The organism is Streptomyces durhamensis (genome assembly GCF_000725475.1).
In the GTDB taxonomy this organism is placed as follows: domain Bacteria; phylum Actinomycetota; class Actinomycetes; order Streptomycetales; family Streptomycetaceae; genus Streptomyces; species Streptomyces filipinensis.
The window spans coordinates 1-56,509 of record NZ_JNXR01000040.1 but is presented as its reverse complement, the minus strand read 5'-3'; the positions used below and the strand labels follow the sequence as shown (position 1 = coordinate 56,509).

At 72.5% G+C, this 56,509-nt stretch carries 49 protein-coding genes and 5 pseudogenes (1 of these 54 cut by a window edge); 33 read left to right on the top strand and 21 right to left on the bottom strand.

Features of this window, described 5'->3' with window-relative positions; all coding sequences use genetic code 11:
• Positions 1-765, top strand: partial view of an MIP/aquaporin family protein gene (locus IO33_RS0138345; RefSeq protein ID WP_031173708.1) — the 3' portion only. 183 nt of this gene lie to the left of the window's left edge; only the last 765 of its 948 coding nucleotides appear in the window; its start codon lies off the left edge, out of view; its stop codon occupies positions 763-765.
• A gap of 7 nt (positions 766-772) precedes the next feature.
• On the opposite strand, the gene IO33_RS0138340 is transcribed toward IO33_RS0138345, so the two are convergent.
• The 4 genes from IO33_RS0138340 to IO33_RS0138325 form a co-directional block, all read right to left on the bottom strand.
• On the bottom strand, positions 773-1,129 hold the full coding sequence (locus IO33_RS0138340) for a winged helix-turn-helix domain-containing protein (protein ID WP_037687046.1): 357 nt from the start codon (positions 1,127-1,129) through the stop codon (positions 773-775).
• Entirely contained in the window at positions 1,126-1,587 is a 462-nt protein-coding gene (locus IO33_RS0138335) for a hypothetical protein (RefSeq protein ID WP_031173706.1), read from the bottom strand. Before IO33_RS0138335 ends, IO33_RS0138340 begins: the two co-directional genes overlap by 4 nt.
• A gap of 120 nt (positions 1,588-1,707) precedes the next feature.
• Positions 1,708-2,091 (bottom strand): hypothetical protein, encoded by a 384-nt coding sequence (locus IO33_RS0138330; protein ID WP_031173705.1) that lies wholly within the window; start codon positions 2,089-2,091, stop codon positions 1,708-1,710.
• Positions 2,092-2,250: 159 nt separating this feature from the next.
• On the bottom strand, positions 2,251-3,342 hold the full coding sequence (locus tag IO33_RS0138325; protein ID WP_245235998.1) for a PucR family transcriptional regulator: 1,092 nt from the start codon (positions 3,340-3,342) through the stop codon (positions 2,251-2,253).
• Between the two features lie 246 nt (positions 3,343-3,588).
• On the opposite strand from IO33_RS0138325, the gene IO33_RS0138320 reads away from it, so the two are divergent.
• A complete protein-coding gene (locus IO33_RS0138320) occupies positions 3,589-5,745 on the top strand; it encodes a hypothetical protein (RefSeq protein WP_031173703.1) in 2,157 nt (718 codons plus the stop codon).
• 169 nt (positions 5,746-5,914) lie between these two features.
• Positions 5,915-10,783 carry a DNA repair ATPase gene (locus IO33_RS0138315; protein ID WP_051927214.1) on the top strand — a complete coding sequence of 1,623 codons (4,869 nt, stop codon included), beginning with the start codon at positions 5,915-5,917 and terminating at the stop codon, positions 10,781-10,783.
• Positions 10,784-10,905: 122 nt separating this feature from the next.
• Here the strand turns inward: IO33_RS0138315 and IO33_RS0138305 are convergent, their stop codons facing one another.
• Positions 10,906-11,301 (bottom strand): hypothetical protein, encoded by a 396-nt coding sequence (locus IO33_RS0138305; RefSeq protein ID WP_031173701.1) that lies wholly within the window; start codon positions 11,299-11,301, stop codon positions 10,906-10,908.
• A 129-nt stretch (positions 11,302-11,430) separates the two neighbouring features.
• Here IO33_RS0138305 and IO33_RS0138300 point away from each other — a divergent pair, with 129 nt between their 5' ends.
• Genes IO33_RS0138300 through IO33_RS0138290 form a run of 3 tightly spaced genes read left to right on the top strand, consistent with a single transcriptional unit; the run spans position 11,431 to position 17,568 of the window.
• Positions 11,431-16,605, top strand: coding sequence for a caspase family protein (locus IO33_RS0138300; protein WP_051927213.1), 5,175 nt, complete (start codon positions 11,431-11,433; stop codon positions 16,603-16,605).
• A 1-nt stretch (position 16,606) separates the two neighbouring features.
• Positions 16,607-16,927, top strand: coding sequence for a hypothetical protein (locus tag IO33_RS0138295; RefSeq protein WP_031173699.1), 321 nt, complete (start codon positions 16,607-16,609; stop codon positions 16,925-16,927).
• Between the two features lie 59 nt (positions 16,928-16,986).
• On the top strand, positions 16,987-17,568 hold the full coding sequence (locus tag IO33_RS0138290) for a hypothetical protein (RefSeq protein ID WP_245235996.1): 582 nt from the start codon (positions 16,987-16,989) through the stop codon (positions 17,566-17,568).
• Positions 17,569-17,590: 22 nt separating this feature from the next.
• On the opposite strand, the gene IO33_RS0138285 is transcribed toward IO33_RS0138290, so the two are convergent.
• A complete protein-coding gene (locus tag IO33_RS0138285) occupies positions 17,591-18,130 on the bottom strand; it encodes a hypothetical protein (RefSeq protein WP_031173697.1) in 540 nt (179 codons plus the stop codon).
• A gap of 82 nt (positions 18,131-18,212) precedes the next feature.
• The gene (locus IO33_RS50765; RefSeq protein ID WP_031173695.1) at positions 18,213-19,205 is read right to left on the bottom strand and encodes an SCO2400 family protein; all 993 of its coding nucleotides are present in this window, start codon (positions 19,203-19,205) and stop codon (positions 18,213-18,215) included.
• A 189-nt stretch (positions 19,206-19,394) separates the two neighbouring features.
• Here IO33_RS50765 and IO33_RS0138275 point away from each other — a divergent pair, with 189 nt between their 5' ends.
• Positions 19,395-20,168: a VOC family protein gene (locus tag IO33_RS0138275; protein WP_031173694.1), complete on the top strand. Its 774-nt coding sequence runs from the start codon at positions 19,395-19,397 to the stop codon at positions 20,166-20,168.
• Positions 20,169-20,351: 183 nt separating this feature from the next.
• Positions 20,352-20,477 (top strand): annotated as a pseudogene (locus IO33_RS53045) (GntR family transcriptional regulator); the annotation flags it as partial.
• A 136-nt stretch (positions 20,478-20,613) separates the two neighbouring features.
• Here IO33_RS53045 and IO33_RS0138265 read toward each other — a convergent pair.
• Positions 20,614-21,717 carry a hypothetical protein gene (locus IO33_RS0138265; RefSeq protein ID WP_031173691.1) on the bottom strand — a complete coding sequence of 368 codons (1,104 nt, stop codon included), beginning with the start codon at positions 21,715-21,717 and terminating at the stop codon, positions 20,614-20,616.
• Positions 21,718-21,902: 185 nt separating this feature from the next.
• Between IO33_RS0138265 and IO33_RS0138260 the strand changes: the two genes are divergently transcribed.
• The 4 genes from IO33_RS0138260 (at position 21,903) to IO33_RS0138245 (ending at position 25,208) form a co-directional block, all read left to right on the top strand.
• Entirely contained in the window at positions 21,903-22,172 is a 270-nt protein-coding gene (locus IO33_RS0138260) for a hypothetical protein (protein WP_245235995.1), read from the top strand.
• 68 nt (positions 22,173-22,240) lie between these two features.
• Complete coding sequence (sigJ, locus tag IO33_RS0138255; RefSeq protein ID WP_031173688.1) at positions 22,241-23,185, top strand: RNA polymerase sigma factor SigJ; 945 nt, start codon at positions 22,241-22,243, stop codon at positions 23,183-23,185.
• Positions 23,186-23,292: 107 nt separating this feature from the next.
• Entirely contained in the window at positions 23,293-24,501 is a 1,209-nt protein-coding gene (locus tag IO33_RS0138250; RefSeq protein ID WP_031173686.1) for an NAD(P)/FAD-dependent oxidoreductase, read from the top strand.
• Between the two features lie 194 nt (positions 24,502-24,695).
• A complete protein-coding gene (locus IO33_RS0138245) occupies positions 24,696-25,208 on the top strand; it encodes a GNAT family N-acetyltransferase (protein ID WP_037687038.1) in 513 nt (170 codons plus the stop codon).
• 18 nt (positions 25,209-25,226) lie between these two features.
• On the opposite strand, the gene IO33_RS0138240 is transcribed toward IO33_RS0138245, so the two are convergent.
• Entirely contained in the window at positions 25,227-25,889 is a 663-nt protein-coding gene (locus IO33_RS0138240; protein WP_031173684.1) for a TetR/AcrR family transcriptional regulator, read from the bottom strand.
• Between the two features lie 106 nt (positions 25,890-25,995).
• On the opposite strand from IO33_RS0138240, the gene IO33_RS0138235 reads away from it, so the two are divergent.
• Both IO33_RS0138235 and IO33_RS0138230 read left to right on the top strand, forming a co-directional pair.
• Entirely contained in the window at positions 25,996-27,027 is a 1,032-nt protein-coding gene (locus IO33_RS0138235) for a medium chain dehydrogenase/reductase family protein (protein ID WP_031173683.1), read from the top strand.
• Between the two features lie 167 nt (positions 27,028-27,194).
• Positions 27,195-27,449 (top strand): hypothetical protein, encoded by a 255-nt coding sequence (locus IO33_RS0138230; protein WP_031173682.1) that lies wholly within the window; start codon positions 27,195-27,197, stop codon positions 27,447-27,449.
• Between the two features lie 193 nt (positions 27,450-27,642).
• Here IO33_RS0138230 and IO33_RS0138225 read toward each other — a convergent pair whose 3' ends face one another.
• Together IO33_RS0138225 and IO33_RS0138220 are read right to left on the bottom strand one after the other, a co-directional pair.
• Positions 27,643-28,116, bottom strand: coding sequence for a hypothetical protein (locus tag IO33_RS0138225; protein ID WP_031173680.1), 474 nt, complete (start codon positions 28,114-28,116; stop codon positions 27,643-27,645).
• Entirely contained in the window at positions 28,113-28,607 is a 495-nt protein-coding gene (locus IO33_RS0138220) for a MarR family winged helix-turn-helix transcriptional regulator (protein ID WP_031173679.1), read from the bottom strand. Before IO33_RS0138220 ends, IO33_RS0138225 begins: the two co-directional genes overlap by 4 nt.
• A gap of 98 nt (positions 28,608-28,705) precedes the next feature.
• Here IO33_RS0138220 and IO33_RS0138215 point away from each other — a divergent pair.
• Positions 28,706-28,843: pseudogene (locus tag IO33_RS0138215) on the top strand (calcium-binding protein); the annotation flags it as partial.
• A gap of 124 nt (positions 28,844-28,967) precedes the next feature.
• Here IO33_RS0138215 and IO33_RS0138210 read toward each other — a convergent pair.
• The 3 genes from IO33_RS0138210 to IO33_RS0138200 form a co-directional block, all read right to left on the bottom strand.
• The gene (locus IO33_RS0138210; RefSeq protein ID WP_031173676.1) at positions 28,968-29,666 is read right to left on the bottom strand and encodes a hypothetical protein; all 699 of its coding nucleotides are present in this window, start codon (positions 29,664-29,666) and stop codon (positions 28,968-28,970) included.
• Positions 29,667-29,804: 138 nt separating this feature from the next.
• A complete protein-coding gene (locus tag IO33_RS0138205; protein ID WP_031173675.1) occupies positions 29,805-30,551 on the bottom strand; it encodes a hypothetical protein in 747 nt (248 codons plus the stop codon).
• A gap of 17 nt (positions 30,552-30,568) precedes the next feature.
• Positions 30,569-31,114 carry an RNA polymerase sigma factor gene (locus tag IO33_RS0138200; protein ID WP_031173674.1) on the bottom strand — a complete coding sequence of 182 codons (546 nt, stop codon included), beginning with the start codon at positions 31,112-31,114 and terminating at the stop codon, positions 30,569-30,571.
• Positions 31,115-31,217: 103 nt separating this feature from the next.
• On the opposite strand from IO33_RS0138200, the gene IO33_RS0138195 reads away from it, so the two are divergent.
• Positions 31,218-32,120: a serine/threonine-protein kinase gene (locus IO33_RS0138195; protein ID WP_031173672.1), complete on the top strand. Its 903-nt coding sequence runs from the start codon at positions 31,218-31,220 to the stop codon at positions 32,118-32,120.
• 71 nt (positions 32,121-32,191) lie between these two features.
• Here the strand turns inward: IO33_RS0138195 and IO33_RS0138190 are convergent, their stop codons facing one another.
• The gene (locus tag IO33_RS0138190) at positions 32,192-34,846 is read right to left on the bottom strand and encodes a SpoIIE family protein phosphatase (protein ID WP_031173671.1); all 2,655 of its coding nucleotides are present in this window, start codon (positions 34,844-34,846) and stop codon (positions 32,192-32,194) included.
• Between the two features lie 304 nt (positions 34,847-35,150).
• On the opposite strand from IO33_RS0138190, the gene IO33_RS0138185 reads away from it, so the two are divergent.
• From IO33_RS0138185 to IO33_RS0138160, 6 genes are all read left to right on the top strand, one after another.
• The gene (locus tag IO33_RS0138185; RefSeq protein WP_031173670.1) at positions 35,151-35,828 is read left to right on the top strand and encodes an HNH endonuclease family protein; all 678 of its coding nucleotides are present in this window, start codon (positions 35,151-35,153) and stop codon (positions 35,826-35,828) included.
• 86 nt (positions 35,829-35,914) lie between these two features.
• On the top strand, positions 35,915-36,661 hold the full coding sequence (locus IO33_RS0138180; protein WP_031173668.1) for a ferritin-like domain-containing protein: 747 nt from the start codon (positions 35,915-35,917) through the stop codon (positions 36,659-36,661).
• A gap of 315 nt (positions 36,662-36,976) precedes the next feature.
• The gene (locus IO33_RS0138175) at positions 36,977-37,654 is read left to right on the top strand and encodes a GAP family protein (protein WP_031173667.1); all 678 of its coding nucleotides are present in this window, start codon (positions 36,977-36,979) and stop codon (positions 37,652-37,654) included.
• Between the two features lie 263 nt (positions 37,655-37,917).
• Positions 37,918-38,883 carry a cyclase family protein gene (locus tag IO33_RS0138170; protein ID WP_209438992.1) on the top strand — a complete coding sequence of 322 codons (966 nt, stop codon included), beginning with the start codon at positions 37,918-37,920 and terminating at the stop codon, positions 38,881-38,883.
• A gap of 120 nt (positions 38,884-39,003) precedes the next feature.
• Positions 39,004-40,584 carry a GMC oxidoreductase gene (locus IO33_RS46280; RefSeq protein WP_031173665.1) on the top strand — a complete coding sequence of 527 codons (1,581 nt, stop codon included), beginning with the start codon at positions 39,004-39,006 and terminating at the stop codon, positions 40,582-40,584.
• 165 nt (positions 40,585-40,749) lie between these two features.
• Positions 40,750-41,589: an SDR family oxidoreductase gene (locus IO33_RS0138160; RefSeq protein WP_245235994.1), complete on the top strand. Its 840-nt coding sequence runs from the start codon at positions 40,750-40,752 to the stop codon at positions 41,587-41,589.
• 134 nt (positions 41,590-41,723) lie between these two features.
• Here IO33_RS0138160 and IO33_RS0138155 read toward each other — a convergent pair whose 3' ends face one another.
• Complete coding sequence (locus tag IO33_RS0138155) at positions 41,724-43,562, bottom strand: glycoside hydrolase family 15 protein (RefSeq protein ID WP_031173662.1); 1,839 nt, start codon at positions 43,560-43,562, stop codon at positions 41,724-41,726.
• 70 nt (positions 43,563-43,632) lie between these two features.
• Positions 43,633-43,908, bottom strand: coding sequence for a DUF389 domain-containing protein (locus IO33_RS0138150; RefSeq protein WP_078964075.1), 276 nt, complete (start codon positions 43,906-43,908; stop codon positions 43,633-43,635).
• A gap of 76 nt (positions 43,909-43,984) precedes the next feature.
• On the opposite strand from IO33_RS0138150, the pseudogene IO33_RS54465 reads away from it, so the two are divergent.
• The 4 genes and pseudogenes from IO33_RS54465 to IO33_RS48360 form a co-directional block, all read left to right on the top strand.
• A pseudogene (locus IO33_RS54465) lies at positions 43,985-44,275 on the top strand (HIT domain-containing protein); the annotation flags it as partial.
• A gap of 105 nt (positions 44,276-44,380) precedes the next feature.
• A pseudogene (locus IO33_RS54460) lies at positions 44,381-44,585 on the top strand (tyrosine-type recombinase/integrase); the annotation flags it as partial.
• Between the two features lie 208 nt (positions 44,586-44,793).
• Positions 44,794-46,320 carry an SDR family oxidoreductase gene (locus tag IO33_RS0138140; protein WP_245235993.1) on the top strand — a complete coding sequence of 509 codons (1,527 nt, stop codon included), beginning with the start codon at positions 44,794-44,796 and terminating at the stop codon, positions 46,318-46,320.
• Positions 46,321-46,335: 15 nt separating this feature from the next.
• A complete protein-coding gene (locus tag IO33_RS48360; RefSeq protein WP_167349502.1) occupies positions 46,336-46,692 on the top strand; it encodes a deoxyribodipyrimidine photo-lyase in 357 nt (118 codons plus the stop codon).
• An 87-nt stretch (positions 46,693-46,779) separates the two neighbouring features.
• Here IO33_RS48360 and IO33_RS0138130 read toward each other — a convergent pair whose 3' ends face one another.
• Positions 46,780-47,349 carry a DUF4232 domain-containing protein gene (locus IO33_RS0138130; protein ID WP_031173656.1) on the bottom strand — a complete coding sequence of 190 codons (570 nt, stop codon included), beginning with the start codon at positions 47,347-47,349 and terminating at the stop codon, positions 46,780-46,782.
• Positions 47,350-47,565: 216 nt separating this feature from the next.
• Positions 47,566-48,447, bottom strand: a complete 882-nt coding sequence (locus IO33_RS0138125) for a hypothetical protein (protein ID WP_245235992.1) — start codon at positions 48,445-48,447, stop codon at positions 47,566-47,568.
• A 433-nt stretch (positions 48,448-48,880) separates the two neighbouring features.
• On the opposite strand from IO33_RS0138125, the gene IO33_RS0138120 reads away from it, so the two are divergent.
• The 3 genes from IO33_RS0138120 to IO33_RS0138110 all read left to right on the top strand — a co-directional run bounded on the left by IO33_RS0138120 (position 48,881) and on the right by IO33_RS0138110 (position 51,409).
• Entirely contained in the window at positions 48,881-49,780 is a 900-nt protein-coding gene (locus IO33_RS0138120; protein ID WP_031173653.1) for an SDR family NAD(P)-dependent oxidoreductase, read from the top strand.
• 131 nt (positions 49,781-49,911) lie between these two features.
• Entirely contained in the window at positions 49,912-50,706 is a 795-nt protein-coding gene (locus IO33_RS0138115; RefSeq protein WP_031173652.1) for an alpha/beta fold hydrolase, read from the top strand.
• A 118-nt stretch (positions 50,707-50,824) separates the two neighbouring features.
• On the top strand, positions 50,825-51,409 hold the full coding sequence (locus IO33_RS0138110) for a TetR/AcrR family transcriptional regulator (protein ID WP_031173650.1): 585 nt from the start codon (positions 50,825-50,827) through the stop codon (positions 51,407-51,409).
• A 162-nt stretch (positions 51,410-51,571) separates the two neighbouring features.
• On the opposite strand, the gene IO33_RS0138105 is transcribed toward IO33_RS0138110, so the two are convergent.
• Entirely contained in the window at positions 51,572-52,297 is a 726-nt protein-coding gene (locus IO33_RS0138105; RefSeq protein WP_031173649.1) for a glycoside hydrolase family 16 protein, read from the bottom strand.
• 145 nt (positions 52,298-52,442) lie between these two features.
• Between IO33_RS0138105 and IO33_RS53030 the strand changes: the two genes are divergently transcribed.
• The 3 genes from IO33_RS53030 to IO33_RS0138095 are packed head-to-tail and all read left to right on the top strand — an operon-like array spanning position 52,443 to position 54,269.
• Positions 52,443-52,913: a DUF1304 family protein gene (locus tag IO33_RS53030; protein ID WP_280921956.1), complete on the top strand. Its 471-nt coding sequence runs from the start codon at positions 52,443-52,445 to the stop codon at positions 52,911-52,913.
• A gap of 43 nt (positions 52,914-52,956) precedes the next feature.
• The gene (locus tag IO33_RS0138100) at positions 52,957-53,487 is read left to right on the top strand and encodes a SigE family RNA polymerase sigma factor (RefSeq protein WP_031173648.1); all 531 of its coding nucleotides are present in this window, start codon (positions 52,957-52,959) and stop codon (positions 53,485-53,487) included.
• A complete protein-coding gene (locus IO33_RS0138095) occupies positions 53,484-54,269 on the top strand; it encodes a hypothetical protein (protein ID WP_031173646.1) in 786 nt (261 codons plus the stop codon). Before IO33_RS0138100 ends, IO33_RS0138095 begins: the two co-directional genes overlap by 4 nt.
• Here the strand turns inward: IO33_RS0138095 and IO33_RS53650 are convergent.
• The gene (locus IO33_RS53650) at positions 54,160-54,456 is read right to left on the bottom strand and encodes a hypothetical protein (protein WP_342448395.1); all 297 of its coding nucleotides are present in this window, start codon (positions 54,454-54,456) and stop codon (positions 54,160-54,162) included. The two genes, IO33_RS0138095 and IO33_RS53650, sit on opposite strands and share 110 nt — an antisense overlap.
• Before the next feature lie 88 nt (positions 54,457-54,544).
• Between IO33_RS53650 and IO33_RS44930 the strand changes: the two are divergent.
• A pseudogene (locus IO33_RS44930) lies at positions 54,545-56,509 on the top strand (non-reducing end alpha-L-arabinofuranosidase family hydrolase); the annotation flags it as partial.

The window sequence follows — 56,509 nt, the reverse complement described above, 5'->3', positions numbered from 1 at the left end:
TTCCTCGCGTCCGGCGACTGGCTGCTGATCACCTGGGGCTGGGCCTTCGCCGTCGTCTTCGGCGTCTACGTCGGCGGCGGCGTGAGCGGCGCCCATCTGAACCCGGCGGTGACCCTGGCCATGGCGGTGCGCCGCGGCTTCTCCTGGGCCAAGGTCCTGCCGTTCTGGTTCTCGCAGGTCGTCGGCGCGCTCACCGGCGCGGCGCTGGTCTATCTCGTGTACCACCAGGCGATCCACGCGTATGACGCCGTCTCGCCCGCGCCGAAGGTGAACGGGCACACGAACGCCACCTTCTCCATCTTCGCCACGTTCCCGGCGCCGTACTTCCACGGCGGCATCTGGGGGCCGCTGATCGACCAGATCGTCGGTACGGCCTTCCTGCTCATGCTGATCGCCGCCGTCATCGACATGCGCAACCAGGCCGTGAAGGCCAACCTCGGACCGCTGGTCGTGGGGTTCGTCGTCGCCGCCATCGGCATGTCCTACGGCGCCAACGCGGGCTATGCCATCAACCCGGCCCGTGACTTCGGGCCGCGCCTGTTCACCTACGCGGCGGGCTGGAACAGTCTGGCCTTCCCGGGCAGTGTGTCCGGCTCGTTCAGCGCCTACTGGTGGATCCCGATCGTCGGCCCGCTGGTCGGCGGCGTCATCGGCATCCTGGTCTACGACCTCTTCATCGGTGACGTCCTGCTCGTCCGGGCGGAGCTGCAGGAGCTGCCGGAGCCGGGGCGCACCCGCCCGGTGGTCGAGACCGACGAGGAGTGACCGGCACTCAGCCGCAGCCGCCGCCCGCCGGGCCGTCCGCCTCGGTGGCGGCCCGGCGGGCGGTCGCCGCGATGTCCTCCAGCGCCGCCAGATGGCGGGTGAGCGCCCTGCGTCCGGTGAGGGTGAGCGAGGCCCAGGTGCGCGGGCGCTTGCCGAGGTGCCCCTTGCGGATGCTGACGTAGCCCGTCTTCTCCAGCGCGGAGAGGGTCTTGCTCAGCGTGGAGTCGGAGACCTGGCAGTAGTCCCGCAGAACGGCGAACTCCGCCTCGCCGCACCCCGACAGGTAGGCGGCGAGGGCCAGCCGGGTCGGGTGGTGCAGTTCCCGGTCCAGCGCGGGGGGCGCACCACCGGCGGGGCCGGTCATGCGGTGCCGCCCGGCCGGAGCGCGCGCAGCACGCGGTCCGCGCCCGAGGCCAGGCCCAGGCCGATGAGCCAGCCCGGCACGCCGTACGGGATCGCGGCCAGCAGGCCGACGGCCAGGGGGACGAAGGGCACCACCCAGGCGTACCAGGCCGGGCGGCCGGGCCCGGGGTCCCGGCTGAACCAGCGCGTCACCCCGCCCTTGTGCGCGCCGACCCAGATCAGCACCAGGAAGGCGATCAGGCTCGCGGCGGCGGCGGCCACCAGCCAGCCCCCCCAGCGCGGCCACCGGTCGGCCAGGCCCAGGGCGGTGAAGCCGACCGCGCAGGTCAGGCCCTGGCCGATGGCGTAGCCGAGGGGCATGCGCTCGCCCGCCGTACGCGCCGCGGTCCGCGCGGCACAGACAGCGGCCAGCGCGTCCCGAGCCTGCCGGGCGTCCATCGGTTCCCCCGTGGTGTCCATGAGTGTCCCTTCGGTGTGGGGCGGGGAGAGGCGGTGGTCGGGCCGCCTCTCGTGCACACCGTAAGCATGGACAGTACTTTCCACGAATGCAAGTACTTTCGATGGTGCGCCGCGGGTGGGTCAGGCGTCCATGTGGAACTTGTCGACGTCCCAGTGCTGGTTGCCGCGCTCGGTGAAGACCAGGACGTTCAGCCGGCCGCTCCTGAAGTTGAAGTTGCAGGTCTTGGACTTGCCCTTGCCGCTCACCTTGCAGACGTGGACGCCGTCCGAGGCGGGCCCGAAGAGGCTGACGGCGAAGGTGCGCCCGTCCTTCTTGAGGTCCTTGACCGTGATGTCGTCGGTGTACGGGTTGTACGACATGGAGCCCTCGGCGTAGCGCTCGTTCACGTTGTGGAGGCCGGCGGCGGCCGCACTCGTGCCCGCGCCGGCCGTGAGGACGAGCCCGAGGCAGGCGGCGGTGGTGACGGGGGCGGCGATCAGCATCCGGCGTACGGACTTGTGCATGCGCGTTGCTCTCTCTGCTGGGCATGACCACGAATCAGTGATCTGTTCGCCGATGCTAATCGCGCGACGTGAGCCGACCGCCGGGGGGTGCGTACGCGCTGACCGGCGAAGGCAGACACCGTGCTGCGTAAGAGAGTTGACGATAAGTCAATTATTGTGTCACAGCGGGCGGTTGGGCCAGTCCAGGAGGCGGGCGCCGATGACCGCCGTCTGGAGCATGTAACGGTGGGCCGGGTCGGTCGGGTCGGCGGTGGTGAGTTTGTGGATGCGCTCCAGGCGGTACGTCAGCGCGCGGACGCTGAGGGACAGGCGGCGGGCGGCCTCGGCGGCCACGCAGCCCGAGTCGAAGTACGCGGCCAGGGTGTCCAGCAGCGGCAAGGCCCCGCCGCGGGCCCCGGTCAGCGGGCCGAGGGTGTGCGACACCAGGTCCACCAGGGCCTGCCGGTCCCGCGTCAGCACCGGGTAGACGAGCAGGTCGGCGGCGCGCAGCACCGGCCCGGCCAGATCCAGGCGGGCCGCCATCTCCAGCGCGGCGAGGGCCTCCTCGTACGACTGCACGACCCCGCCGGCGCCGTGCTGCGGGCGGCCGATCGCGATCCGCGGTGCCGCGCCGGCGGCGCCCATCGCCGCGTACGCCTGCTGGGCGAAGTGGAGCAGGACCTCGTCCTCGTCGCCGGGTGCGACGCACAGCAGCCGGCCGCTCTTGGTGGTGAGCAGGATGCTGCGGGAGTCGAAGCGGGCGAGCACGGCGGCCTCGACCCGGCGGGCGACCGGACCGCCCTCGACACAGGGGGCCGGCCCCTCGGCTACGGCCACCGCGTGGGCCCGGGACAGGCGCAGGCCGAACCGCTCCGCGCGCTCGGCGAGCCGGCCGAGGTCGCTGCGGCCGTACAGCAGGTCGTCGATGAACTCCCGGCGCGCGGCCTCCTCGCGGCGCACGGTGAGCCGCTGGGCGCGCTCGTAGCCCTCGGCGAACGCGTCGATCGCCTGCTCCACGGCGGCCAGTGTCGCGAGGCTGCTCTCGGCCGAGCCGGGCACGGCCGGCCAGGCGGCGCGGGCGGCGGCCAGGTGGGCGACGACCAGCGCGCGCAGTCCGTGGCCCGCGTCGGCGGCCTGCTCGCCCAGGGTCCGCCGGGTCTTCAGCTCCTCCCTGGTCAGCCGCCGGCTGGTGGCCGCGACCTCGGTCAGCGTTCCGGCGAAGCCGTCCAGATAGTGCTCGGGTATGCCGCTCGTGCCGTGCTGGTCCCCCACGCCTGCCCCGTCCCCCGCGATCTTGACGCGCCGGTGACGCTTTCTTAGCGCATGTCCGGCATGCAGACCCTAGTGAACACTGCCGGAAACCGGCAATGCGCGGGTGTGCGCCCTGCCGCACCATCTCCTACGGGGAGCACTACGGAGGGGTGCGGGTGCCGGGACGCCCGACGAGGTCCGCCGGACGTCCGGCATCGCAGCCCCGGGGGGCTCCGTCTCTCATCGTCTGACGCAAGGACGTGTGTCATGGAAGCGCTCGGCGTGCTCGCCGCCGTCTGTCTCTTCGTCGTGGTGCTCGCGGTGCTCGCGTTCTCCCGGCTGTACCGCAAGGTGGACCAGAGCCAGGCCCTGATCGTGTCGAAGACCCGGCGGGTCGACGTGTCCTTCACCGGGCAGGTCGTGCTGCCGATCCTGCACAAGGCCGAGGTCATGGACATCTCGGTGAAGACGATCGAGATCAGCCGCTCCGGCCGGGACGGGCTGATCTGCCGCGACAACATCCGCGCCGACATCCGGATCCTGTTCTTCGTCAAGGTCAACAAGACCGTCCCGGACGTCATCAAGGTCGCCCAGACCGTGGGCACCGAGCGCGCCAGCCACCAGGACACGCTGCAGGAGCTGTTCCACGCGAAGTTCTCCGAGGCGCTGAAGACCGTCGGCAAGCAGATGGACTTCACCGACCTCTACACCAAGCGTGAGGAACTCCGGTACCACATCATCGAGTTGATCGGCATCGACCTCAACGGCTACCACCTTGAGGACGCCGCGATCGACTACCTGGAGCAGACCCCGCTCACCCAGCTCGACCCGGCCAACGTCCTCGACGCCCAGGGCATCCGCAAGATCACCGAGCTGACGGCGATCGAGCACGTGCGCACCAACGAGGCGCAGCGCACCGAGCAGAAGGAGATCACCCGGCAGAACGTCGACGCGCGCGAGACCATCCTGGAGCTGGAGCGCCGGCAGGCGGACGCCGAGATCAAGCAGAAGCGGGAGATCGAGACCTCCCGGGCGCGCGAGGAGGCCGAGACCGCCCGCGTGGTGGAGGAGGAGCGGCTGCGCGCGCAGGGCGCCTTCCTGCGCACCGAGGAACAGCTCGGCGTGCAGCGCGAGAACCAGGCCCGGGAGATCGCCGTCGCCGCGAAGAACCGTGAGCGGGTCATCGCCGTCGAGAACGAGCGCATCGAGAAGGACCGGCTGCTGGAGGTCATCGCCCGGGAGCGGGAGACCCAGCTGACCAGGATCGCCGCCGACAAGGAGGTCGAGGCGGAGAAGCGGGAGATCGCCGAGGTCGTCCGGGAGCGGGTCGCGGTGGACCGTACGGTCGCCGAGCAGGAGGAGTCCATCAAGAAGCTGCGCGTGGTCGAGGAGGCCGAGCGGGAGCGGCAGGCCCTCGTCATCGCCGCCGAGGCCGAGGCGCAGGAGAAGCTGGTCAAGGACATCAAGGCCGCCGAGGCCGCGGAACAGGCCGCCACGCACCGCGCCGCCGAGGAACTCACCCTGGCCGAGGCCCGGTTGAAGAGGGCCGACCTCGACGCCCGGGCCAAGCTGCGGCTCGCCGAGGGCGTCCAGGCCGAGGCCGCCGCCGAGGGGCTCGCCGCCGCGCAGGTGCGCGACAAGGAGGCCGAGGTCACCGCCAAGGCCGGCCGCGCGGAGGCCGAGGCCACCCAGGCACGGCTGCGCGCCGAGGCCGAGGGCACGCAAGCCAAGGCGCTCGCGGAGGCCGAGGGGGCCAGGGCCAAGGGCCTCGCGGAGGCCGAGGGCGCGCGGGCCGCGGCGGAGGCCACCGAGGCGCGGCTGAAGGCGGAGGCGGAGGGCACCCGGGCGAAGGCGCTCGCGGAGGCCACCGCCATCGGCGAGAAGCTGAAGGCCGAGGCCGCCGGTCTGACCGAGAAGGCCGCCGCGATGGCCGCGCTGGACGAGGCCTCGCGCGGGCACGAGGAGTACCGGCTGCGGCTGCAGGCGGAGAAGGAGATCCGGCTCGCCGGGCTGGAGACGCAGCGGCAGGTCGCCGAGGCGCAGGCGACGGTTCTCGCGACCGGGCTGGAGCACGCCGACATCGACATCGTCGGCGGGGAGTCCGTCTTCTTCGACCGGCTGGTGTCCGCCGTCTCGCTCGGCAAGGGGGTGGACGGGTTCGTCCACAACTCCCAGACCGCGCAGGCGCTGGTGAAGCCCTGGCTGGACGGGTCCGGCAGCTTCACGGAGGACCTGAGCACCATCCTCGGCTCGGTCGGCACGGCGGATGTGCGCAACCTGACGGTGTCGGCGCTGCTGATGAAGCAGATCAAGGGCGGCGGGCCGGAGGCCGGCCAGCTTCAGAAGCTCCTCGACCGGGCGAGTGAACTGGGCCTCGCGGACACCCCGGTGACCGCCCTGAACGGCAGTGTGAGCCCGAACTGAGGCGAGCCGGGGCGGGTGCGCCTGCCGGGCGCCTCGACGGCCGATGGCTCAGCAGCCCCGTCGGGGGCGCGGCCAACCGCGCGACCAGCCACGGCGCACCCGCAGCCGGCAACGCTCCTGCAGCCCGATGGCGCATCACCACCCGCCCACGAAGGGAAACGCACTCCCCATGGCCACCGCTCAGGCGCCGCAGGCCCCCGCCGACGTGGACGCCGGTACCTACGAGGTGCTCCGTGACCGTCTTGCCGCGCAGGCAGCCGAGCTCGCCCGCAGGGCCACCGCGCTCAACACCCGCCGGACCGAGGAGTTCGGCTCGGCGCGGCTGGACCTCGCGGCCACCGCCCGGCTCCGCACCGGGCACCCGTGCCTCCCGGGCGACATCGTGGCCGTGGGAGACACCCTCCTCTTCGGCGCAACCGTCGCAACCGTCGCAACCGGCGGCACCGACGTCGTCGCGGCCGACGTGTTCGGACTGTACGGCCGGGACGGCACGCGGCTGCCCGAGGACGCCGTACCGGGCCTGCTCGACGACCCGGCGTTCGTCCGCGAGTTCACCGCCCTGCACCGGTACTACCGGCAGGCCCGGCTGCTGCGGCTGCGCCGGGTCGACGGCCGGCTGCTGGCGGTGTTCCGCACCGGCGAGAAGGCCGAGGACGTCCGCGTCCTGCGCTGGTCCGTCACCGAGGACGGCCGGTCGGCGCGGTTCCTGGACGCGCGCGGCGACCGCGACGACGTCTTCCCGCCGGCCCAGGACCTGACCTGGACGCAGACCACCCGCGAGGACCACGTCCTGCGGCGCGAGGGGCAGCGCCCGTACGTCGCCGTGCCCGGCGGGATCGGGGTGTCGACCGTCGGCGGCACCCTCACCGTGCACGTCCCGGACGGCGCGGAACTGTACGAGGAACCCGTCCAGGAGCCGCTGCAGTCGCTGGCCGACGCGGCCGTCGGGCACGCGCGCGTCGGCCCGCTGGTGCTGCTGCGGGTGCGGCCGTACAAGGAGGACGCCGACCGGTACCTGGTGTTCGACACGCTCTGCGGGACCGTCGTCCGGCTGGACGGCATCGGGCAGGCGTGCCGGCGGCTGCCGGAGGAGCAGGGGGTCGTCTTCCCGGGCGGGTACTGCCTGGCCGGCGGCGCGCACAAGACGTACGAACTCGACGTGCGACGGCTGGAGTTCGAGCGGCAGGTGCGCGCGCCGAACGGCGAGGACGTGCTGTACGCCTTCCGGTCCCGCGCCGGGGAGCGGACCCTGCTGCTGTCGTACAACACCCTGCGCAAGGAGGTCGCGACCCCGCTGCCGTGCCGGGGCTGGGCCCTGTTCGAGGACGGCGCGCTCGCCGTGCTGCGCGCAGACGGGGACGAGCCCGGGCACACCCACCCGGTCCAGTGGTGGACCTCGCCGTACGTCTCCGACACCCACGCCGCCGCCCTGCGTACCGGCACCGGCGCGCTCGCCCGGGTCGGCAACGCGGACCTCGTACGCGGCCTCGCCGACTGTCTGTCCGTGGCCCGGCTGGTCACCGACGGCATCGAGACGAGCGAGGGCTACCGGGCGCTGGTGGCGGCCTGCGTGCGGGCCGCCGACGTCCACCACTGGCTCTCCGAGCCGGAACTCGGCGCGCTGGCCGAGCCGTTGGACGCGCTCCGGGGCACCGCCGACCAGGTGCTGGGCGAGTTCGAGACCGTGCGGGAGCTGACCCGGCAGGCCGCGGACGCACTCGACGAGGCCGCCGAGCGGATCGCCGGCGTGGTACGCCGGCTGCGCGGCGAGGCCCCGCGCGAGGCCGCCGCCTGGGTGCGCGGGCTGACCGAACTGCGGCAGGCGCACGGGCATGCGCTGACCCTGCGCGAGCTGCGGTACGTCGACGCCGCCCGGGTGGCGACGCTGGCCGCCGACGCCGAGTCCGACCTCGCGGCCTTCGGCCGGCGCGCGGTGGCGTACCTGGCCCGCGACGACGCCTTCGCGGGCCAGCAGGCGGAGGTCGAGCGGCTCGTCGCCGAGGCGGCCGGGATCGAGACGGTCGCCGCGGCCCGGCCCGTCGCCGCGCGGCTCGACGAACTCGCCACCGGGCTGCGCACGGTCACCGAGGTCGTCACCGGCCTCGACATCGCCGACGCCACCGTCCGTACGGCCGTCCTGGAGCGGATCGCCGAGGTGCTGGGCGGGGTCAACCGGGCCCGCGCCACCCTGGACGGCCGCCGCCGTACCCTGCAGGACCGTGAGGGGCGGGCCGAGTTCGCCGCCGAGACCGCGTTGCTCGCCCAGGCCGTCACCGCCGCGCTCACCGCGTCCGGCACGCCCGAGGAGTGCGACGACCAGCTCACCGTCGTCCTCACCCGGGTGGAGGACCTGGACGGCAGGTTCGCCGAGTTCGACGACTTCCTCGGTGAGCTCGCCGACCGGCGCACGGAGATCTACGAGGCGTTCGCCGCCCGCAAGCAGTCCCTGGCCGACGCCCGCGCCCGCCGCGCCGAACAGCTCGCCGTCTCCGCCGGCCGGATGCTGGAAACCGTCGGGCGGCGCGCGGCCACGCTCGCCGACACGGACGCGGTCACCACCTACTTCGCCTCCGACCCGCTGGTCGCCAAGGTCCGCCGCACCGCCGACGAGCTGCGCGCCCTCGGCGACAGCGTGCGCGCCGAGGAACTCGACGGCCGTCTGAAGTCGGCCCGCCAGGAGGCCGCCCGCGCCCTGCGCGACCGCGCCGACCTGTACGCCGAGGACGGCCGCACGCTGCTGCTGGGCGGCCACCGCTTCGCCGTCAACACCCAGCCGCTCGACCTCACCCTCGTCCCGCACGGCGACGGTGTCGCCTTCGCCGTGACCGGCACCGACTACCGCGCCCCGGTCACCGACCCCGACTTCGCCGCGTACCGCCCCTACTGGGGCCGCCCGCTGCCGTCGGAGTCCCCGCAGGTGTACCGCGCCGAGCACCTGGCCGCCCGGCTGCTCGCCGAGCACGGCCCCGCCGCGCTCGCCGCCGCCGACGACCTGCCGGACCTGGTGCGCCGGGCGGCGCAGGAGTCGTACGACGAGGGCTACGAGCGCGGGGTCCACGACCATGACGCGACGCTCGTGCTCCGTGCCCTGCTGCCCCTGTACGAAGGCGCCGGCACCCTGCGTCACGAGCCCGCCGCCCGCGCCGCCGCCCAGCTTTTCTGGGCGCACGGCACCACCGACGAGGCCCGTACCGCGTGGGCCCGGCGGGCGGTGTCGCTGGCCCGGGCCCGGGACGCCTTCGGCGCCGTACCGGCCATCGGGGAGCTGGAGCGGGAGCTGGCCGGGGCGATCGAGGACTGGGACGCGGGGGCGGCGGGCGGGCCGGCCGCCGCGTACCTCTTCGAGGAGCTGACCGGCGGCCCGGAGGGCTTCGTCCTCGGGTCCACGGCCCGCGCGCTGCTGGAGAAGTTCCGCCACACGGGCGGGAGTTACGGCGACGGCCTGGCGGGGCTGACCGGCCTCGCCGCGCGCCGGCAGGTGGTGCACGCCTGGCTCGGCGCGTACGCCGCCGCCACCGGCACCGAGGCCGGGCCGGGCGAACTGGCCGAGGCGGTCGCCGCCGAACTGTGCCCCGGTCTGCCCCGCTACGACGGCGACGCCCCCCTCACCGCGGAGGCGGAGGGCCTGCTGGGCACGCACCCACGCGTGCGCGACGGCCGGCTGCCGCTGCGCGTCGACGAGTTCCTCGCCTGCACGGCCCGCTTCACGGCCGAGGACGTACCCGCCTTCCGCGCTTACCAGCGCCGCCGCAGCGCCCTGGTGACGGCCGAACGCGACCGGCTGCGCCTGGACGACCACCGGCCCCGGGTGATGTCGGCGTTCGTCCGCAACCGCCTGGTCGACGAGGTGTACCTTCCCCTGATCGGCGACAGCCTGGCCCGCCAGCTGGGCACCACCGGCGAGACGAAGCGCACCGACACCGGCGGTCTGCTCCTGCTCATCTCCCCGCCCGGCTACGGCAAGACGACCCTCATGGAGTACGTCGCCGACCGGCTCGGACTGATGCTGGTCAAGGTCAGCGGCCCGGCGCTCGGCCACACCGTCACCTCGCTGGACCCGGCGGACGCCCCGGACGCCACCGCCCGCCGCGAGATAGAGAAGATCAACTTCGCGCTGGCGGCCGGGAACAACACCCTGCTGTACCTGGACGACATCCAGCACACGTCGCCCGAGCTGCTGCAGAAGTTCATCCCGCTGTGCGACGCCACCCGGCGCGTGGACGGCGTGTGGGACGGCACCCCGCGCACCTACGACCTGCGGGGCAAGCGCTTCGCGGTCTGCATGTCCGGCAACCCCTACACCGAGTCCGGCGAACGCTTCCGCATCCCCGACATGCTCGCCAACCGTGCCGACGTGTGGAACCTCGGCGACGTCCTCACCGGAAAGGAGGACGTCTTCGCGCTCAGCTTCGTCGAGAACGCCCTGACCGCCAACCCGGTGCTCGCCCCGCTCGCCGCCCGCGACCACGCCGACCTGGACGTGCTGGTCCGGCTGGCCGCGGCCGACCCCACGGCCCGCGCCGACCGGCTGACGCAGCCCCTGCCGGCGGCCGAACTGGACGGCGTACTGGCGGTGTTGCGCCATGCGCTGGCGGTCCGCGAGACGCTGCTGAAGGTCAACAAGACCTACATCGCCTCCGCCGCCCGTTCGGAGGCGACCCGTACGGAACCCCCCTTCCGCCTCCAGGGCTCCTACCGCGACATGAACACGATCACCCAGCGGCTGCGCCCGGTCATGAACGACGCCGAACGCGAGGCCGTCGTCGACGACCACTACACCGCCGAGGCCCAGACCCTCACCACGGGCGCCGAGGCCAACCTGCTGAAGCTGGCCGAACTGCGCGGCACGCTCGACGCCGCACAGGCCGCCCGCTGGGCCGAGGTGAAGAGCGCCCACGTACGCGCCCGCACCCTGGGCGGTCCCGAGGACGACCCGCTGACCCGCGCGGTCGCGGCCCTCGGCCTGCTCGCCGACCGGGTCGCGGCCGTGGAGAGCGCGATCGTCCGGGCGCGGACGGACACCGGGAAGGAGCGGTGATGCTCGGCTTCCTGGCGCCGCTGACGGCCGCGCTGGCGTTCGTCGTCCTGAGCACGGCGGTACTGGTCCGCCGCGACCGGCGCGCGGCGCGCCGCTACCGGAGGTGAGGGCCGGGACGGCGTTCAGAAGTCGATGTTCGAGTGCTGCAGCCCTTCGCCCAGCGCGTGGACCGCGACGACCCACATCAGCAGCGTGCCGAGGAACGCACCGGCCGCCGCCCACACCGCGGCCCGGCGCCGCAGTATCGCTCCGCCGACGCCGAGCAGCGCGGCACCGGCGACCGGCCCGGCGACGAGCAGCAGCCCCCAGTCGACCGCCGACATCACGGGCGCGCGCTGCCCCCGGCAGCCGGCCGGCCGGCCGAGACAGCCGAGCGTGTCCGCGCTGAAGCGGTACCACCCGTACAGCAGCGGGAGCAGCAGGAGCGCGGTCGCCACCAGCAGCGCGACGACCGGGCCGCGGTCGGCCGGGAGCGCGGCGGGCACCTCGGCGGGGGAGTCCTCGGAAGAAGGGTTCACACCCGCATCCTGGCGGGACGCCGGGCCGGGCCACATCCGTTGTCGTACTCACTCGTAACGGGCCGCCGTCTGCGATAATCGCGGTTCGCGGTTCGCGAACTCGGCTGGTTCGTGGGGGGATTGAGCACGATGAGGTCTGGGCGCCGGAGGGCTCTTCTGATAGCGGTGCCGGCGCATCCGGACCTGGAGAAGGTTCCCGAACTCCGGGATGCCTACCCCAGCCTGCCGTTCACCGTCACCGACGTCGCGAACCTGCGCGACGCCCTGCTGCGCTCCGGGTACGCGGCGGAGGACGTGACGGTGCTGGACGACGAGGAGACGATCACCCAGCGGAACATCCGCGGGCGGCTCGACGAGTTCCTCGCCTCCTGCGAGGACGGGGACGTCGGTCTCGTCTACTTCTCGGGCCACGGGGTGCGGTTCGGGGAGACCGACTACCTGGTCCCCGGTGACATCTGGGCGAGGCGGCGGCCCGGCGGGGAGCACGTGCTGGACACCCACGGCCTCATCGAGGTGGTGCCCGACGAACTGCTGCAGTCGCTGACCTCCGACGCCACGGTGATGCTCTGCCTCGACGCCTGCCGCGGCGACGGCGGTGAGGTTCCCGCGGGCCTGGAGAAGCTGACGTTCAGCCGCGCCCGGGACAACGTCGTGATCCTGAGCGCCTGCGCACCCGGTGAGACGGCCCTGGGGCACGACCAGGGCGGCAGCTTCATGGCCAGGGCCCTCACCCAGGCCGTGGCCCGGGAGGCTCCGGCCCGCACGGTGGGCGACGTCGTCCGGGCCGTCCAGGACCGGGTGCCGGACATCGCGCGGCGCTACTCGTATCTCAAGCCGCCGGCGGTCGACGTCCTCTGGCTGGGCAAGGACCAGTCCGGCGGAGCGCACGCGGCCGTCCCGCTGTGCGAGGCCATGCCGTTCGCCGGCCCCTGGACGCAGGCCGTCCTCTCCTCGACCCTGTGGGGGCTGACCGAGGCCTCCGAGGCCGAGCAGGCCAAGGCCAAGGAACAGCTGGCGGACGTCGTGACCAAAGTGCTGCGCGTGCGTGAGTTGCGGCGTGCCGGCACGGACCCGTGGGACGACGACCTCTTCCCGGAGCGGCTGATCAACCGGCTGGGCCATCTGGTCGTCGCGAGCGACGCACGGCTCGGCCCGGTGGAGACCGTGGTCCTGCTGGGCGCCCCGTTCCTCCGTGAGGCCGCGCTGGCCTGCGGCCTGGCGGCGCTGCGCAACGTCATCGGGGACGGCGGCCCGCAGGACACGGCCGACGTCCGGGACCTGCCCGCGGGCTGCTTCGAAGCCCAGCTCGACCGGGACATGGGCGATGTGCGACGCGCCCACCGGCAGGCCGAGTCCTGGCGCGAGACGCTCCTGCGCCGCGACCGGGCCGAGGACGCGCGCGGCGCCGAGTACTGGCTGCGGCACCGGTTCCTCGCCGACTGGGACCTGCTCTGGGAGAGCGGCGAGGACGCGCAGCTCGACAGCCTGCGCAGCGCGGTGGACCTCCTGGTGCGGGCGGCGGAGAGCGCCACCGGTGAGCGACTCGGCCAGGACGACAGGGCCACGCTGCGCCGTGCGGTCCTCCAGGTCGTCTCCCAGCTCGGTACGGGCACACCGGCCGAGGCGGCGGCACCCGACGGCAGCGAGTGGGTGACGGGGCTGTCCGAGGAGCTGTGCGGCGAGGAGCGGTGGACCTGGCGGCCGCGCGAGCTGGCCACGCTCCTGCACATCGCCGGGCTCCTCGCCATCGACCCGCGGATGCTCGACGGCGTCCTCATCGACCATCTCGGCCCCCGTGAGCCGACGCAGATCCGGCCGCAGGGGATCGTCGGCGAGATCAGGGCCAACAAGGGGTTCGGCATCAGCTGCGACGCCGAGTCCCCGGAGGCCGCGGCGTCCGGTACCCGGTGGCTGCTGGTCTTCAAGTGCGGCAGCGCGGCGCTGTACACCGCCCTGGACCGCCTCGCGGTCCGGATCGCCGCGGTGTCCCAGGCGGCCCGCCGTACCCATGGCACCCTGCGCCCGAGCGACCTTCTCTTCGGCCTGCCGCAGGTGGTGAAGACCGACGGCCTGCTGCCGAAGAACCGCGCCTTCGACAAGCCGCCGCCCCGCTTCCAGCTGGCCGAGGACGAGGTCAAGCCGCTCATCATGGGCACCCAGCTGTACGGCGACCGGATGCTGGCCGTGCGGGAGCTGTACCAGAACGCCCTCGACGCCTGCCGGGTCCGGCAGGCCCGGCGGCGCTACGCCGACTGTGACCGGTGGGCGGGCTCGGAGCCGGAACAGGCGCAACTGGCCGGCTCCAGCATCGAGTTCACACAGGGCTTCGACGAGGCCACCGGCCGGATGTACATCCAGTGCGAGGACAACGGCGTCGGTATGACGGCCGAGGAGCTGCGCGATCTCTTCGCCCAGGCCGGCCGCCGCTCGGAGCAGTCCTCGGCCCGGATGCGCGAGATGCGCCGGTGGCGCCGCAAGGGCATCACCACCGAGCTGAACAGCCGGTTCGGCATCGGGGTGTTCAGCTACTTCATGCTGGCCGAAGAGGTCGAGGTGATCACCCGGCCGGTGGGGATGTCGGGCGGGGCGACGGCTCGCGACGGCGGCTACCGGGCCAGTGTCACCGCCGGTTCGGGGCTGATGCACCTGAGCCGGGAGGAGAAGGAGCTGGAGGGGGGCGGCACCAGGGTCCGGCTGTACGTCCACGACGAGCCCGACGGGCAGAGCGGACGGCAGCCGTCCGTCATCCAGGCGCTGCGCGGGTTCCTGTGGTGCAGTCCGGTGAAGGTGACCGCCACCGAGTTCCAGGGCGAGCCCGTCGTCTGGCGGCAGGGCGAGCTGTACGGCGACTCCAGGCTGCCCACCCGCCACTTCCAGGCCGCCGAGGACATCTGGTGGGTGGACGGACCGGGCCTGCTGCTGGCCGACGGGCTGTTCGTCGAGGAGGCCGACCGCCCGTTCGGGTATGTGGTGAACCTGCGGGGCAGACACCGGCCGAAGCTGAGCGTGGACCGCAACCGGATCCTCGGGTACGACAAGGAGCGTCTGCAAGGCGACCTCGAGGACGCCGTGCCCGAGCTGGTCCGCTCGGCCTGGAGTCCCTTCCCGCTGGAATGGCTCTGGGAGCTCACGAACAGTCAGCCGCTGCTCGGGCAGATGGTCGTCGGCCAGCTGCTGGAGAGCGATGCGCCCCTGGCGCTTCCCGAAGGTTTCGACTGGAGGAGCCGGGCCCAGACCCAGGCCCACCGCACGCTGCGGGATGTCGGATGCTTCCCCCTCGACAAGGGGGTCCGCAGCGGGAGCGCGCGTCGGGCCAAGGGGCGGACGGACCTGTTCACGGCCTGGCGCGAGAGCGCCCTGGGAATCGGCCGGAGCAACCGTCCGTTGGAAGAAGGGGCGGTCCTCCCGGCCCCCCAGCCGTTCGACGCGCTTGTGTTCAGATCTCATCCGACCGGCTCCTGGGGCACCGTGCTGCGAGCCGCCGCGGACTCCGGGCGCTCACTGCGGGAGGCGGTGCGTCAGCTGCGCCGGTACGCCATCGTGGGCGTGCCCGTCCCGGAGGTGACGGACGTGCGGGCGCTGGACGAGATCGTGCCGGACCGTTCGATGGCCGACCTCTACGGGGCGTACCGGGACGCGGAGCGGAGAGGTCTGGAAGGCCAACCCGGTGTCCGGACAGCGTTGGTGCGGGTGTCGGAGATGCGCCAGGTTAGTCTGGGCGCACTGGTCGAACCGTGCGTGCAGTTGTCCCGGCTCGAACCGTCGGTCCAGGCGCCCATGGACCTTCAGGGACTCGGATCCCATGTCGTGGGTACCCGGGAACGGCACGTTCTCGTGGACGACGAGGCAGGCCTGTCGAATACGAGTACGAGCCCTCCCCTGGCGTTCGACGGCCAGCCTTCGTCCGCCCAACTCGTGCGGCCGTTCGACATCGCCTGGCGGGCCTGGCAGCTCGGCATTCCCCCAGCGGAGATCGAGGCCGTGGTGCGCCGGTTCGAACCCCTCGGCTTCCGGCTCACCGGTCCGGACCTCGTGCACCCTCTGGACCGTGCCCAGCTCGCCGCGGTCAGCAGAGATCTGGACGGGGACAGGTTCCCTCTCGCCCCGGGCCCGATCGGTCTGTGGCACCTGGTGCGGCTTGCCGCGAGCCGTGCGGAGACGGTGGGGGACTCCGCGAGGTGGCTCGGCGGCTGGGCCGGGGAACTGGGTTTCCAGGTGCCGGATCCAGGATCCCTGGCGGATTTCCGCCCACCCGCGTGGTGCGAGGCACTCCCCCCCGAGCAGAGCGCCGACAACGAGGGCGGTGTGTCCCGGGCGCGTCCGCTGACCACCTGGGCGGTGCTGCGCGCACTCGGTGACCTGGACGAACCGTCCTCGCTGGTGGAGAACGTCGCCGCGATCGAGACCCTGGTGGATGCGGGACTGGTCGAGCGTCGTGCGGTCGACGCGGCGCGTGCCTGGCTGTCCACGGGCCGGCCCGGCCGGCCCCGGGAGGTCTCGGAGAACACGTGGGTGATGCCCGTGACCGACTCCGGGGCCGTGCCGACAGTGCTGTCCCCGTCGGTCACGCAGAGAGGCCGGGTCGATCCGGTCTATCTGATGGGGCTCGCGGCGTCGCACAGCGCGCGTCTCGGTGACCTAGCCGGACGACTGCGCCGCCGCCTGGCCGTGTACGGCCTGGAGGTGTGCGACGTACCGGAGGAGGCCGCCCGCCAGCGGCCGAGCCCCTCGGTCTTCACCGTACTGTCCCACCGGGGGGAGTGGCGCAAGCACATCTGGCTGGCTGATCTGATCCTCCTGGCGGACACGGAGATGGTCGACCTCCCGACCGCCGCCGCCACGGTGAACGCCTACCGGTCCCTGGGCGCCCCCACCGTCCCGGTGCCGGACGGTTTCGCGCCCCCGGACCGGCCGCAGAAGCGCGACGTGGCCGCCGAGTACGCCCTCATGCAGCCGGACCTGGAGGAGTCGTGGACCCTGACCCCCCTCGCCCTGGTCATCGCGGCCGGCCGGCTCGGCCTCGCGCTGCCGCAGGCGTACCGCAGGCTCCGGCAGTTCGAGGCGGTCGGGCTCGACATCCCCTTCCCCGAGCCCGTCATCACCCGCATCCCCGACTGGCGGGACGTCGTCATCCTCACCGCCCGGCTCACCGGCCGGGAACCGGCACTGTCCGGTGACCTCACCGAGGACCAGGTGCTCCTGGCGTCCGAGGAGACGGACCTGACCGCCGACGACGTCCGCGAGCGGCTCGGGGACTACGCGCCCCTGTTCGGCTTCCGCCTGCCCCCGTACGAAGGGAAGTGATGTGCCGCACCTGTCCAAGGACTACGAGGTCAAGAATCTGCCGGACCAGGAGAACGGGTTCTCCTGGAACCTGACCGGTGAGTCGCTCAGCGTCTTCGGCGCCTGCCCGGAGTGCGCCGGGGAGATGGAGCAGCCGGTCCCGCACGTGATCCCGGGCGCCGTGGCGAAGGGTCGGCCCCGCGGCGGCGCCTCGGCCGACGAGGTCCCCGGGCGGGTCTACATGCAGTGCGCCTGCGCGTACCCCCATCGGGGAGACGCCGACGAGACCGGGGGCTGCGGCGCGGCCTGGACGGCGGTCCGATCCGCGGGCGGGACTTCGTGACCACACCCAGGAGATACGCCCCCCGGCAACTGCGGCGCGCCCATCAGCGGCTCCAGGCGATGACGGAGACCCAACTGGAGATCGCGCGCGGACAGGCCGAGGGCTGGCGGAACTTCCTCACCGCCGCCACCGGCCTGCTGGCCGCGGTGCTGGTCCTCAAGGGCCGCGAGAACGTGGCCGAACTCCCCTCCGGATACCGGCTGACGGTGCTGCTGCTGGTGGCGGCCGGGCTGCTGTCGCTGCTCCTGGCCACCTTTCTCGCGGTGCGGGCCGTCCACGGCAAACCCGGCTTCGAGCTGAAGTACGTGGATGCCGAGAAGCTGCTCGACTGGGAGCGGGAGGAGAGGAACCGCATCGCGCGGCTGATCCGCCGGGCGTGCTGGGCGACCCTGCTCGGCGTCCTGGCGACGGCGGCCGGGATCATGGTCACCTGGGTGGCCCCGGGGCCGGACGACCCGGCGGCGACGGTCGTGGTCCACACACGTGGGGCATCGGTGTGCGGCGAGCTCCTCGCCACCGACGGATCCGGCGTCACGGTCAGGGTGAAGACCGGGAAGGACCCGGACGCCGCCACGACGATCCGGCATCTCGACTGGCGGAACGGCGCGGTGAGCGTGGCTCCGGTCGACCGGTGCTCCTGAGGGCGCCCGCGGGGCCGGGCCGTCAGCAGCCGGTGTCCGGGACCAGGGGGACGACCTGCACGCGGCTGTGGTCGTCGGCGCCCAGGACGCGGTCGTAGTCCACGCGGGCCACGCGGACCCACAGGTCGTCCTGTGTGCGGTCGCCGTTCACGTCGTCCAGGCGGACGCACCAGCGTTCCGGGCGCAGTTCCCTGCGGTACGTCTCGGTGCCGCTCGGCACCTTGCGGCAGTCGCGGGAGTGCTCGGTGGTGTACCAGGTGCGGGTCCGGCGGTGGCTGCCGGAGCCGGAGGTCGAGGTGTGGCTGACCCGGCGGGTGCTGGTCGTGCAGTGCCTGACCAGGTGCGGGCGGGTGGCCCGGGTGGTCTTCCGGGTGATGTGGCGGACCGTGTCCTTGAGACCGTGGACGGGGTTCGGGCTCGGGGCGGGGGCGGTGGTGACGGCGCTCGCGGGCGCCGCGCCCGGGGCGGTCGAGTCGCCTCCCTTGCCGCCGCACGCGGTGAGTGCGGCCAGCAGGGCCGCCGCCACCGCGGTCATGGTCAGTCTCAGGCTTCTGTCGGACATGGTTCTCCCCCGTTGATCGGACGCGCAGCGTAGCCGATCGGCCCACGGGCTTCCCCGTCCGGCCGTTCCGGCACCCGGTGGGTCAGCCGAGGCAGACCAGCACCAGGCAGAGCTGGTGGGACGTGGTCGACGCCGGGTCCGGGGCCGACGCGGAGGTGCCGCCGCCGGAGGTGCCGGAGCTGCTTGAGCTGCCCGACGTGTGGGCGGGCGCCGGCTGTGCCGCCGTACCGGACGTGCCCGAAGTCCCGGAGGAGCCGGAGGTACCGGAGGCGCCGGAGGCGCCGGTGGTCGTGCCGGACGAGGACGGCGCGGCGCTCTGGGCCTGCGGGGCGGCCGGGGCGGCCGGATGGGCGGCCACGGCAGCGGTGTGCGTGCCGGGGGCCTGCCGCGGCGTCTGCGGCGTGGCCGCGAGGATCTGCTGCCGCGGGACGTTCACGGCAGCCGTCCGTGCCGTCGGGGTGGCGGGCGTGTGCCGGTGGTGCGGGGTGGCGGGCGGGGTAGGCGTGGACGCCGGCCGGTCGGGTGCGGCCGGCGGCTCGCCGGTCAGGCCCATGGTGCGGTTGTCCGGTGCGGTGGCCGCCTGGGCCCGGTCACCGGAGCCGCGGTCCAGCGAGGCGAGGGTCAGGCCGCCGCCTACCAGGGCCACGGCGGTCGCCACCACGGCCCGGCGCTGGCTCTTCTTCCAGCGGGCGCGCTGACGGCGCCGGGCGGCGCGTCCCCGCGCGGCGGGCGGCGCGTCCGTGACGTCGGCGGCCGGGGTGAACGGGATCTCCGCGGCCGGGGTCGACGCGGTGCCGGGGTGCGGCGCGTCCGTGGCCTCGGCGGCCGGTGCCTCGGCGGGCGGCAGCGCGGCGGCCGCCTGGGCGCCGAACCAGCCCTGGCCGGCGAGCGGTGCCGAGGGTTCCGGCCGGCCGGCGTTCGCGACGGGCCCCTCGGTGCCGAACCTGTGAACGCCGAGGCCGTCCGCGCTGTAGCCGTCCGTGCCGGGCGGGGCGATGTCGGGGGCGTAGGCGCCGCACCCGGGACAGACCAGGGCGCCGTTGAGGTGTCGGCGGCACGAGGAGCAGTAGTCCATCGGTGTCTTCCTGGGTCCAGGGGGGCGGGCGAGCAGTCACGCTAACGAGCCTTTCGAAAGGCTGTGTGTAGCCCGTGTGGCACTCCTGCACAGATTCGTGAGGGTCTTTTCCCGTGTCCCGGCGAGGTCCGGCCGGGGCCGTCGGCATAGTGGCGGGCGGCTGCGTACCGGACCGGCAGGAGGAGACGCATGCTCGGCACACAGTTCCGCACCGGATCGCCCATCTGGATCGACCTGGGCAGCCCCGACACGGCCACGGCCGCGGCCTTCTACGGCGCCGTCTTCGGCTGGGATTTCGCCTCCGCCGGCCCGGACACGGGCGGCTACGGCTTCTTCCGGAAGGGCGGCGCCACGGTGGCCGCCCTCGGCCCGCTGACCGAGCCGGGAGCGAGGTCCGCCTGGACGACGTACTTCCGGGCCGACGACGCCCGGGCCACCGCGCGGGCCGTGGCCGCCGCCGGCGGTACGGTGCGCGTCGCGCCCGTGAGCCTGGGCGAGAGCACCTTCGCCCAGCTCACCGACCCGCAGGGCACGCAGTTCGCCGTGCTCCAGTCCGCGCAGGGCCTGCAGCGGGCGTCGGAGGACGACACCCTGGTGTGGGTGGAGCTGCACGTCGGCGACCCGCAGGCGGCCATCGCCTTCTACCGCGGGCTGTTCGGCTGGCGCGCCCAGGAGATGCAGGCGCCCGGCATGACGTACCAGGTGCTCAGCATCGGCGAGGGCGACCAGCAGGAGGGTTCCTTCGGCGGTGTGGCCCCGCTGCAGGACGGCGGGCAGGACGCGCGCTGGGTGCCTTACTTCGCCGTGGCCGACACGGACACGATCGTCGCCGCGGTGGGCGACAACGGCGGCACGGTGCTGATGCCGGCCGCGAACGTCCCCGGCGTCGGCCGTATCGCCTGGCTGGCCGATCCCGCCCAGGCGGTGTTCGCCGTGCTCAGGCCGGACCCGCGCCAGATGTGAACGTCCCGCGTCGAGGCCCTGGCCGGGGGCCGGCGAGGCGTGGTCCTCGGCCTTAGGTCGAAGTGCACCCGGCCGTCCTGCACCGAGGTGACGGTGACCGTCACGCCCAGCGTGCTGCCGTCGTCCGCCGGTCAAGTAGCTTGCGAACTCGCCCGGATCACCTCACCCACCGGAGAGTCGCCCATGCCCCACCAGGCGCCGTACCTCGCCGTGGCCGACGCGCTGCGCGTACGGGTGCTCGCGGGAGAGTGGGAGATCGGCAGGCGCCTGCCGTCCCGGGCGCGGCTCGCCGAGGAGTACGGCGTCGGAGTCCTGGGCCGCGTCCTGGGCTCGGCGTTCGGCGCGGCGGCCACCCTGTGGATCGGCGCGGCCGGCATGACGCTGAGCTTCCTGCCGGCCTTCCTCTCACCGCTGCGGGCGCTGCGCACCACGCGTCCGTCGCCGGCTACGACCGGGTAGCCGTCCCGCAGGCCGTGCCGTCGTCGCCCCGCGTGCCGGCTCGGACCGCTGTGCTGCGGTCGTACGGGTCGATGGTCGGGCCGTCGTCCGGGCTCGCGGACGCGTGTCCGGCGCCGAACCCGGGGCTGAGATAGCCGGTGTAGGTGCCGCAGCCGCCGTTGGTGGTGTCCGTCTTGTAGGAGAGCAGCGAGAACGTCCCCGGCTCGGTGATCACCTTCGCCGGGTCGTCCCAGCTCATGACGATCTCCCGGCGCACGATGGTGCGTTCGACGTCGTCGCTTCCCGCCGCCGCGCGCACGACCGGGTAGACGAAGGTGACATCGGCCGTCACCTCGACCGCGCCGCGCTTGCCCTCCCGGTAGGTGATCCGGCCCCGGGTCTTGACGACGTCCCCGACGAGCCGGACCTTCGCCTTGTCGAACCGGCTGAACAGCAGCAGCGGGTCGTTCGTGCGGCTGGGCGCGCGGAACGCGGCCGCCAGGTAGTCCCGGACGTCCCGCTGGTGGGGGTTGACCAGCGCGATCGCCTTCGCCGGCCGCTTCCCGCCCAGCACCGCGGCATCCAGGCCGGCCTCGGCGAGGAAGTTGCGGCTGCGGCCGAGGGCCTGCGCGACCTGTGCCTTGCTCATCCAGCCGGTCGCCCGTGCCGCGGGCATGCCGATCCCCGCCGTCCCGTCACCCCAGTGCGCCGCGGGGGATCCCCGGAACGGCTGGGCCACGGTGGGCCGCTGGTCCGCCCCTTCGGCCGGCGGCGCCTGGTCCGGACGCCTGGACTCCACGGCGAGCGGCGTGCCCCTCCCGTCCCCGCCGCCGCCCCCGAACCATCCGGTCACCCGCCCCGGGGCCAGCGCCACGGCCAGCAGGCCAGCCGCGACCAGCAGACCGACCACGTACCGGCCCTTGCCGCCCCGCCGCCGGGCAGGTTCGTGACCGCGCCAGGCGTCCGGCCTGCCGGGTTCCTCCCGCAGCCGCCGGGCCACCATCCGGGCCCGGGCCGACGGCTCCTTGGGCGCGTCCCGGGTTCCGTCCTCGGCCTCCCGCAGGAAGCGCTCCCACTCCTCGTCCGATATGGACTGCCCGCCCTCACCCACGACGAACTCCGCCCCTCACCCGGCCCGTTCGGCCCCTCCCCAGGGCCGCTCACAGGCCCGCATCATCACACAGCCCGGCCCGTCGCCCGCCGTCGTCCGGGGGCGCCCGGAACAATCCGGGCGTACAGCGCGCTGTTCCCGGTGTCCGAGTGGACGGAGCCGGCCGGCGAAGGAGCGTGAGACCGATGGCGATGGCGGGTACGACGCGTACCGCGGGAGACGACCGTCTGGACCCCCCTGTCGTGACCAGGTGCGGCCGCAGGATAGCCGTGCGGTGCCTGTGGCTCGGGCGTCCCGACCGTCCCGTCGGCCGGATCACGCTCGACGTGGGCGAGGACCAGGGCGGCGAGCCGGGAGTCTGGGCGGCACTCACCCCCGAGGAGGCCCGCGGCCTGGCCCGCCTCCTGCTGCACCAGGCCGGAGCGGCCGAACAGGCCGCCACCGGCCGCCCGTAGCCCGGCCCGGGCGCGGAGGGGGGCCGTAGCCCGGCCGAGGCCTCGCCGTGCGGGTTAGGATCCGGGCCATGGTCCTGACCGCGCACGACGTCGACCGGTTCGAGGCGTCCAGGCCCCGGCTGGAGGCCATCGCCTACCGCCTCCTCGGCTCGGCGAGCGAGGCGGAGGACGCCGTGCAGGACACGTTCCTGCGCTGGCAGACCGCGGACGTCGAGCGCATCGAGGTGCCCGAGGCCTGGCTGACGAAGGTCCTCACCAACCTGTGCCTCAACCAGCTCACCTCGGCCCGCGCCCGGCGCGAGACCTACGTGGGCCACTGGCTCCCCGAGCCGCTGCTCGCCGGGGACCCGATGCTCGGGCCGGCCGACACGGCCGAACAGCGCGAATCGCTGTCGTACGCGGTCATGGCCGTGCTGGAGCGGCTGTCCCCGGGCGAGCGGGCCGTGTACGTCCTGCGGGAGGCGTTCGGCTACCCGCACCGGGAGATCGCCGAGATCCTCGGCCTCACCGAGGCCACCAGCCAGCAGACCTTCCACCGCGCCAAGAAGCGCGTCGCGGACGGCAGGGCCCGCGCCGAGATCAGCGAGGCCGCCGCCCGGCGGGTCATCGACGAGTTCCTCGCGGCCGCCACCAGCGGCCGGACCGAGCCGCTCGTACGGCTGCTCACCCAGGACGCCATCGCGATCGGCGACGGCGGCGGGAAGGTCCCGGCCCGCGCCAGGGCGTTCGAGGGCGCCCTCGCGGTCGCCACGTTCATGCGGGGGCTGTTCAAGCCGAACAAGGCCAAGCGCGCCCTTATCGGCGGCTCGCCCGCGCTGCACGCCACGACCGCCAACGGCGGCCCCGCCCTGGTGGCGGTCCTCGACGGCCGGATCGTCGGCGTCATGTGCCTGGAGATCACCCCCGAGGGCATCGCCGCGTTCCGTAACCAGGTCAACCCCGACAAGCTCGTGCGCGCGACCCGGCGGTGGGCGGCCACCGACCACGGAGAACCCCTGCTCGACGCCTTCTGAACATGATGTGAGCTGCTTCACATCGCCTTCCTGTCAGGAAACGGCGGGCCGCCCGGTTCAAGGGGCGAATCCGCTGAAGCGAATCCGCAGGAGACAGGAGCAGGGACATGCAGCAGCACCGCATCGTCGTCCTCGGGGCCGGGTACACCGGAGCCATCGCCGCCGGGCGCCTGGCCCGGCGGCTGCACCGCGAGGACGTCACCGTCACGCTCGTCAACGCCGAGCCCGACTTCGTCGAGCGCGTCCGCATGCACCAGCTCGCGGCCGGCCAGGACCTCAGGCCCCGGCCCTTCAGCGAGATGTTCGCGGGCACCGGCGTGGAACTGAGGCTGGCGAAGGTCACCGGTGTCGACGTCGACCGCAGGAGCGTCACCGTCCACCGTACCGACGGCGCCGGACGGGCGGAGGAACTGCCGTACGACACCCTGGTGTACGCCCTCGGCAGCGGCTGGGACGACCAGGGCGTCCCCGGCACCGCCGAGCACGCCGAGCAGCTCGCGAGCCGCCCCGGAGCGCTCCGGCTGCGCGAGCGCCTGGCCGGCCTGGCCGCCGGAGCGCCCGTGGTCGTGGTCGGCGGCGGCCTCACCGGCGTGGAGGCGGCGACCGAGATCGCCGAGTCCCGTCCGGACCTCGACGTCGCCCTCGTCGCCCGCGCCGGCCTCGGCGAGTGGCTCTCCCCGAAGGGCCGCGGGCACCTGCGGAAGGTCTTCGGCAGGCTCGGCATCACCGCGCACGAACACGCCGTCGTCACCGCCGTCGGCTCCGACCGTGTCAGCACCGCCGGGGGCGGCACGATCCCCGCCGCGGTCACCGTGTGGACGACCGGATTCGCGGTCCACCCGATCGCGCGGGCCACGACCCTGGAGGTCACCGGCTCGGGCCAGATCGTGGTCGACCGGACCATGCGCTCGGTCTCGCACCCGGACGTGTACGCCGTCGGCGACGCGGCCATGGTGACGGGCCCCGGCGACAAGCCGCTGCGGATGTCGTGCGCCTCGGGCGTCCCCACCGCCTGGCAGGCGGCCGACGCCATCGCGGCGCGCCTGACCGGCGGCAAGCTCCCGGAGGTGCCGATCCGCTACTTCAACCAGTGCATCTCGCTGGGGCGCAGGGAAGGCCTGATCCAGTACGTCACCGCCGACGACCGCGCCGTCCGGGCCGCCCTGACGGGACGGCTCGCCGCCTTCTACAAGGAACTGGTCTGCAAGGGCGCGGCCTGGGGCGTCGCGAACCCGACGATGGGACTGCCGGCCCGGCGCCGGCGCGTGGCCCACCGGCCGGCCCAGACCCCCTCCCCGGCCGAGGCCACGGCCTGACCGGCCACGGCCGGCGGAACGGGCGCCCTCGCGGGGGCCCTTCGCCGGCAGCCGGCTCGGCGTGGCGATGCCCCGAACGCACCGAGCCGCCGCGGCGCCCCCCGAGCCGGTCGCCCGACCGGGACGTCCGCCGCGGGTGGTCCGGGGCCGGCGCCCTCGAAACCGGGGGCCGGCCCCGGGGCGTCCTCGTCCGTATGACGGAGACCCGGATCAGCGTCCGTCCGGCCCGTGAGGAGGAGGCCGCGGTCCTCGCCGCGCTGCACACCCGCACGGCGTACTACACGGCGGGCGGCCTGCCGGCGACAGAGCTGGACACCGCGGCGCGGATCCTCCCCTACTGGGAGCGCGCGGTCGCCGAAGGCCGGGTGTGTGTCGCCGCCGCGTCCGAGGGCCGCGCGGTCGGCTTTCTCATGTCCGGGCCGCCGAAGTTCGACGACGTCGACGCCGCTTCGGTGCGGGAGCTGCAGCAGATCGGCGTCGAACCGGACGCCTGGGGACACGGCGTCGGCGGCCTGTTGCACGAGGCGTTCGTACGGCGGCTGCACGCGGACGGGCTCAGCGACGCGGTCCTGGAGTGCTGGGCGGCCAACGCGCGGGCGCAGGCGTTCCACGCCCGGCACGGCTGGCGTCCGGACGGCTGCCGCCGCCCGGGGTCGCTCGGCCGTGACCACGTCCGGCTGCGGACGACCGTTCGCCCGGGGCGGTAGGCCGGCCCTGCCGCCCGGCTATCCGGACCGCAGGCCGGTCAGGTCGTCCAGTTCGGCGGCGAAGAGCTGAGCGGGGTCGAATCCCATCCCGGTGAAGTGGCCGGCGAGTTCGAGGGACAGGGCGCCGTGCAGCCGGGTCCAGAAGGCCAGGGCCCGGCGGAGGACCGCGGGCGGGGCGGGATGGCCGTCCGCCCAGTCGCGGTGGCCTTCGAGGTGCGCGTCGAACGGAATGGCCGGGGCCGGGCCGTCGGACGGCAGGGCGGCACAGGCGTCCAGGAGGGTCGCCATGATCTCGGACGCGATCGCGGTGATGTCGTCGGGCGCGTGGTAGCCGGGGACGGGCGTGCCGTAGACGAGGAAGTAGCGCTGGGGGTCCTCCAGGGCCCATCCCCGCAGGGCGTGCGCCAGCGCGGCCACGTCGGCACCGTCCTGTGAGGCCGCGCCGAAGGTGTCGGCGAGGCTGCGGTACGCGTCCCTGACGAGCTCGGTGATCAGCTCGTCACGACCGTCGAAGTACCGGTACAGCGCGGGCCCGCTCATGCCCATCCGCTTGGCGATCGCGTTGAGGGAGAGCGCGGACGCGCCCGCCGAGGCGATCTGCTCCCACGCACGTTCCTTGATCTCCGCGCGTACCTGGGCGCGGTACCGCTCGCGCGGGGACTTCGCTTCCGAACTCACCATGGTTAGAGGTTATCACTGAAGTTATTGACATTCCCGTGCTGGTGGAGTTACAACTTCTAACGAACAAGAGAGCAAGTAACAAGCCGGAGCGGCAGCGGAGGTCGTCATGCACACCGAAGAACTCGTCGAGGTCGTCCTCCCGGGCAAGGTGGAGCCCGAGGGACTCCGGATCCGGCGCGGGGCGGTCCCGGCCCCGCGCCCCGGCCAGGTCGTGATCCGGATGGAGGCGACCGGCGTGTCCTTCGCCGAGCAGCAGATGCGCCGAGGCCGCTACTACGACCAGCCGCCGTTCCCCTTCGTGCCCGGCTACGACCTCGTCGGCACGGTGCTGGCGACCGGTGAGGGCGTCGAGCCGGGCCTGGCCGGCACCCGGGTGGCCGCGCTGGTCAAGGTCGGCGGCTGGGCCAGCCATGTGCTCGTCGACGCGGCGGACGTGGTGCCGGTGCCCGACGGGATCGGCGCCGCTCAGGCGGAGACCCTCGTCGTCAACGGCATCACCGCCTGGCAGATGCTGCACCGCAAGGCCCGCGTCCGCGCCGGACACACGGTCGTGGTGTACGGCGCCAACGGCGGCGTCGGCTCGGTCCTGGTCCAGCTCGCCCAGGCCGCGGGGGCCCGCGTGATCGGCACGGCGTCCGTACGCCACCACGACGCCCTGCGGGAGCGGGGAGTCGTCCCCGTCGACTACCGCGCCGACGACGTCGCCGCACGCATCCGGGCCCTCGCCCCCCGCGGCGTGGACGCCGTCTTCGACCACGTCGGCGGTCACGGCATCGTCGACTCCTGGCGCCTGCTCGCCCCCGGCGGCACGCTCGTCTCGTACGGCAGCGCCTCCACCCGTGACGCCGAGGGCTCCAAGCAGTGGTCCGTACTGAAACTCCTCGGCCGGGTATGGCTGTGGAACGCCCTGCCCAATCGCCGCCGCGCCTTCTTCTTCAACGTCTGGGCCGGCCGGGCCCTGGCCAGGAACCGGTTCCGCGCCCGGCTCCGCGCCGACCTCACCCAGGTCTTCGCGGCCCTCCAGCGCGGAGAGGTCACCGCCCAGATCGCCGCCCAACTGCCGCTCACCCGCGCCGCGGACGCCTTGCGGCTGGCCGAGTCCGGCACCGTGGCCGGAAAGGTCGTACTGAACCCGTAGCCGGCACCCGACCGGTGGCCCCGAAGGGACCCCGGCGAGTGGGTGACCCCCGGTGCCCCCGGATGGCGCCACCGGAAGAGCGCCGCGGTGCAGGTCGGATTAGCCTCCGAGATGAGCGCTGAATGGATCTTTGTCACGGTGCGCTCCACTCGCCCCAAGGAGGAGAAATGCGCAAGCTCTCCAAGGCCGCTGTCGCGGCCGCGGTCATCGCTAGCGTGAGCTTCATAGCCACCGGCACGGCCACCGCGCAAGCCGCGGTACCCATGTATGGCGGCGGTGGGTGCAAGTCGCACGACCTGGATCTCGACATCCTCGGTGAGGTGGGCATCGCCAACGGCCTGCTCGGCAACCTGGCCAACGGTGAGGGCAGTCCAGGTGCGCAGTTCACCCATGTCGGTTCCGACTGCGGCCACGATCGGTAGCCGGGGCACCTGGCTCACCGCATCGGGTCCCGGCACCCGGGCCACCGGCCCGTCGCCCGTCCGGCCGTCACGGCCGTTTGTCTTCGTGTGAGAAGTGGATGCCAAAGGCCCCGGACCGAACCCGGCCCGGGGCCTTTGCGTGGCCGCCGGCGCCCTGCTGGAGGAGGGCCCGTGCGCTCAGCAGGTCACCCGGTCAGCCCCTCAGCGCCGCGAGCTCCGCGTTGGCGCGCTCGGTGACCAGGGCGAGGACGCGGCCGGCGGCGGCCAGGTCCGCCGCGGGTATCCCGCCCCAGACGCGGGCGGTGAGAGGGGCGGTCTCGGCGCTGATGGCGGCGATCAGCTCGCGCCCGGCAGCCGTGGGGCGCAGGTGCGCGCCGTCCGCGATGAGCAGCTGCTTGGCCTGCAACTCCTCGACGGTGGCGCGGATGTCGGCCGGATCGGCCTTGAGGGAGGCCCGGACCTGGGTGACGAGATCGTCCGGCGTCTGCGGGGCGTCGGCGGTGACGGCGGCGCGCAGGGCGATCTGCTGCTGGAACGTGGTGCCGTGCCGGGCCAGGACGTGCTCCAGGACGCCTCGGGCGGCGTAGTGGGCCAGGCCGAGGGCACGGGCGTCGGCGACGGCCGCGGTCGTAGCGGCTGCGGTCGTGGTGGATGCGGTGGTGGTCATGGTGTCGTCCCCTGGGTGCTCTCGTCGTTCGGTACGGATGGAGCGAGAGGTGCGTCGAGCAGGGTCGTCAACTCGTCGGTGAAGGCGCGTGTCCGCGGGGCGTCGAGGCCGCCCAGTGGCTCCAGCAGGTTTTCGAGCAGCCGCTGGACCACCGCGATGGCCTGCCCCGTGACGGCCTGCCCCTGCTCGGTGAGGGCGAGTTGCACGGCCCGGGGGTCGCGGGGGTCGCGGGTGCGCTCGATCAGTCCGGCGGACTCCAGGGCCCGCGCCAGCTTCGAGACGTACAGCGCCTCCAGGCCGGTTCGGTCGGCGAGTTGGCGCTGACTGGGCCGCTCGCCGGCGCGCTGCATGCCGTGCAGCGACGCGACCACCGAGTACTGCGCGTGGGTGAGGCCCAGTGGGGCCACCGCGCGATCCACCGCGACGCGCCACTTGTTGGCGAGCCGCCACACCAGGAAGCCGGGCGTGGGGCCCGGAGAACCCTTGCTCATGGCGAATAGAGTACATGGCTACTATATCCATGGCTACTATCTCACCCGGTCTCATGCGCAAGCGCGCCGCCTTTGCCGTCCCCGGTGCCCACGCGGAGACCGTGTACACCTCCAGCACCGGCAGCCTGACGACCACGGTTCCCGCAGCCGAAGACGGCTACTGGCGCTGGAACTTCGCGGGGACCTCCACCACCCCGGCCGTCAAGGCGACCGGTGACTTCGTGGACGTGCAGTAGCCCGGACACCGCTCCCGGCGGCGGACACGCCCACGGCGCTCCCGTGGAGGTACTGGTCCCCGCTTCCTCGCGCTGCCCTCGCTCCCTTCCGGGGGCGAGGGCGGGACCGGTCCGGGCGGCGGGATCAGCCGGCCAGCCGGTTGACGGCAGCGGCGGCGATGCCCTCGATGTAGCCGGGGTCGTCGCTGGGCTGACCGGAGAGCTCGACGATGCCGAACCGGTGACCGCTGCGGATCACCGCGACACCGCCGGTGACCTTGCCGCCGCCGGTGAAGGCCGGATACCAACGGCCCTCGCCGGCCCGGACGGTGATCGCGTGCCCCTTGCCGTAGTGCCAGTGACCGGCCGGCTCGTTCTGGCAGCCGCGGACCAGCGTGTCGAGCCGCTTCTCGTACGAGACGGCCGACGTGTCGCCGGAGACCTCCGCGACGGATTCGGTCAGCGAGACGGCCCTGGTGTCGAACGCCCAGGTCACGTCGGCGTAGGCGGCGGCTTTCCCCTTGGTCAGCGCGCGCATCGTCTCCTCGCCGGAGCACGCCGAGAGAGCCTGCTTCCCGGTCAGGTCCACCGTCGCGCCGACCGGGGCCAGGCCCTGCTGGAAGAAGTCCTCACTCTGCATCAGGTTGCCGGAGCCGAGGCCCGGCGCGGCGGTACGCGCGATGGCCGACCGGCTCGCAGCCCCCGTGTCCGCGCCGGCGGCGGCCGGCTGCGCGCCGATGCCGACCGCGATCAGGGCGGCACCGGCCAGGGCGGCCGCGCCCGCCGTACGGCGGCGACGCGAGGACCTCTTGCGGGCTGCCTGGGTGCCGAGCATCTCGAACATCTCATCTCCTGTCTGGTCGCGACGCGGTTCGCGTCCTCGTACACCTGGGAGATGCCGGCCCCGCGGGAGATGTTGGATGCCGGTCGGCCGCGATCGGTGTGATCCACCTCACCTCCGTCGCCGTCGTTCGAGGCGGTCTCAGAGCTGTGTCACGGCCGCACGGACGATCCGCGTCGTCGCCGCCGTGTCCAGGCAGGCGTCGACCTCCAGGACGCCGAAGTGGGAGCCGTTGCGGAGTACGGCGATGCCTCCACAGGGCTCCTTGCCCCGTGGTGCGGTCCCTTTGGTGTTCAGGTCGCCGTCGTAGGAGCCCATCCAGCTCGCGGTGATACCCGGTGCGACGGTGATCGTGTGCGTCGGCCCGTAGACCCAGTGGCCGGCCGGTTCCTCCTGGCAGGGCACTTCCTCCAGCAGCAGGCGCTGGGCGAAGTTCTGGGCCAGTGCCGGGCTCCTGGCGTCGCCGGCGACCTCGCGCGCGACCTGATCCTCGCCGCGCAACGCCAGCGTGGGGTCGTCGGGGTCCGTGTCCCTGCTCGTGGCGAACCCGCGGAAGTGTGCGTCCGGCCCGCCCAGGGTCTCGTTGAGGGTCTTCTCGCCGGCGCAGACCGCGTCGGCGTACCTGCCGTCGCCGACCCGGTCGCGCACGTAGACGCGGCGGGTGAAGCCGGCCTTCCTGAACGCGGCCGCCGCCAGCAGGTGCCGTTCCGTCATGGGCCCGGCGGCGGGCTTCGGCGGCGGAGAGCCGTCACGCGGCGAGGACGCGGCGGCGCTGGGCGGCGGCGCGGGGGTGGCCGTCGCGGAGCGGGCGGGCAGGACGAACCGGCCGGTCAGCAGGCCGAGTGCGACGGCTGCCGCCAGGATGACGACGATCGTACGAGGCCGCACGGCAGCACCACCCGGCCCTAGTCCGGCTGAAGGGCGAGGCGGTCCCGCATGAAGCGACGGGCCTGATGGATGCGGTCCTTGACCGTGCCCAGGGGCGCGTCGGTGATCTCGGCGACCTGAAGGTAGGTCAGGTCGCCGAGGTCGCGCAGCACGAAGGACTCCACCAGGGCCGGATGCCGCTCCTCGAGCGCGGCCAGCGACTCCATCAGATCCAGCCGGGTTCCGGCGATGACGCTGGTCGTCCGGGGGTCGGTGCCCTCGGGGAGGACCGCGTGGCTGTCCTCCGCGCGCCGGCGCATCGAGCGGTACGTGGACCGGGCGGCGTTCGAGGCGATCACGGTCACCCAGCCGAGGAAGGAGCCCCGCCCGCCGTAGTCGTGCAGATGGGTGCTGATGGACAACAGGGCGTCCTGCGCGGCCTCTTCGGCGTCGGCGTGGTGCGGAAGGAACCTGGAGCAGCGGCGCAGGACCGTGGGGCGGAGCCTGGTGAGGAGGCGGTCCAGGGATCCCCGGTCACCCGCCTGGGCGGACGCCACGAGCTGTGTCAGCTCATCCTCTTCCATCACCCTGAAGCCCCCCGTTCGTGTCCGGCGTTCGCGTCCCACCCGGATCCCCCCGGTCCCACCCGGAGTTCCCCGCCGCATGGCCTCGGGCACAATGCGCCGCATGCAGAAGCTAGGCCGTTATCTCCTTGAGGAGAGGCTGGGAGCCGGTTCGTTCGCCACCGTCTGGAAAGCATACGATCCCGAGCTCGACACGGATGTCGCGGTCAAGGTGCTGGCCGACAACTGGGCGTCGAACGCCGACGTACGACAACGGTTCCTGGCGGAGGCGAGGCTGCTCCGCAGGATCTCCAGCCCCCGCGTCGTACGGGTCCACGACGTCGGCGTGCACGACGACCGGCCCTACTTCGTCATGGACTACGTCCGTGGCGGCACGCTGGCCGAGAAGATCGGGCACTGCCGGCCCGAGGAGGCGCTCCGGCTGGCGGCCGAGGCCGGATACGCCGTCCAGGTGCTCCATGACGCGGGCGTCGTCCACCGCGACGTCAAGCCGTCGAACCTCCTGCTCGACGCCGGCCGCACGCCTCCCGCCGTACTCGTCGCGGACCTCGGCAGCGCGAAGCGGCTGGCCGACGCGTCGGGGCTGACCGTGACCACGGGCACTCCCGCGTACATGGCACCCGAGCAGGCCTTCCAGACCGGCGGGTTCGACGGCCGGGCCGATGTGTACGCCCTCGGTGCCGTCGCGTTCGAACTGCTCACCGGGCAGAAGCCGTTCGGTCCGGGCGGTCGTGCGGTCCCTGCGGCGGAGCGGGCATCCGCGTTGCCGGCGATCCCCCGGGGGCCCGGGGTTCCGAACGGCATCGACGTCCTTCTGCGTGCCGCGCTGGCCGTGGAACCCGGGGACCGACCGCCCACCGCTCGGGCATTCGCGGACGCGCTGCTGTCGCGGGAGGCAGAGGAGTGGGCGCCGGCCGGATCCTCGGGGCCGGCACGCCTTGTGGTCTGGCTCGCGGCGGTCGTCGTGTTCCTGGTGACGGCGCTGCTGACCTGGGCGTCCCGCTGAGCGTGCCTCATGATCACGCCCCGCTCCGAACGCGGGGCGGGGCTCGGGGCCCGGACCCGCCGGCCCCTTCTTCACAGGGCGGAGTCGTCCCACTGGTCGAGGAGGTCCTCGACCGCCTCGGGACCCGGTTCGCCCTGGCCGTCATGGAGCGCCTGTTCGCTCCAGATCACCTTGCCGCGGGCCATGTAGCGGGTGCCCCAGCGCTCGGCGAACTGGCCGACGAGGAACAGGCCGCGGCCGCCCTCGTCGGTGAGGGCGGCCCGCCGCATGTGCGGGGAGGTGCTGCTGCCGTCGGACACCTCGCAGATCAGGCAGCGGTCGTACAGCATGCGGACCCGGACGGGCGGGGAGCCGTAGCGGATGGCATTGGTGATCAGCTCGCTGAGGATCAGCTCGGTGGCGTACCCGATGTCCCGCAGGCCCCAGGCCTCCAGGGTCCGTGCGCAGTCGGCGCGGACCGGTGCCACGGCCGCGGGGTCGGACGGCACGTCCCAGCTGGCGACCCGGTCGGCGGGCAGCAGGCGGGTGCTCGCCACGAGCAGGGCGATGTCGTCGCTGGGCCGGGCGGGCAGCAGCGCGCCGAGGACGTCCGCGCAGGTCTCCTCCGGCGTACGGTCCGCGGCGCCGGTCAGCGCGGCGCGCAACTGCTCAAGGCCCGTGTCGAGGTCCCGGTCACGGTCCTCCACCAGCCCGTCGGTGTACAGCACGATCCGCGATCCCTCGGGCAGAACCAGGTGTGCCGACTCGACCGGCAGGCCGCCGCCCAGGCCGAGGGGCGGGAAGACCGGCACGTCGGGAAACGAGACGGTGCCGTCGGGCAGCACGACGGCGGGTCCTGGATGGCCGGCCCGGGCCACGGTGACCTGGCCGGCGACCGGGTCGTAGACGGCGTACAGGCAGGTGGCTCCGGTGATGCCCGCCCCCGGCTGCTCGCTCGTCCCGTCGCTGTCGATACGGCTCACCAGATCGTCCAGGCGGACCAGCAGCTCGTCCGGGGGCAGGTCGAGTGCGGAGAGGTTGTCCACGGCGGTGCGCAGCCGGCCCATGGTGGCCGCCGCGTGCAGCCCGTGCCCGACCACGTCACCGACGACCAGCGCCACCCGGGCGCCCGGCAGCGGGATGACGTCGAACCAGTCCCCGCCCACCCCGGCCTGCGCGGGCAGATAGCGGTAGGCCACGTCGAGCGCCGTCTGCTCGGGGACACCGCGCGGCAGCAGGCTGCGCTGCAGGGTGACGGCCGTGGTGTGCTCACGCGTGTAGCGGCGGGCGTTGTCGATGGCGAGCGCGGCCCGGGCCACCAGCTCCTCGGCGACCGCCACGTCCTCCTCCTCGAAGGGCTCGGGCCGCTCGGAGCGCCAGAAGCTGGCCACGCCCATGAGGATGCCGCGGGCGCGCAGCGGGATCACCATCATCGAGTGGATGCCGTGTTCGATGATCCGGCGCGCGTTGACGGGGTCCTCCTCCTGCCATCCGGTCAGCGCGGGGAGGTCCGCCTCCAGCACGGGTTCACCGGTGCCGAACCCGATCGCCTGCGGGGTCTCGGCGCCGAAGTCGATGAGCTTGCCGACCGGGTACAGCGGATGCTCCTCGTGGAGGCCGGTGACGGCCGTCCGGAGCATCAGGGTGCCCTGCGGCTCTCCGCCCTGAAGGATCGAGTCGACCAGATCGACGCTGACGTAGTCGGCGAACCGCGGTACCGCGAACCGGGTCAGTTCCTCGGCGGTGCGGACGATGTCGAGCGCGGTCCCGATCCTGGTCGCGGCGTCGTAGAGCAGCCGCAACCGGCGCTCGGCCACGGCGGCCTTGCCGGTGACGGCCTGCAGCTCGGTGGTGTCGCGCAGGGTGACCATGCTGCCGGCGGGACCGCCGTAGGGCGCGGTCGGCCGTACGTTCACCGCGAGCAGGCGTTCGCCGACCGCGTGCACCTCGTCCGTCACCGACCGCCCCGACAGCAGCAGCTCCGTGAGGACCGGTGCGAAGCCCAGGTCGGCGATCCGTCGCCCCTCGGTGCCCGGGGGCAGCCCCAGCAGCCGACGCGACTCGTCGTTGGCGAGCACGAGCCGCCCGTCCTCGTCGACGATGAGCACGCCCTCGCGGGCCGCGTGCAGCACCGCGTCATGGTGGTCGTACATCCGCCGGAGCTCAGCCGGTTCCAGGCCGCGCGTCTGCCGTCGCAGCCGCCGGCTCACGAGCGCCGATCCGCCCGCCACCAGCAGCAGCGCGCCGCCCGCGGCGCCGAACAGGAGCGGCAGCTGCCCGGCCATCCGCTGGTGCACGCTCCTGACCGTGATGCCCACGGCCACCAGCCCGACGACCTTGCCGTGGCCGTCGAAGACGGGGACGGTCGAATCCACGGCCTGGCCGACGGGCGTGCCGAACGTGGAGGTTTTGGGGTGCCCGGCCAGCGCCTCGTCGAAGGTTCCGGTGACGTGCTTGCCGATCAACCGGGGGTCGGGGTGGGTCCACCGGTACCCGGCCGGGCTGAACGCGACGATGTAGTCGACCCCCGACCTCCTGCGCGCCGCCTCCGCCCTCGGCTGCAGCAGCGCACTCGGGTCGGGAGACCGCATCGCGGCGAGCGTGCCCGGAGCGTTCGCGAAGGTCTCGGCGCCGACGAGAGAGCGTTCCCGCGCCTCCTGCACGCCTGCTCCCTGAGCCTGCAGCACCAGGGCCGTGACCGCCGCCACGCCGAACAGGATCAGGAGGGCCAGCTGCAGCACGAACACCTGACCGGCGAGACTGCGGACGCTGAACGGGGAGCGACGAGGTTCGCCCGGGGCGGGCGGGGCCGACCCGGCGCCGGCGGGGTCCGCCCACGCTCTGACTAGGCCGAAACGCCTCTTCACGGTCCATTATTAACACCAGTCGCATGTCCGGGGCCGGGGGTGCGCCCGAACGGGGGGCCGACCGGGACGGCCGCGGGCGAAACGTGCCATTGGCACACCTGTACGGTGAACCAGGGCGTCCGTATGGCTCATTCATTCGAGTCGCATCCCTCGAACGAGGTATCCAGCGTCAACTCTGCTTGACGTGATCAAAAACCTCAGGCTGGCCGCCCTCGCGGTCGCACTCCTCGTCGTGCCCTTCATGGCACCCACTCCGGCCCAAGCGCAGGGCCATGACACCCCGGCGTACACCGTCCCCCTCGCGGCGGCCGTTCATGAACTGCCCGTCGCCGCGGAGGTGCGGGACGGGTACCAGCGCACGAGCTTCAAGCACTGGAACGCGGGCAAGAACCCGTCCGACGGCTGCAACACCCGGGCCGAGGTGCTTCTCGCGGAGGCGATCGACCCACCCCAGGTCCTTCCGGGCTGCAAGCTGTCCGGAGGGCGCTGGTGGTCGTACTACGACTCCAAATGGATCACCTCGGCCGCAGCCCTGGACGTCGACCACATGGTGCCGCTGGCCGAGGCCTGGGACTCCGGGGCGTCGCAGTGGACGGCCGCGCGGCGCGAGGCCTACGCGAACGACCTGGACGTTCCGACCTCCCTCGTCGCCGTCTCGGCGGCCGCGAACCGCAGCAAGGCCGACCAGGACCCGGCCCAGTGGCTGCCGCCCACGGCCGAAGTCACGTGCCGGTACATCTCGGAATGGGTCGGGACCAAACTCCGCTGGGGACTCACCGCGGACGCCGTGGAACTCGAAGCACTCGACCAACTCGCGGGGGCGTGCCCCGGCAGGACCGTGACCTACCAGCCGGTCCCGTAGAACCGCGGCGGCGGAACGGTTCGGCGCCCGTCGGCGTCGTCCCTCTCCGGGGTGCACGGTGGCTGTGCCCCGGAGAGGGGAGACGGGTGGGCACGGGCGGCTTCGCCAAGTGGACAAGGCGGTTCGAGGACGAGCTCGAGCGCAGGCGCACCCAGGGTGACCCGGACTGGGCGCAGCGCCCGACCCTGCATCCGGCGGTGTGGGCCGGCATCCAGCGCTTCCAGGTCGGCGAGGACGGTGACGGCGCCAACCTCGTCGGCAAAGCGGACGAGGCCGGCGACAGCGACTACGCACAGGCGGTGCGCCTCTTCGTCGCCGAGGAGCAGAACCACGCCCGCCTGCTCGCCCGGCTGCTGGCCGCGGGCGGGGTACCGACGCTGAGCGGCCACTGGAGCGACGCGGTCTTCGTACGGCTGCGGCGCCTCATGGGCCTGCGCACGGAACTGCTGGTGCTGATGATCGCGGAAGTGGTGGCACTGCGTTACTACCGGGCACTGCGCGACGGCACCGACGACCCGCTCACCTCGGACGTCGCGGGGCGGATCCTCGCCGACGAGCAGCGCCACGTCCCGTTCCACTGCGAGCGCCTGCACGCCTCCCTGGCGGAGCTGCCGCGCGCCCTGCGCCGCCCGGTGATGACCCTGTGGCGCCTCCTGCTGCTCGCGGTCTCCCTCGTCGTCGCCGTCGACCACGGCCCGGCGCTGCGACAACTCGGCGTCGGCCGCCTGCGCTTCACCGCTGACACGGCCGCCTCGTCCGGTGAGGTCGTCTCCGCGGCCCTGACGCCCCACCCGGACGCCTGGACCGGCGCGCCCCCACTTCGCCGGGGCTAGCGGGGACGAGAACGAACTCGCGCCGATGGGCTCGCGACCGGACTCTTTCGAGGCCTATGGGCTCGCGACCGGACTCTTTCGAGGCCGATGGGCTCGCGACCGGACTCTTTCGAGGCCGATGGGCACGCCACCGGACTCTTTCGAGGCCGGTGGTCAGGTCACCCGTTCACCAGCAGCCGATGGCCGGCGGCCCGGAAGACCCCCACGATGGCGGAGAGGGCCGCGCCCGTCCCAGGGCCGGGCACACCGGTTTCGAGCCGAGCGGCACGGACGGCCCGCTCGGGATCACCGTCTCTCCCCCCGCCGGAGGCCGCAGTGGGACACGCCGTCGGGGACGTGCTGGGCCTGGCCGCGGGTGTCGCGGTCAGCCCCCTGCCGATCGTGGCGATCATCCTCCTCCTGGCCACCCCACGGGGGCGCCTCAACGGACCGCTGTTCGCCCTCGGATGGCTGCTGGGGCTCGCGGCGCTCGGCGCGGTCATGCTGGCCGTGGGCGGAACAGACGGAGCCTCGGACCACAAGCAGCCGGCCACCTGGGTCGGAGCCCTCAAACTCGCGCTGGGCGTACTCCTCGCGGTCTTCGGCGCCCGGCAATGGCGGCGCCGCCCCAAAGACGCCTCCCAGGCACAGCTGCCGAAGTGGATGGCGGCGATCGACCGCTTCACCCCCGTCAAGACGCTCGGCCTGGGGCTGCTGCTCTCGGCGGCCAATCTCAAGAACGCCCCCCTGACCATCGCCGCGGCCGCCTCGATCAGCTCCGCCGGGATCCCCGTGGCACAGCAGATCGGAGCACTCGCGATCTTCGTGGCCATCGCGTCCCTCGGAGTGCTCGCACCACTCGCCGTCTACCTGGTCATGGGCGAACGCGCCCAGGGCATCCTCGCCGACTGGCGGGAGTGGGCCGCGCGGCACAACGTCGCCGTCATGGCCGTCCTGTTCTTCGTGCTCGGCCTCAAACTCCTCGGCGACGGCATCAGCATCCTCGCCGCCTGAGATCCTGAGTCCTCCTGGTCAGCCCATGACGCGCACACATCGCCCGCACCCGGGGAAGCCAGGTGCCCGGGGAAGCCAGAGGTCCGAGGAACGAGGGGTCCGAGGAGCCAGGGGTCCGAGGAGCCAGGGGTCCGGAGAAGCCGGGTGTGCGGGCCCGGCCGCGTTCCACCGATCGGCGCAGTCCGCCCGCGCCCGGCGGGTGGCCCGGCCGCGCGGATGATTCGGTGTCGGCAGGAGCGCCGACAGGAGCAGGAGGTTCCCCCATGGCCCCGGACCCGCCCGCACCCTTCCGTCCCGCGACGGCGCGGCCCCTGTCCGAAGCGGCCTTCCGCGACCTGTACCGCCGGCTGCGGGGCCGGGCACACGACGGTGGGGCGGTACGGCGTGGCGCGCTGGACCGGCTGACGCCGGAGCGGGTCGTGGTGGCGGCCGCCGAGGTCCGGTGCGGGCGCACCGTGTCGCTCGCCGCGACCGTCGAGACCCGGTCCGCACCGGACAGCCCGCAGCCCGCGACTCATCGGATGACGGCTCCCACGCACCAGGAGGAGACCGCCGCACCCGGCCTCGTGTTCGCCCGCGACCGGTTCGCCATGAACGTGCACGGCGACGTCGACAGCCACCTCGACGCGCTGTGTCACGTGATCTTCGACGGCGAGCTGTACGGCGGCGTCCCGTCGAGCACCGTGACACCCGACGGTGCCGGAGCGCTCACCCTCGACCTGGTGCGGGACGGCATCGTCGGCCGCGGTGTCCTGCTGGACCTCCCGCGGCTGCGCGGGCTGCCCTGGCTCGATCCCGGCGACCAGGTGACCGCCGAGGACCTCGCCGCGGCCGAGACCGCCCAGCAGACCTCCGTCGGACCGGGTGACCTGCTGTTCGTGCGGGTGGGGCACCGCCTGCGGCGCCGCACCCTCGGGCCCTGGGACGTGACGCGGGCCCGCGCGGGCCTGCATCCGACGGCGATGGACTTCCTGGCCGAGCGGGGCGTGTCGGTCCTGGGCTCGGACGGCAACAGCGACGCCGCGCCGAGCGCGGTCGCCGAGGTCGGGTTTCCCGTGCATGTGCTGGCCGTCAACGCCCTGGGGCTGCACCTGTTGGACTGGCTGGACTTCGAGGAGCTGGTACCGCTGTGCGAACAGCAGGCGCGCTGGCACTTCCTGTGCGTCATCGCCCCGCTGCGGCTCCCGGCGGCGACCGGCTCCCCGGTGAACCCGATCGCCGTGCTGTGACCGTGCCGGTGCGGCGCCCGCTCCGGGTGCCGCACCCCCGTACGGCGCGTACGTTCGAAGAAAAGGACCCGCACGAACCCGCAACGGGCGCAGACCACGCGAACAAGGACGGTGGTTGCCATGGACGCCCTGCCCGCGTACGACGTCATCGTCATCGGCACCGGTGCCGGTGGCGGCACCCTGGCCCACCGCCTCGCCCCGTCCGGCAAACGGGTACTCGTCCTCGAACGCGGCGACTACCTCCCGCGCGAACGCGACAACTGGGAGTCCACCGCCGTGTTCGTGAAGGCCAAGTACCGGGCCCCGGAGTTCTGGCTGGACCGGCACGGCAACGAGTTCCCGCCCGAGGTGAACTACTACGTCGGCGGGAACACCAAGTTCTACGGCGCGGCGCTGTTCCGGCTGCGCCCCGAGGACTTCGGCGAACTCCGCCACCACGACGGCATCTCCCCGGCCTGGCCCCTCGGTTACGACGATCTGGAGCCGTACTACACCCAGGCGGAGCACCTCTACCTGGTGCACGGCCGGCACGGCGAGGACCCCTGGGAAGGGCCCAGCAGCGCCCAGTACGCCTACCCGCCGGTCGAACACGAGCCGCGCATCGAGCAGTTGAGCCTGGACCTGGAGAAGCAGGGACTGCACCCCTTCCACCTCCCCATCGGGGTCAACCTCACGCAGGACGAGGACGGCCGGGCCACCCACTCCAGCGTCTGCATCCGCTGCAACCGCGTGGACGGTTTCCCCTGCCTGGTCCGCGCCAAGTCCGACGCCCAGGTGATCTGCGTGGAGCCGGCGCTGGAGCACCCGAACGTGGAGATGATCACCAACGCCCGGGTGACCCGGCTGGAGACCGACGCCACCGGACGCAGCGTCACCGGCGTCGTCGCCCAGCTCCCGGGCGAGCGGGAGGCCCGGTTCTCGGCCGACGTCGTGGTCGTGGCGTGCGGGGCCGTCAACTCGGCGGCGCTCCTGCTGGCTTCGGCGAACGACCGGCACCCGCGCGGCCTGGCGAACAGCTCCGACGTGGTCGGGCGGCACTACATGCGCCACAACAACCTGGCGCTGATGGCCGTCTCGAAGGAACCCAACGACACCCAGTTCCAGAAGACCCTCGCCCTGCACGACTGGTACCTGGGCGCGGACGACTGGGAGTACCCGCTCGGGGGGATCCAGATGCTCGGCAAGTCGGACGCCGACCAGATCCACGGTGAGGCCCCGCGCTGGGCCGGAGCGGTCACACCGGACATGCCGTTCGAGGTCCTGGCCCATCACGCCGTCGACTTCTGGCTGTGCGGAGAGGACCTGCCGCGGCCGGACAACCGGGTGACCCTGGAGGACGACGGCCGGATCCGGCTCACCCTCGACGAGGGCAACAACATCGCCGGCCTGCGGCGCCTGCGGCACAAGCTCCAGCACATGCTCGGCCACCTGGGCATGCACGAGCACCGTCTGCTGTCACACAGCATCTACCTGCACAAGGGCATGCCGATCGGCGCCACCGCACACCAGGCGGGCACGGTGCGTTTCGGCACCGACCCGGCGTCCTCGGCCCTGGACCTCAACTGCAAGGCCCACGACCTGGACAACCTCTACGTCGTCGACACCAGCTTCTTCCCGAGCATCGGCGCGGTCAATCCGTCCCTGACGGCCATCGCGAACGCCCTGCGCGTCGGCGACCACCTGCTGGAGCGGCTCGGCTGAGCCTCCGGCACCGCCCGCACCCCGACCGGGCGAACCTCCTGCGCCGGGCAGCGCAACGCGGTTCGCCACGGCATGCCGCCGTCCTTCCCCGGTGCTTGTCTGATGAGCGGACCTCTGGGCGACGGGCCCGGCGGAAGCGGGCACGCAGTGGAGGAGCAGGACATCGTGAGTTCCACCGAGGGCGCACCCCAGAACGTCATCCCCGCCCACCTGCTGAAGGGGCAGAAGGCGCTGGTGACCGGCGCGAACTCCGGCATCGGCCGGGCGACGGCCGTCGCCCTGGGCCGGGCCGGGGCCGATGTCGTGGTCAACTACGTGGCCGGTGCCGAGGAGGCCGAGAAGGTGGTCGAGGAGATCACCGCCCTCGGCGTCCGGGCGGCCGCCTACGAGGCGGACGTCTCCGACGAGCAGCAGGTCGTCGCCATGATGGACCGGATGGTCCAGGAGTTCGGCACGGTCGACATCCTGGTCGCGAACGCGGGGCTGCAGCGGGACGCGCCGGTCACGGAGATGACCCTCGCCCAGTGGCAGAAGGTCCTGGACGTCAACCTCACCGGGCAGTTCCTCTGCGCCCGTGAGGCGACCAAGGAGTTCCTGCGCCGCGGGGTCGTCCCCGAGGTGTCACGCGCCGCCGGAAAGATCATCTGCATGAGTTCGGTGCACCAGATCATCCCCTGGGCCGGGCACGTCAACTATGCCTCGTCCAAGGGCGGCGTAGGGATGATGATGGCGACCCTCGCCCAGGAACTCGCCCCGAAACGGATCCGGGTGAACGCGGTCGCCCCCGGAGCGATCAAGACCCCCATCAACCGCGACGCCTGGGAGACGCCGCAGGCGCAGCAGGACCTCCTGCAGCTGATCCCCTACAAGCGGATCGGCGACCCCGACGACATCGCCCACGCCGTCGTCGGCCTGGCGTCCGACCTCATGGACTACGTCGTGGGCACCACCCTGTACGTCGACGGCGGGATGACGCTCTTCCCGGGCTTCGCCACCGGCGGCTGACCCGGACACCCGCGCCCACCCGCGCCCACCCCGCGTCGGCCACTGGCGCCCCTGGGCGTGGCGCTGCCGCTCATCACGGTCGTCATGCACGGCTACGGTCTGCGCCGCGGCGGCGCGGGTGAGCAGGGAGCGCCCTAGCGCTTTTCGAGAGCCTCGTTCAACGTGATGGCCGAGTCGATGAGGGCGAGATGGGTGAACGCCTGGGGGAAGTTGCCGAGCTGACGGCCCGTCGGGTCGATCTCCTCGGAGTACAGGCCCAGGTGGTTGGCGTACCCCATCATCTTCTCGAACACCAGCCTGGCCCGGTTCGTCCGTCCCGCGCGCGCCAGGGCGTCGACGTACATGAACGTGCACAGGGAGAAGGTGCCCTCCGAGCCGCGCAGGCCGTCGGGCGAGGCACCGGGGTTGTACCGGTAGACCAGGCTGTCGCTGACCAGTTCCTCCTCCATGGCGTCCAGGGTCGCCGACCACATCGGATCCCCCGGGGTGAGGAACCCGACCGTCGCCATGCGCAGCAGCGAGGAGTCCAGGACCTCGCTGCCGTAGTGCTGGACGAAGGCCTGCCGGTCCTCGTTCCAGCCCTTGGCCATGACCTGCTCGTAGACGGCGTCCCGTTCGGCCCGCCAGCGTCCGGCCGCGGACGGCCATCCCTTCGACTCGGCGAGCCGCACCGCGCGGTCGAACGCCACCCACGACATCACCCGCCCGTACGTGAAGTCCTGGCGGCCGCCGCGGGTCTCCCAGATGCCCTCCTCCGCCTGGTCCCAGTGGTCGGCCAGCCATTCCAGGTCCGTCCGCAACGAGGTCCAGCCCCCGTGCCCGACCTGGAAGCCGTGCCGGTGCGCGAAGTAGATGCTGTCCAGCGCCTCACCGTAGATGTCCAGTTGGAGCTGGGTGGCGGCGCCGTTGCCGATCCGTACCGGGGCGGAACCCGCGTAGCCCTCCCAGTGGTCGAGGATCCGCTCGGTCAGATCGGAGGCGCCGTCGACCTTGTACATGATGTTCAGCGGGCCCGTCTCCCCGTCGCTGCCGGCCCGTTCCTTGACCCGGTCGCCCAGCCAGATGATGAACGCCCTGGCCTCCTCCGTGAAACCCAGCCCCAGCAGGGCGTACACGGAGAAAGAGGCGTCCCGGATCCAGGTGAAGCGGTAGTCCCAGTTGCGCTCACCGCCCAGCTGCTCCGGCAGAGCCGCCGTGGGAGCGGCCACCACCGCACCACTGGGGGCGAAGGTCATGAGCTTCAGCGTGATCGCGGATCGCTCCACCGCCTCCCGCCAGCGCCCGGTGTAGCGCGACTGCGCCAGCCAGGAACGCCAGAACGCCGCCGTCTCCTCGAAGAGCCGTTCGTGCTCGTCGCGGCGGACCTCCCTGGGCGGTCCCTCGGCGCCCGTCTCCAGAATCAGCCCGCGCTGCTGTCCGGCCTCCAGGGTCAGCGAGAGGCGCAGGTCGGTTTCCCCGTCCGCCACGAAGTCCGCGAGCCGCTCGTCCTCCGGCTCCCGGATGGGATGCACGGTGAGTTCCGTACCGTCCTTTGCGGCGAACACCGCTCCGTGCGGGCTGATGTGCAACTGGTGTTTCATGAGCCCGTAGTCGAAGCGCGGGGCGATCTCCACATCGAAGGTCATGGTGCCGCGCACACAGCGGACCAGGCGGACCAGCCGGTGCCGGTGCGTGGCCGCCGTACCGGTCACGGGCATGAAATCGACCACCTCCCCGGCGCCCGCCTCCGTCATGAACCGGGTCACCAGGATCGCCGTGTCGGGCAGGTACAACTGCTTGGTCGAATGGGTCTGGTGCGCCGGCCGGACCGTGCAGTGACCGCCCTTCTCCTTGTCCAGAAGCGCCCCGAACACACTCGGTGAGTCGAACCGGGGGGAGCAGAACCAGTCGACCACCCCCTCGGTGGTCACCAGCGCCGCGGTCTGCAGATCGCCGATCAGCCCGTGGTTCTCGATCAGCGGGTAGTCGTCCATCGGGGCGCCCCTTCCGGTGTGCGATTCACCCGAATGCACCCCCTCGATCAGCGTATGCCGCCGCCCCTGCTCAGGCTCGCCGGAAAGGCTCCCGGCGCCCCTGGCCCCGTGCGGCGGCACGGTGGGCCGCGCGGTGCCACAGACGCCGCTGCACACGCAGGGTGAGGACGGCGACGATCACGAGTACCGCCACGTTGAGCAGCAGCTGGACCAGCGAGCCCCATGCGTGGTGCCAGTCGGCGAAGGCGAGCGAGACGGCGATGTCCGAGGCGGCGGGAATGGTGGTCACGGAGATGAACACCCCGATCAGGGCGCTGCCGTCTCGGCGACGCGCACCTGTGAACACGACGCCGGGCGACCGGCATCAGCCACTGCCACGCCCTCGCGGATGAGTCGCGTGCCGCCTGTGGCAGGCTCAGCCCGTGTCCTGCACCTTCTGTCGACTCATCCGCGAAGACGCTGCGCGCTGGGTGGCTCATGAGGCCCTGGCCTGCGCCTTCTCCCCGCTGGATCCGTTGGCGCCTGGGCATACTCTCGTCGTTCCCACACACCACTACGCGGACGTCTTCGACACCCCGCACGACGTCCTCGCGGCAACGACGGCACTGGTCCAGCGCGTGGCCGGGGCCATGAGAGCCGCCTTGGACGCCTCCGGCGTCAACATCCTGAGCGCCAGCGGCCCGGGATCGGAACAGTCGGTGCCGCACCTTCACTTCCATGTCGTTCCACGGTGGCCGGGCGACGGCATCTCGACCTGGCCGGCCGGACGGTCCGAGCACCGCTTGCCCTACGACCCTGCCGCGAGCCTCGCCGCGTTCCTCCGCCGGCACCTGGAGTCCTACGCCGAGTCGGGACCCGAGAGGCTGCTGTTCGAGGGGGGAGGAGGGGGCGCCCTTCCGTCGTAGCACCTTCGGCCGGAGGTGGCGCAAGGCGCGGGAGATCGTCGATATGCCCGAGGGCTTCCGGTTCTACCGGCTGGCCGTCGGTGTCCGCGCTTACGGGCACGGATGGGGCACGCGCGCACCCTCGAAGCGCCCGGCCGTGGCCCCCCTGCAGGGACCCCTCGGGCCGGGGACGACGAGGTTGCGGAGCCCGTCCCAGGGTCCAAGCATGGGTTCAGGGAACAGCGACAGGGCATGTCGCAAGGCATGGCCCGGAAGGACATGAGAGCCATGACGTTTCCTGCGCCCCGGTCCGCCGGCCGTCGCCGGACAAAGCGCATTCGACAGGCATGCCTGCGATCGGCATGACCGACGACGACCGGCCGCTGCGTTGTCTGGTCACCGGCGCCACCGGTTACCTGGGCGGAAGGCTGGTGCCGGAGTTGCTGGCCGCCGGGCATTCCGTGCGCTGCCTGGCCCGATCGCCCGGCAAGCTGCGGGACCACCCGTGGGCTGAGCAGGCGGAGGCCATGCGCGGGGACGTGACGGACGAGGGGGCCGTGCGCGCGGCCATGCACGGCATGGACGTCGCGTACTACCTGGTCCACGCGCTGGGCACCGGTCGGGGCTTCGAGGAGACCGACCGCCGGGCGGCCAGGATCTTCGGTGATCAGGCGCGTGCCGCCGGAATCCGCCGGATCGTCTACCTCGGCGGTCTGAGCCCTTCCGGAGTACCCGAGCACGCACTCTCACCCCATCTGCGGTCCCGCACCGAAGTGGGCCGCATCCTCCTGGCCTCGGGCGTGCCGACCGCCGTACTGCGGGCAGCCGTGATCATCGGGTCGGGTTCGGCCTCGTTCGAGATGCTGCGATATCTGACCGAGCGGCTGCCCGTGATGGTGACCCCGAGCTGGGTGCGCACCCGCATCCAGCCCATCGCCGTCCGCGACGTGCTGCGCCTCCTCGTGGGATGCGCGAGGCTGCCGTACGACGTGAACCGCGCCTTCGACATCGGCGGACCGGACATCGTCACGTACGAGGAGATGATGCGGCGGTACGCCGTCGTCGCCGGGCTGCCGAAGCGCGTCATCGTGCCCGTTCCGCTGCTCACCCCCCGGCTGTCCAGCCTCTGGGTCGGTCTGGTCACGCCGGTGCCGGGTGCTCTCGCGCGCCCGCTGGTCGAGTCGCTGAAACACGAGGTGGTCTGTACCGAGCGGGACATCGTCCGTCACGTGCCGGACCCGCCGGAAGGACCCGTCACCCTGGACCGGGCGCTCCGGCTGGCCCTCCGGCGTGTGCAGGACGCGGACGTTGCCACCAGGTGGTCCTCGGCCTCGACTCCGCGCGCCCCCAGCGACCCGCTGCCCACCGACCCCGCCTGGGCGGGCGGGAGCCTCTACACGGATCACCGCGAGCGCACGGTCGCGGCGTCGCCGCAGGCGCTGTGGCGGGTGGTGGAGGCGATCGGCGGCGAGAACGGTTGGTACTCCTCGCCGCTGGCCTGGTCCCTGCGGGGCTGGCTGGACACCCTGGTGGGCGGTGTCGGCCTGCGCCGGGGCCGCCGGGACGCGACCCGGCTGCGCGTCGGCGACAGCCTGGACTTCTGGCGAGTGGAGGAGATCGAGCCGGGCCGGCTGCTCCGGTTGCGCGCGGAGATGCGGCTGCCTGGCCTGGCCTGGCTGGAGATGACCGTCGACCGGGATCCACAGGGGCGCACGGTGTACCGGCAGCGGGCCCTGTTCCATCCGCACGGCCTGGCCGGGCACGCCTACTGGTGGGGCGTGGCCCCCTTCCACGCCGCGGTCTTCGGCGGTATGGCTCGCAACATCGCCGCCGCGGCCGAATCGGTCGCCCCTGAACCGGCCCGTACGCACTGAGGGGGCTCAGGCACTGTGCGCGTCTCGGCCGCCCTGTGCACCGCCGACCTGGGGGTGCACGACAACCCGGTCCTCCAGGCCGCTGTGAAGGACGCGGACCGGGTGGTCCCGCTCTTCGTCGTCGACACCGGTATCCGCCGCACCGGCTTCGCCGGGCCCGACCGCGCGGCGTTCTCCGCCGACAGCCGGGCCGACCGGGGCGGCCGTGGTGCACATCGCGGGCGGGGTGAGCCGCTGCGCGGCACGGCGCGCGGACCGGCTGCGCGCGGAGCGGGCCGGCGACCGGCGCGAACTACGCGTTCACGAAGCCTCGTTGACGGTCGTCCCGCCGGGGGCACTGACACCGGCGGGCGAGGGCCACGCCCGCCCTGACCTGCACTCATGTTCAGTGCCTCGTACACGTGCGGGTCAGAGCGTTGCGATCGTCGTGCAGGCTGCTCGTTTGTGGGGACGGTGGGGTCAGGAAGGCTTGACCGCCGAGACCGGGGTGACGGTCACCTTGTTGTCGCACTCGGCCCACACCCCTTCGTTCAGGGCGACCTGGTGCTTCCCGGAGTGCGGCAGCCCGATGACCATCGTCGGATACGTCACCGGGGTCGTGCCCGACACGCAGTAGCCGTCGGCCTCCCCCTGGACCTGGACGAAGGTCAGCTTCACCCACGCCTTGCCGTGCGGCCGGACCGTCACGGTGGCCGCCCTGCCGGTGGGGGTGACCTTGAGCGGGGTGTTGTGGGAGGGGGAGCCGTTGCCGGCGCCCGCGACCGTCGGATGGCCCTTCAGGACGCACGTCCTCCGGGAGACGTTGGTGAACTGCACGACCGCCGCCCCGGTCCCGGTCCCGACGGGCCGGTGGACGGCCTCCCGGGCGCTGACCTGGAGGGCGGAGGCCGCGCAGGCGGGCGGCGGGGTGGAGGTGGTGGTGCTCGCCGCCATGGCGGTGCCGGGCAGGATGCCGGTCACCGCCGCCGCGACGGCCGTGACCGCCGTCGTCGCCAGAGCCGCCCTGCGAATGCCGTTGCTGTGCCGCATGCTGTCGTCCCCCTGAGTCGTCTCGTCCGCGGGTTCGGGTCGTCGGTCGTTGCCCCGCGGTACGCGTGGTCGTGGTACGTGAGTGCAGACAGGACGGGAGAGCGGCAGGGTTCCGTGCGCGACTACTTGTGACGGAACGGTGACAACAGGCTGCACCCGTGCACATGGCCGTCAGGGTCCGTCGCTGTGCCGGCCGCGCCGTGCGGCGGGCGGGCATCAGGAGGACGACGCCTCCGGCTTGCCCTGCACCGTCTTCGACTGTCCGCAGTCGAGCAGGGCCGCGAGTGCCGCGCCCGGACCATGCCCAGACGCGATCCGCATCTGTTCACTGCACTCCGTCAACTCGTCTCTGAAGAGTTCGAGCTCGGCGTGCGTGATGCCGTCGGTCGCCGCGGGGTTCCGCGGGCCGTCCACCGTGGCAATGGCGCTGAAGTGCGCGTAGTCGTCCTCGCCGAGCAGCTGGGCGCAACGCCCGACCTCGTCGTTCACGCCCCCGGCGGCGATCAGGTTGTGGATACGGACCTGCCCGTCCATGGAGGGGTTCGCGAACTCGCCCGCGGTGTCGAGCCGGCCGAACACCTGGGGTTCGAGAAGTGTGTTGGTGCAGCGCAACAGATCACGGACCCGGGAGGCCACCTGGCTCTCGTGCGTGCTCGTGATGTCGTCGACTCGGAAGATCTGCCCGGCGATCTGGTTGGGGTCCTTGACGAACACCTGACCTTCGAACGTGTTGCGGCCCACGAAGAGCGCGTCGCCCTCGATGATGATGGTGTTCGCCACGAAGCGGTTGCCCAGGTACACGCCGCCCGCCAGGTTGATGGTGCCGCCTCGGACGTTGAAGTCATTGCCGAGAAAGAGATGTTCCCTGTCGTACTCGGTGAGTACGCGGCCGGTGATGTTGAGCGCCGCGCGTTCGACTCCGCAGTCGCGGTACTGGCGGCTGGCGACATTGACTTCCCTGGCGGCGAAGCAGTTGCCGGCGAACATGCTCGCACCGCCCACCACGACGTAGTCGCCGTCGAAGGTCTGGGTGGTGCCCGGGGTTTCACTCTGGCCGGGTGCGGTCGGCGCGGCGGTCTGGGCCGGTGTGACGGTCATGGGAGTGGCGTCGTCGGCTTGGGAAGCGGGGGCCGTGAGAATTCCGCCGACCGCTAAGGCGACAGTCGCACCGACTATCGCCCATGCCCTTTTCGCTGTTCCAGCTCTCTGCACGGTCGAGCCCTTTCGTATTCCGTTGCGTCGAAGTGCGGATTGTTCGGTGCAGCTGATTCATTCGTGACGCTACCGGGCACGGAACGGCCTCAACTGACCCTGCGGTCTTACGGAGTTATTACGCATGCGCCCCCGGTACGTCACGGCGACGTCGAGGAGCGCCGGCAGGGGCGGTTGGGGCGTACGGCGTCCCGTGCGGCGGCCCGAGCCGTGCAGGCGGGCCCGCGCCATGACGCCTAACCGGATAGCTAATCCGGTTGTGTGCTACCGTCCCGGACAACCGGATGAACTATCCGATTGTCTCGGGGTGGAGGAGCTCATGACGAAGACAGCTGTGGTCACGGCGGGGACAGGGGGCATCGGCCTGGAGACGGCGCTGGGGCTGGCCGCTGCCGGGTTCGCGGTCACCGTGGTCGGGCGCGACGCGGAACGGGGGGCCAGAGCGGTCAAGCGGATCAACGCGGCGGGCCCGGACGGCGCCGGCCAGTTCCTGTCCGCCGACCTCTCCTCACTCGACCAGGTGCGCGCGCTCGCCGACCGGATCGCCGCCGACCACGATGCCTCGGGGGAACCGCTGACGGTGCTGGTCAACAACGTCGGAGCGATGTTCCCGCAGCACCGGACCCTGGACGGCGTCGAGGCGTCCTTCGTCGTCAACCACCTCTCGCCGTACCTGCTGACCGAACTGCTGCTGCCCACCCTCACAGCCGGGGCGCCCAGCCGGATCGTGAACGTGACCTCGGGCGCGGTCGCTGTCGGCAAGCGGGTGTTCGACGCCGTCGAGCCGCCCGGCGGCTACTACGGATTCCACTGGTACGGCCGCGCCAAGCTCGCCAACCTCGCCTACACCCTGGACCTGGCCGCCCGACTGGCCGGCACGGGCATATCGGTCCTCGCCGCCGACCCCGGAGGCGCCTCCACCGAGATGACCAACGGCACCCTGACCGACCCGAAGCTCGTCTCCCCGCCGCTGCGGCTGCTGTGGCCGCTGGTGCGCCGCAAGTTCGAGCGCTCCACCTCCGGGCCGGCGTCGGCGGCGGCCAGGCCCTCGATCGTCGCCGCCACCGACAACGCGTTGACCGGCCGGACCGGCCTGGTCATCGGCCCCCGGGGCCACCCGGTCGCCCCGCATCGTGCAGCGACCGACCGCCGCCTCGCCGAGGCCGTGCGCCGGCTCAGCGAAGCCCACGCACCCACACCGGCCGACGCAGACGCGTGAACATGCGCCCCGACGCCCGTCACACCGACAGGGCCGGCCAACGGTCACACGGCCGCGTCGGCCCCCTCGCGCCCGCCCCCGGAACGCGCCGGACCACCGCCGCGCCCATCCCACCCGATCGAGGACACGACATGACCGACGCAGTCCCGACCGCCAGTGCCCGCACCGTCCACGGCTCCGGCCCCGGCCTCCTCCTCGCCCATGGCGCCGGCGGCGGCATCGACGCCAACTACGGGCCGATCATGGAAGGGCTCGCCGCGCAGCACACCGTCGTCGGGGTCGACTACCCCGGCTCAGGACACACCCCCACCACGTCCGCGCCCCTGCGGCTGGACCTCATGGCGGACCAGCTCGTCGCCGCGGCGGACGCCGAAGGGCTCGACACGTTCGCCCTCTGCGGATACTCGCTCGGCGGCCCGGTCGCGATCCGAGCGGCCGTCCGCTACCCGCAGCGGGTCACCGCGCTCGTCCTGAGCGCGACCTTCGCCCGCGTGGACACCCGCACCGACCTGGCCGCCGCGATCTGGCACCAGCTCTACGACACCGGACAGCACCTCCTGCTCGCGCAGTACCTGACCCAGCTGACCGTGAGCGCGCCGCTGCTGAACTCCCTCACTCCCGCCCAGGTGCGCGCGGCCGCCGAGCAGACCGCCGCCGCCCTCCCGCCCGGCACCGGCGCCCAGGTCGACCTGGTCCGCCGCGCCGACGTCCGCGACGACCTCCCCGCGATCACCGCCCCGACCCTGGTGGTCGTCACCACCGCCGACACCCTGATACCGGCCGCCCTCCAGTACGACCTGGCCGCGGCCATCCCCGGAGCGCAGACCGCCGAGCTCCCCACCGGGCACCTGCCCTTCCTGGAGCGGCCGAACCACTGGCTGGAGATCATCACCGGCTTCCTCAGCAGGCAGCGCGACCAGCGCTGACAGCCCGGCGGGGCCGGGCTGCCCGGCCCCGCCCCCACGGCGGGCGCGTCACCCGGAAACGCCCGCATATGATCGGACGGCAAGCCTGCCTCGAGATGAGCGACCTGGACTGTTCCCCATGACGACCGCACCGCTGCGCAAGGACGCCGCCCGCAACTGGGAGCGGATCGTCGCCGTCGCCCGGGACCTGGTCGACCGGGGCACCGCACTGCAGCTCAACGACGTCGCACGCCGGGCGGGACTCGGCGTCGGCACGGTCTACCGGCACTTCGCCACTCCCGAGGCGCTGCTGGAGACCGTCGCCACCCCCTGCCTGGAAGCCCTCGCCGAACACGGCCGGCACGCCCTGGACGACACGGACCACGGGCGCGCCCTGGAGGACTTCCTGTCCCGCATCGTCGAAGCGCAGATCACCGATGCCGCCCTGCCCCCGGTCGCCGCCACGACCACGGACGCCCTTGCGCGCACCACGGAACTCAAGAAGTCTCTCCAGTCGACCGGAACCACGCTCCTCGAGCGGGCCCGCGACGCCGGGGCCGTCCGCCCCGACCTCGCCGCCACCGACCTCGTCCCCCTCATGTGCGGCATCGCCCACGCCGTCACCGTCCACGGCGGCACCCTTGCGGACCGCATGCAGACCGCCCACCGCTATCTCTCCACCCTGCTCGGGGGCATGCGTACCGCCACGCCACGGAGCACCTGAGCGGCGGGCTGGACGACCTCGGTGAAGGTACGTCCTTTGTCCTTGCCGGTGTCGACGCGGATCGTGGCCTTGTGGCAGGTGCCCGCGCCTGTGCGTCGACAGACCGCTCAGCACGGACGGTCCCGGCGATTCTCCAAGTCCGGGTCCGGAAGCGGGGAGCCCTTACGGCTGGTACGGGGTGTATGTGATCGAGGAGACCTTCAGGTACCTCGCGCCGTCTGCTGTGGCCCATGTCGAGTCGTTGGGGTTGCCCGGCCAGTCGCCGCCGACGGCGGTGTCGACGATGAAGTGCATCCCGACACCCGGGGCGGTGGTGTACCACTTGGTGCCGGTGATGGTGCCGTCCACGGCGAAGTCGATGTGATCGGGCCACCAGGTGAACGAGTACGTGTGATACGCGTTGGTCCAGCCCGCAGAATTCGTCTTCGAGAACTGGGTCTGGGCGTTGTTGGAGTCGTGGGAGGTCTGGTAGACGGTGTTCGGGTTCTGGCCGACGATTTCGGCGGCGTCGAACTCGGGCAGCCACGGCTTCAGGTAGGCCGCCCATACCGCAGGCAGGAGGCCCTGGCCGCCCGGCATGTTCGCGGTGAAGCTGTAAGTGCCGTAGCCATAGAGCGCCTTGGACTCCACGCGGCCCGAGTAGTACGTGCTGCCCGACCTGTAGGTCTTGACGACGAGGGTGTTGCCCTCGTACCAGACACAGTCGGGGGTGTAGGTCTCCAGCTCGTTGTTGGCGGTCCACCGTCCGTTGATGGTGTTCCACGAGTTGATGGTCTGGGGGGCTCCCCAGGACGCCGCGTGGGCTTGCCGCTGTCCCAGGAGAAGGAGTGACAGCGCCGCCAGGGCGGCAACTATCAGGCGTCCCGGCCTGGGAAGTGCAGATGACATCACGGTTCCCTTGCTCGGATGACAGGAGGCGGGGGAGCGGTCCCACGCTCCCTCTGGCGCCGGACTCTAGAAGTCAGTTCAATGTTTGACAAGATGCGCGGCATCGATCGCTTCATGGCTTCCGGAGTCGAACACATCAACCGCCGTGGTACTGCCCATCGCCGCTCTGCACGTCTACATCCTGGTCCTGGAGATGTTCCTGTGGACCGGCCCCAGGGCTCGGGCAGCCTTGGGGACCAGTGCTTGGCGCTGGCGCTGGCCACCCGCCAGGCCATCGCGCCCCACCTCCCATCGCCGCACCGGCCGCCGGGAAATCAGCGTCGGGCGGCAACCTTCTCGTCTCCTGCGGCAACTGGAAGGCGGAAGGCCGGGTCGAACCACCGAATGGACGGGCATGAGGGCGACGAAGCACGCCGCGCCGCAACCGTGGCGCAGACGCGGACTGGTCACGGGCATTCCCTTGGGGCTGCTGGTCGCCGGACGTCGCGCAGCCGACCGGCGTCCAGTTCGCCCGGCATTGACCAGTCTGCCGGTCAGCCTTGACCGGCCCGCAACCGAGCACGACCGCCGTTCGGACCCCGGGCTGCGCGCTGTTAGGCTGCGCCCCCATTGTTAAACGCGCAACTAACGCGCACATCATTGCCAGGAGAGGGCGGGGGATGCTCCTCGATGACGCGTCCGCGGAGTTCCACGAATTCTTCGAACGCCACTATGCCGAACTCGCCCGTCTGGCACACCTCCTGACCGGCGAGACCGACGCGGCGGACGACCTCGCGGCGGATGCCCTGGTCGCCCTGTGGCAGCGCTGGGACCGGTTGCGGCAGGCCGACCACCCGCTCGCCTATGCCCGCGGGGTGGTGGCCAACCTGGCGCGGGGACGGATCCGCAGCGCGGTGCGCGAGCGACTCCGGATCACGCTGTTCTGGTCCCGCAGCCCCGAGAAGGTGGAGGGGCCGGACATGGCGGCCGTGCTGGACGTCCGCGCGGCACTCGCCCGGCTGCCGTTCCGCAAGCGCGCCTGCGTGGTGCTGCGGCACGCCTTCGACCTGTCGGAGAAGGACACGGCGGCAGCGCTGGGCATATCGGTCGGTACGGTGAAGAGCCAGACCTCGAAGGGAATGGCCGAGCTGGAAAGGATACTGGGCGCGCGAGCGGTCGGGGACCTGGTGGCAGGGAGGAGGAACCGGTGAACGAGGAGATCGCCCGTCGGCTGCGCGAGGCCCCCGAGGCCCACCGGCCCGACCGTGCGAGGATGCTGGCCCGGGTGCAACGCGGCATGGCCGGCCCCGCCGTCCGTCACCGCGCCAGGCCGTTCGCGAGGTCCGGGACCAGGGTCGCGCTCGCCGGGCTCGCCGCCACCGGCATCCTGGCGACCGGCGGCTTCGCCGTCGCCGCCATCGTCGCGCACTCGTCGCCGTCGGCCACCGTGACCACGCCTGCCACCCCGTCCCCGACCGTCAGCTCCCCGCACCCGGCACCGGGCCGCCCCACCCCTGTCGCGCCGGCCCCGGCCACCACCCCGGGCAGCGCGCACCCGACTCCGCCGCCCGCCAGTCCGTCACCGTCCGCCGGCGAGAGCCAGAACGGGGCGCTGTGGGCGGCCGGCTCGGTGGACCCGCACAGCACCGTCTACTGGACGCAGAGCAACCTCGCCCTCAAGGCGACCCAGCCGCTCACCTCGCTCACGGTCGAGATGCGGATCGTGCAGACCGGCGGGGTGAAGAACACCGGCACCTGGCAGACCCTGCCGAGTGATGACTTCACCGTCACCGTCCAGGAGGCCGGCGGCACGCTGGTCTACCGCTGGGTCCTCAAGCCGGGCCTGACCGTGCCGGCCGGCAGCTATGAGTTCGCCGCCCAGTTCAACAACGGCACCCGCGTGCGCAGCGCCGCGGGCGACGGCTACCGCGTCGACGGGCAGGGTTCGGGCGGCTCCGCGTCGGTCCGGGGAGGGTTCGTCCCGACCCGGTGAACGCCTCTGTGCGGCAAGGGGACGAGCCCCCTTGCCGCACAGCTCGACGGGAGAACAAGTACCGGAACTGCTGGTAAGGGGTCCAGTCGGCCGGGCCGGCGTTGGTCCCGTCGGCGTAGGTGGCCTTCGTGGTGGCCAGCAGGTCGCCGTGCAACTGGGCGGGGACGGTGACGGCGGCCGTGAAAATTCTTCCCTCGATCGCGGCAACCTTTGTGTGCCTGGCGGCAACTGGCGGGTAACCAGGGCCGGATCAAGGCCCGTTGTGCCAGAAGGACATGCCCTTGTCAGATCAGAACCGCTCTCATCGCCGCCGTCCGGCTACCCGCCGCGTGCTCGCCGCCGCCGTGGTCCTCGCCGCGGCGGGTGCCGCCGTACCCCTGGTCGCTCTGGCCGCACACACACCGAATGCCCGCACGCCGACCCTGGCCGCTGCAGCGGCCGGCAGCGGCCGCTACTTCGGTACGGCGGTGTCCTCGGGCAGGCTCGGCGACTCGGCGTACTCCACCGTTCTCGACCGGGAGTTCAACATGATCACCCCGGAGAACGAGATGAAGTGGGACACCACCGAACCGTCCCGCGGCACCTTCGACTTCGGCCCGGCCGACTCGATCGTCGGCCACGCCTCCGCGCACGGGCAGCGGATGCGCGGGCACACCCTGGTGTGGCACTCGCAACTGCCCGGGTGGGTGAAGTCCATCACCGACGCAAACACCCTGCGCAGTGTGATGGACCACCACATCACCACCGAGATGACCCACTTCAAGGGCAAGATCTACGCCTGGGACGTGGTCAACGAGGCGTTCGCCGACGGCGGCAGCGGTCAGCACCGCAGCTCGGTCTTCCAGGACGTGCTGGGCAACGGCTTCATCGAGGAAGCCTTCCGCACCGCCCGGAACGCCGATCCCTCCGCCAAGCTCTGCTACAACGACTACAACATCGAGAACTGGACCGACGCCAAGACTCAGGGCGTCTACGCGATGGTCAAGGACTTCAAGTCCCGCGGTGTACCGATCGACTGCGTCGGTTTCCAGAGCCACTTCGGCGCAGGCGGCCCGCCGGCCAGCCTGCAGACCACTTTGTCCAAGTTCGCCGCGCTCGGCGTGGACGTCCAGATCACCGAGCTCGACATCGCCCAGGCGTCGCCGACGGCGTACGCAGGCGCCGTCCAGGCGTGCATGAACGTCGCCCGGTGCACGGGCATCACGGTGTGGGGGATCAGGGACAGCGACTCGTGGCGCACCAGCGAGAACCCGCTGCTGTTCGACGCGAGCGGCAACAAGAAACCCGCCTACGGTGCGGCGCTCACCGCCCTGGGCAGCGCCGGCGGCGGCACGCCGGACGCAGGCGGCATCACCTCCGGCACGGTCTACACGCTCTCCGACGTGGCCGCCGGACGCGTTCTCGACGAGCCCGCGGGATACGACGGAAACGGCACCCAGCTCCAGGTGTGGGACGCCAGCGGCGCCCCCAACCAGCAGTGGCGGGCCGGACGGAACAGCGACGGCTCCTACACGCTGACCAACGTCGCCAGCGGCCGGGTCCTGGAGGAGCCGGGCAACCAGACGGGCAACGGGACGAGGATGCAGGTCTGGGACTCGGGCGGCGGCGCCAACCAGCACTGGCGGGCCGGCCGCAACAGTGACGGCTCCTACACGCTGACCAACGTCGCCAGCGGCCGGGCGCTGGAGATACCCGGCGGTCGGACCGCCAACGGCACACCCGTCCAGATCTGGGATTCGGGCGGCGGCGCCCACCAGCACTGGAACCTGAGGACTTCGGCGCCTGCTCCGGCGGGCGGCGCGTGTGCCCTTCCGTCGACGTACCGGTGGTCGTCGACGGGTGCGCTGGCGCAGCCGGCGAACGGGTGGGACGCGGTGAAGGACTTCACCGACGTGGTGTACAACGGCAAGCACCTGGTCTACGCGTCGAGCGTGTCGGGGTCGTCGTACGGCTCGATGATGTTCAGGCGTGGCGCCCACGCTGTTCTACTTCGCGCCCAAGAAGATCTGGGTGCTGGCGTCCCAGTGGGGCGCGTCGCCCTTCGTCTACCGCACGTCGAGCGACCCCGCCGACCCGGGCGGCTGGTCCGCGCCGCAGCCGCTGTTCACCGGCAGCATCCCCAAGACCGAATCGCCCACCGGCCCGATCGACCAGACCCTGATCGCCGACGACCAGAACATCTACCTGTTCTTCGCCGGTGACAACGGCAAGATCTACCGGGCGAGCATGCCGATCGGGAA

Bases quoted from the DNA above. Each gene is read 5' to 3' on its own strand.
- IO33_RS0138340 (WP_037687046.1), bottom strand. From the start codon at position 1,129: ATGACCGGCCCCGCCGGTGGTGCGCCCCCCGCGCTGGACCGGGAACTG.
- IO33_RS0138335 (WP_031173706.1), bottom strand. From the start codon at position 1,587: ATGGACACCACGGGGGAACCGATGGACGCCCGGCAGGCTCGGGACGCG.
- IO33_RS0138330 (WP_031173705.1), bottom strand. From the start codon at position 2,091: ATGCACAAGTCCGTACGCCGGATGCTGATCGCCGCCCCCGTCACCACC.
- IO33_RS0138320 (WP_031173703.1), top strand. From the start codon at position 3,589: ATGGAAGCGCTCGGCGTGCTCGCCGCCGTCTGTCTCTTCGTCGTGGTG.
- IO33_RS0138315 (WP_051927214.1), top strand. From the start codon at position 5,915: ATGGCCACCGCTCAGGCGCCGCAGGCCCCCGCCGACGTGGACGCCGGT.
- IO33_RS0138300 (WP_051927213.1), top strand. From the start codon at position 11,431: ATGAGGTCTGGGCGCCGGAGGGCTCTTCTGATAGCGGTGCCGGCGCAT.
- IO33_RS0138290 (WP_245235996.1), top strand. From the start codon at position 16,987: ATGACGGAGACCCAACTGGAGATCGCGCGCGGACAGGCCGAGGGCTGG.
- IO33_RS0138285 (WP_031173697.1), bottom strand. From the start codon at position 18,130: ATGTCCGACAGAAGCCTGAGACTGACCATGACCGCGGTGGCGGCGGCC.
- IO33_RS50765 (WP_031173695.1), bottom strand. From the start codon at position 19,205: ATGGACTACTGCTCCTCGTGCCGCCGACACCTCAACGGCGCCCTGGTC.
- IO33_RS0138275 (WP_031173694.1), top strand. From the start codon at position 19,395: ATGCTCGGCACACAGTTCCGCACCGGATCGCCCATCTGGATCGACCTG.
- IO33_RS0138260 (WP_245235995.1), top strand. From the start codon at position 21,903: ATGGCGATGGCGGGTACGACGCGTACCGCGGGAGACGACCGTCTGGAC.
- sigJ (WP_031173688.1), top strand. From the start codon at position 22,241: ATGGTCCTGACCGCGCACGACGTCGACCGGTTCGAGGCGTCCAGGCCC.
- IO33_RS0138250 (WP_031173686.1), top strand. From the start codon at position 23,293: ATGCAGCAGCACCGCATCGTCGTCCTCGGGGCCGGGTACACCGGAGCC.
- IO33_RS0138245 (WP_037687038.1), top strand. From the start codon at position 24,696: ATGACGGAGACCCGGATCAGCGTCCGTCCGGCCCGTGAGGAGGAGGCC.
- IO33_RS0138240 (WP_031173684.1), bottom strand. From the start codon at position 25,889: ATGGTGAGTTCGGAAGCGAAGTCCCCGCGCGAGCGGTACCGCGCCCAG.
- IO33_RS0138235 (WP_031173683.1), top strand. From the start codon at position 25,996: ATGCACACCGAAGAACTCGTCGAGGTCGTCCTCCCGGGCAAGGTGGAG.
- IO33_RS0138230 (WP_031173682.1), top strand. From the start codon at position 27,195: ATGCGCAAGCTCTCCAAGGCCGCTGTCGCGGCCGCGGTCATCGCTAGC.
- IO33_RS0138225 (WP_031173680.1), bottom strand. From the start codon at position 28,116: ATGACCACCACCGCATCCACCACGACCGCAGCCGCTACGACCGCGGCC.
- IO33_RS0138220 (WP_031173679.1), bottom strand. From the start codon at position 28,607: ATGAGCAAGGGTTCTCCGGGCCCCACGCCCGGCTTCCTGGTGTGGCGG.
- IO33_RS0138210 (WP_031173676.1), bottom strand. From the start codon at position 29,666: ATGTTCGAGATGCTCGGCACCCAGGCAGCCCGCAAGAGGTCCTCGCGT.
- IO33_RS0138200 (WP_031173674.1), bottom strand. From the start codon at position 31,114: ATGGAAGAGGATGAGCTGACACAGCTCGTGGCGTCCGCCCAGGCGGGT.
- IO33_RS0138195 (WP_031173672.1), top strand. From the start codon at position 31,218: ATGCAGAAGCTAGGCCGTTATCTCCTTGAGGAGAGGCTGGGAGCCGGT.
- IO33_RS0138170 (WP_209438992.1), top strand. From the start codon at position 37,918: ATGGCCCCGGACCCGCCCGCACCCTTCCGTCCCGCGACGGCGCGGCCC.
- IO33_RS46280 (WP_031173665.1), top strand. From the start codon at position 39,004: ATGGACGCCCTGCCCGCGTACGACGTCATCGTCATCGGCACCGGTGCC.
- IO33_RS0138155 (WP_031173662.1), bottom strand. From the start codon at position 43,562: ATGGACGACTACCCGCTGATCGAGAACCACGGGCTGATCGGCGATCTG.
- IO33_RS0138140 (WP_245235993.1), top strand. From the start codon at position 44,794: ATGCCTGCGATCGGCATGACCGACGACGACCGGCCGCTGCGTTGTCTG.
- IO33_RS0138130 (WP_031173656.1), bottom strand. From the start codon at position 47,349: ATGCGGCACAGCAACGGCATTCGCAGGGCGGCTCTGGCGACGACGGCG.
- IO33_RS0138125 (WP_245235992.1), bottom strand. From the start codon at position 48,447: ATGACCGTCACACCGGCCCAGACCGCCGCGCCGACCGCACCCGGCCAG.
- IO33_RS0138120 (WP_031173653.1), top strand. From the start codon at position 48,881: ATGACGAAGACAGCTGTGGTCACGGCGGGGACAGGGGGCATCGGCCTG.
- IO33_RS0138115 (WP_031173652.1), top strand. From the start codon at position 49,912: ATGACCGACGCAGTCCCGACCGCCAGTGCCCGCACCGTCCACGGCTCC.
- IO33_RS0138110 (WP_031173650.1), top strand. From the start codon at position 50,825: ATGACGACCGCACCGCTGCGCAAGGACGCCGCCCGCAACTGGGAGCGG.
- IO33_RS0138105 (WP_031173649.1), bottom strand. From the start codon at position 52,297: ATGTCATCTGCACTTCCCAGGCCGGGACGCCTGATAGTTGCCGCCCTG.
- IO33_RS0138100 (WP_031173648.1), top strand. From the start codon at position 52,957: ATGCTCCTCGATGACGCGTCCGCGGAGTTCCACGAATTCTTCGAACGC.